Source organism: Pelomonas baiyunensis (assembly GCF_043555935.1).
Lineage (GTDB): Bacteria > Pseudomonadota > Gammaproteobacteria > Burkholderiales > Burkholderiaceae_C > Pelomonas > Pelomonas baiyunensis.
Map to the genome: position 1 here is coordinate 282,517 of NZ_JBIGIB010000002.1, position 55,947 is coordinate 338,463.

The following is a 55,947-nucleotide window of genomic DNA, read 5'->3' on the forward strand; positions in this document are numbered from 1 at the left end:
AAACCCAGGCCATCCTGCCGCTGCGTGGCAAGGTGCTGAACGCCTGGGAGGTCGAGCGTGACCTGCTCTTCAAGAACAACGAGATCCACGACATTTCGGTGGCCTTGGGCGTGGACCCGCATGGCCCGAATGACACGCCGGACTTGTCCGGCCTGCGTTACGGCAAGGTCTGCATCCTGAGCGACGCTGACGTTGACGGCTCGCACATCCAGGTGTTGCTGCTGACGCTCTTTTTCCGCCACTTCCCCAAGCTCGTTGAGGCCGGCCATGTGTACGTGGCCCGCCCGCCGCTGTACCGGGTGGACGCCCCGGCCCGGGGCAAGAAGCCCGCGACCAAGCTCTATGCCTTGGACGACGGCGAGCTGACCGCCACGCTGGACAAGCTGCGCAAGGAAGGCGCCCGCGAAGGCAGCTGGAGCATCAGCCGCTTCAAGGGCCTGGGCGAGATGAGCGCCGAGCAGCTGTGGGACACCACGCTGAACCCCGACACCCGCCGTTTGTCGCGCGTGGCGTACGGCCAGTTCGACTTTGCAGCCACGGTCGATGCCTTCAACCGGCTGATGGGCAAGGGCGAAGCCGCTTCGCGCCGTGAGCTGATGGAACTGCACGGCGACGCCGTGGAGATCGACGTCTGATCGGCACGCCGGCATGAGCTTGCGCCTGCGCCCCACCATGCTCTCCGACCTGGACTGGGTGGTCTCGGTCGAGCGGGACGGTGCAAACCTGCCGTTCATCACCCCTTGGGAGCGGCCGCAGCATGAAGGCGCCATCCGGTTCCCCGACTCCCGGCATTTCATCCTGGAGTCGGGCGACGCCTTGGAGCGTGCGGGGTTTGTGATCCTGCAAGGCTGCCGCAATCCGCATCGGTCGGTGGAGCTCAAACGCCTGGTGCTGCAACCCAAGGGCCGCGGCCTCGGGCGCTTGGCCGTGCGCCAGCTCAAGGCGATGGCGTTCACGCAGCTGCATGCGCACCGGTTCTGGCTGGATGTGAAGGCGCTGAACACCCGGGCGCTGCAGCTTTACCAGAGCGAGGGCTTTGTCGAAGAAGGGCGCCTGCGCGAAAGCGTGCGCGTGACCATCGACGGCGCTGACGGCTATGACTCCTTGATCGTCATGTCGCTGCTGGACCGCGAATACCAGGCCCGCGTGGCCCTGGGCCAGGAGTCCGCATGAGGCTGCGCCTGGGCCTGGCCCTGCTGTGGAGCTTGCTGGCGACCCACGCGCACGCCGAGCTGTGGGGCTTCGTGGACGGTGCGGGCGTGGCCCACTTCGCGCCGCGCCGGCTCGACGCCCGTTACGCGCCGGTGTTGGGCCAGGGGGGCCTGCAGCGGGTGCCGGGCAAGGCCGATGGCGGGCAGGCGCTGCTCAACTGGCTGGACATTGCGCCGGAGGTCAAGGCCGTGCAGCCCTGGGTGCGCGAAGCCGCTGGCCAACATGGTGTGGACGCCGAGTTGCTCAAGGCCATCATTGCGGTGGAGTCTGGGTACCAACGCGGCGCGGTGTCGCCCCGCGGCGCGGTGGGCTTGATGCAGATCACGCCCGAGACGGCCACCCGCTATGCCATTCCGGCCGACGCCGCCCGGCTCAGTGAACCCCGCATCAACATCCAGACCGGCGCGCGCATGCTGGCCGATCTCATCCGCCGTTTTGGCCGCATCGACGCGGCCCTGGCTGCCTGGAATGCCGGGGAGGGCGCCGTGCGGCGCGCCGGCAACCGGGTGCCGGACATCGACGAAACCCAGGCCCATGTGCATCTCGTGCTCGAGCTGTACTGGGCCCTGCTGCAGCAGAGCCAACCGGCCCGCGCGCAGCGCTTGACCTTGCATCCATGAGTTCCCAGACCACCATCGATTTCAACGCCCCCACCGAGGGCGACGACAGCGCCGCGCTGACCCTGGCGGCGTACGCGCAGCAGGCCTACCTTGAATACGCGCTGAGCGTGGTGAAGGGGCGGGCGCTGCCGTCTTACGCTGACGGGCAAAAGCCCGTGCAGCGACGCATCCTGTACTCGATGCAGCGCCTGGGCCTGGGCTGGAGCGGCAATTCGGGCGCCAAGCCAGTCAAGGGCGCCAAGGTGGTGGGCGATGTGCTGGGCAACTTCCACCCGCACGGCGACCAGTCGGTGTACGACGCCCTGGTGCGCATGGCACAGGACTTCTCCCTGCGCTACCCACTCATCGACGGCCACGGCAACTTCGGCAGCCGGGACGGCGACGGCGCCGCGGCCATGCGGTACACGGAAGCGCGACTGGCGCCGATCGCGCGGCTGCTGCTCGACGAAATCGACGAAGGCACGGTCGACTTCCGGCTGAACTACGACGGCACACAGCAAGAGCCGGTCGAATTGCCGGCGCGCCTGCCGTTTGCGCTGCTCAACGGCGCCAGTGGCATTGCGGTGGGCCTGGCCACCGAGATTCCGAGTCACAACCTGCGCGAAGTCGCCGCAGCGGCGGTGGCGTTGCTGAAAGACGACCAGCTCAGCGATGACGCGCTGTTCGACCTCGTGCCGGGGCCGGACTTCCCCGGCGGCGGGCAACTCATCAGCGCGCCCGAAGAAATCCGCGCCGCGTACACCAGCGGCCGTGGCAGCCTGAAGCTGCGCGCCCGCTGGAAGATCGAAGACTTGGCGCGGGGCCAGTGGCAGTTGGTGGTGACGGAACTGCCCCACGGCACCAGTGCCCAGAAGGTGCTGGAAGAAATCGAGGAACTGTCCAACCCCAAGGTCAAAGCTGGCAAAAAAGCCCTGACGCCGGAGCAGGTGCAGCTCAAGGCCAGCGTGCTGGCGGTGCTGGACGGCGTGCGCGACGAAAGCAGCAAGGACGCGGCGGTGCGCATCGTGTTCGAGCCCAAGAGCCGCACGGTTGAGCAGCAAGACCTGATCAACACGCTGCTGGCCCACACCAGCCTGGAAAGCAACGCGCCGGTCAACTTGACCATGATCGGTGCGGATGGTCGCCCCACGCAGAAGAGCCTGCGCCAGGTGCTGACCGAGTGGGTGGCCTTCCGCCAAACCACGGTGCGCCGCCGCACGGAACACCGCCTCGGCCATGTGAATGACCGCATCCACGTGCTGGAAGGTCGGCAACTGGTGCTGCTCAATATCGACGAGGTCATTCGCATCATCCGCGAGTCGGACGAGCCCAAGGCGGCGTTGATCGCACGCTTCCAGCTCAGCGACCGTCAGGCGGAAGACATCCTCGAAATCCGGCTGCGCCAGCTGGCGCGACTGGAAGCGATCAAGATCGAGCAAGAGCTGTCCAAGCTGCGCGACGAGCGTGCCAAGCTCGAAGACATCCTCGGCTCGCCTGCCGTGCTGCGTCGCACGGTCATCAAGGAAATCGAGGCCGACGCCAAGCTGTACGGCGACGACCGCCGCACGCTGATCCAGGCCGAGAAGCGCGTCGTGGCCGAGGTCAAGATCGTGGACGAGCCCGTGACGGTGGTCGTCAGCCAGAAGGGCTGGGTGCGGGCGCTGAAGGGCCACGAGGTTGACGTTGCGGCGCAAACCTTCAAGGCGGGCGATTCGCTCTGGGGCGCGTTCCGCTGCCGCAGCATCGATCCGCTCGTGGTCGTGGGCAACAACGGCCGGGTGTATTCGGTGCCGGTGTCGGCCTTGCCGGGTGGGCGTGGTGACGGTCAACCCATCACGACGCTGATCGAACTGGAATCCGGCACGCAGATTGCGCACTACCTGGCTGCTGCTTCCGGCCAGCGTCTGGTGATGGCGGGCTCGACCGGCTACGGCTTGGTTGCCCAGGTCGGCGACCTGGTGGGCCGCCAAAAGGCGGGCAAGACCTTCCTGGCCCTGGACGAGGGCGAAGCGCCGCTGCTGGCCGTGGTGCCCGGCGATGCCGTGGCGTTGCAACTGGGCGTGCTGAGTGCCGAAGGGCGTTTGCTCAGCTTCCCGCTGGACGAGCTCAAGCACCAGCCCAAGGGCGGCAAGGGCTTGATGCTGATGGACCTGGAAGGCAAGGACCAGATCGTGTCGCTGGCGTGCTTCACCACGCAGCTGCGCGTGCACGGCAGCGGCCGGGGCGGCAAGCCCCGCGACGAGCTGCTGCGCAACCAATCGCTGCAAGCCCATGCCGGCAAGCGGGCCCGCAAGGGCAAGGCCGTGGACGGCCTGATGAAGGTGTTGCGACTGGCCGTGGATTGATCGCGTTTTGGCGCCGCGTGGGCGCCGTGTCCCCGATAACAGGGGCGCAGCGCGGTCTTTGGGACGGATTGTTTACGCGTTGCAACAACATTGGGGCTAACCCTCCCTAAGGTGAGGGATGCCGTAACTCCCGTGAAATTTTCGCTGCACTGCACAATTCGTTCAGGCGGTTGTCTTGACCGTCACGTCAGGAGATTCGCAATGCAGTTGAAAACGATCTTTACCGCCGCAGCTCTCGCGGCGAGCGCTGCGGCCAGTCAGGCCGCAGCTGTGAACTGGGGCAATCACGACCAACTCGAGAGTGCTGTTAGCTTGTCCAGCGGTGGCGTCGTGTTCGACACCTATGCGTTCACACTGAATGCCTCGTCCAACGTGGCCAGCAGTGTGTCCTCGCTCGGCGTGGCAGCAGGCAATTACACCCTCTGGACGCGCGGTACGGATAACCTGGTCGGCACCGCCGATGACGTCTCGGTTGCGACCTGGAGCTTCACTGGTAACCCGGTGGTGCACAACGTGGCACTGGGTGCCGGCAGCTACTACTACGCGGTGTTTGGCTACGTGACTGGTGCCGGCGCATACTCGCTGAATTCCTCGGCTGTCGCCGCCCCGGTGCCGGAACCCGAAACCTACGCCCTGTTCGCCGCCGGCCTGGGCATGGTGGGCTTCATCGCTTCGCGTCGCCGTCGCGACTGATTGTTGCGAACCATCGCGCCGCCTGCCTCGGCAGGCGTGTGATCGCAACCCCTGCACCGTCAAGGCGCAGGGGTTTTTTGCTTTTCGGGGTGCGCGTTGTGCGCGCTCAGCGGCGGGCGAGAGCCCGGGCGCAATGGCTGACCAGGCCGGGCCCTTGGTAGATGAGACCGGTGTAGATCTGCACGAGGTCGGCGCCGGCGTCGATCTTGGTGCGGGCGTCTTGCGCGCTCATCACGCCGCCCACGCCGATGATGGGGTAGCCGGCCGGCAAGGCAGCGCGCAGCAGGCGGATGACGCGGTTGCTGGCCTCGAACACCGGAGCGCCGGAGAGGCCACCGGTTTCCTCGGCGTGCGGCAGGCCTTGCACCTTGTCGCGTGCGATGGTGGTGTTGGTGGCGATGACGCCGTCGATGCCGTTGGCCTTGAGCGTTTGCGCGATGACGGCCACCTGGGCCTCCTCCAGGTCCGGCGCGATCTTCACGAACATCGGCACCTTGCGCCCGCTCTGGCCTTCCAGTTTCAGCTTGCGCTCCTGCAGCGCGCCCAGCAACGCGTCCAGGGCTTCGTCGCTTTGCAGGGCGCGCAGGTTCTTGGTGTTGGGGCTGGAGATGTTGACGGTGATGTAGTCGGCATGCGGGAACACACCGTCGAGGCCGATCAGGTAGTCGTCCGCCGCGTTCTCAATCGGCGTGGCGGCGTTTTTGCCGATGTTCAGGCCCAGGATGCCGCCGGCCTTGCGGAAGCTGTGGGCCTGCTGCACGTTGGCGATGAAGCTGGCGAGCCCCTCGTTGTTGAAGCCCAGCCGGTTGATCAACGCTTGGGCCTGCGGCAGGCGGAACATGCGCGGTTTGTCATTGCCCGGCTGGCCCTTGGGGGTGACGGTGCCCACCTCGATGAAGCCGAAGCCCATGGCGCCCAGGCCGTCGATGCAGCGGCCGTTTTTGTCCAGCCCCGCCGCCAGGCCCACGCGGTTCGGGAAGCGCAGGCCGGCAATCGTCACCGGGTCGCTCACCCGCTCGCCGCACCACAGCAGTTGTGCCGGCGTGTTCTGCAGCCGGGCGATGCTGCCCAGGGTCAGTTCGTGGGCGTGTTCGGGGTCCAGGCCGAACAGGAAGGGGCGGGTGAGGGCGTAGGGAATCAGCGGCATAGCCCGCAATTGTCTCAGGCGAGCGAATTCAGACGCCCAGGTCGCGGTCCCACGGGGGCACCTCGCCCATCTGCTCCAGCATGAAATCGATCAAGGCACGCACCTTGGGCGGCGGGTGGCGGGGCGTGCGACCGGGCAGGTACACGGCGTACAGCGTGTCGGCGTCTGCAAGGCCGCCCACCGGCTGCCAGGCGGGCAACACCGCGCGCAGCGCGCCGCTGCGCAGGTCCTGCGCCACCGCGTAGGTGGGCAGCACGGCCAGGCCCATGCCGGCCAGGGTCGCCACGCGCAGGCTCTCGCTGCTGTTGGCCGTCAGGCCGCTCTCAAAGCGCAGGCTGCCCCGGGTCTGCACCTCGCACTCGCCTTCCACGGCATGCCGGAAGCGCCAGCGCTCGGGCGCCTGCGCCTGGCCGAAGCGCAGGCAGCGGTGCTGGGCGATGTCGCTGACGGCTGCAGGCGTGCCGTGCTCGTTCAGGTAGGCGGGAGACGCGCAAAGCATGAATCGGATGCTTGCCAGCCGCCGTGCCACCAATCCGTCGGACGGCGTGCGGGTCAGGCGCAGCACCACATCGAAGCCTTCTTCGGCCAGGTCCACGTAACGGTCGTTCAGGCCCAGCACCACTTCCAGGTGTGGATGGCGGGCGCAGAACGCCGCCAGCAGCGCGGTGAATTGCAGGTTGCCGAAGGCGGTGGACACCGACATGCGCAGCACGCCTCGGGGTTCATCGTGCCGGCCGGCCAGGTCAGCCTCCAGCGCGCTGGCGTCGTCCAGCAATCGCAGGGCGCGCTCATACACCGCCTGGCCCTCGGGCGTGGGGCTGACGCTGCGCGTGGTGCGGTGCAGCAGGCGGCTGCCGAGCTGCGACTCCAGCCGCGCCACCTGCTTGCTGATGGCCGATTTGGTGCTGCCCAGCAGCCGGGCCGCGCCCGAGAAGCCGCGGGCGTCCACCACGCGCGCAAAGGCCTGCAAGTCTTCCAATCGCCCCATGACTGTGCTCCGAATGGAAACGCTGAGTGTTGATTTGAGCGAATTGTGGCCTGGCGAGTGAATTTCTAGAGTGCCGTCTCCCCTTGCTTTGGTCTGGAGCGCCACATGTCCACGTTGTCTCACCCCTGCATGGCTCAGTCCTACCGCCCGGGCCTGCCCGCGCGCCTGATGTCGGCGCTGGCCGCGGCCAGCCTGCCGTTGCTGTTCATCGTGCTGTGGAGCAGTGGCTACGTGGCGGGCAAGTTGGCGCTGCCGCACACCGGGCCGCTCACGCTGCTCACCCTGCGGTTTGGCCTGGCGGCCGTGGTGTTGCTGGCCACCGCCGCCGGCATGGGCGCCCCGTGGCCGCATGGGGCGCGCGGCTGGGGGCATCTGGCGGTGGCGGGGCTGTTGATGCAGGTGCTGCATTTCTCCAGCATCTACTTCGCGCTGTGGGCGGGGCTCAGCGCAGGCGTGGCGGGCTTGCTCATCGGCCTGATGCCGCTGGCCACCGCGCTGGGCGCCCACCTGTGGCTGGCTGAGCGCCTGGGCGGCCGCCAAGCGGTGGCCTTGGCGGGTGGTGTGCTGGGCGTGGCTCTGGTGATGGCTGGGCAACCGCTGCGGGGCACCGTGCCCTTGGTGCTGCTCGGGTTGCTGGGCCTGTTCGGCCTGGTGGCGGGCACGCTGTACCAGAAGCGCTACTGTGCCCACATGGACCTGCGCAGCGGGGCCGGCGTGCAGATGGCGGTGTCGGCCGTCGCCGTGGCGGCGGTGGCCGCGCCGGTGGAAGGCTTTGCCGTGCACTGGACGCCCGAGCTGATTGGCGCCTGGCTGTGGCTGGGCCTGGTGAACTCGATCGGCGCGTTCAGCCTGATGTTCGTGATGATCCGGCGCGGCCAGGCGGGGCAGGTGGCGCGCTTGTTCTTCCTGATCCCTGGCGTGTCGGCGGTGATGGGATTTGTGCTGTTGGGCGAGCGCCTGGCGCCGCTGGCGCTGGCCGGATTCGGGCTGTGCGCGCTGGCTGTGTGCGTGGGTGCGGTCAAGCGGTGAGAATCATGGGTTCTTGCGCCCGCACCGGCGGGCGGCCCCGGGAGCCCCGTTCAGATGAAACCCCTCGACAACCCCCAGCACGACCGCGAAGTCGGCTCGCGCGATGCCACCCGCGACACCACCCGCACCGACGACACCCGCATCGGCGCCGTGCGTGCGCTGATCAGCCCGGCGCTGCTGCTGGAAGAACTGCCCATGCCCGACGCCACGCTGGAGTTGGTGGAGCGGGCCCGCCAGGAGATCAGCGATGTGCTGCACGGCCGGGACGACCGCCTGCTGGTGATCGTGGGCCCGTGCTCCATCCACGACCACGACCAGGCCATGGACTACGCGCGCTTGCTGAAGGTGGCGCGTGACGAACTGAGCCGCGACCTGCTGATCGTCATGCGGGTGTACTTCGAGAAGCCCCGCACCACCGTCGGCTGGAAGGGCTATATCAACGACCCGCGCCTGGACGGCAGCTTCCACATGAACGAAGGGCTGCGCCTGGCCCGCCAGCTGCTGCTGGATGTGGCCGCGCTGGGCCTGCCGGCCGGCACCGAGTTCCTGGACCTGCTGTCGCCGCAGTACATCTCCGACCTGATCGCCTGGGGCGCCATCGGGGCCCGCACCACCGAGAGCCAGAGCCACCGGCAGCTGGCCTCGGGCCTATCGTGCCCGGTGGGCTTCAAGAACGGCACGGACGGCGGCATCAAGGTGGCGAGTGACGCGGTGCTGGCGGCCCGCAGCGCGCACGCCTTCATGGGCATGACCAAGATGGGCACGGCCGCCATCTTCGAGACCCGCGGCAACGAGGACTGCCACGTGATCCTGCGCGGCGGCAAGGCCCCCAACTACGACGCGACTTCAGTGAACGCCGCGTGCGAGTCGCTGAAGGCGTCGGGCTTGCGCGAGCAGGTGATGATCGACTTCTCTCACGCCAATTCGAGCAAGAAGTACGAGCGGCAGGTGGACGTGGGCCGCGACGTGGCGGCGCAAATCGCCGGCGGTGATCAGCGCATCACCGGCGTGATGATCGAAAGCCACCTGCAGCCGGGTCGGCAAGACCTGGCCGAGGGCCAGACCCGGGCGGACCTCAAGCCCGGCGTGTCCATCACCGACGCCTGCCTGGGCTGGGCGCAAACCGAGCCGCTGCTGCGCGAACTGGCCGCGGCCGTGAAGGCCCGCCGCGGCTGAGCGCCTCCCGCCCACCGCCCCCGCCGGCGCCTTGCAGTGCCGGCCGCAAACAACCGCCCCAGGCCCACGCCGGGGCGGTTTTTTCATGTCCGCGCAGGCTATGAACTAGGGGTGGGACTAACCCGGTGACTCCGGGCCAGCCGCATTGACAGCCCTGAACCCGGCCCCTATGGTCGCGCCGCGTGAAAGCGCTTTCAGAAAGCGCTTTCAGTTTGGCGGTCGGCAAGAGCAGTACGTCGTCGCCCCTACGGGCCGCAGAGCCCATCACGACTCTGGAGACAACATGCTCACTTTGAAGACCGCGGTCGCCCTGGCCGCTGCATGCCTCGCCGGTGCGGCCGGCGCTGCCACCTCCAATGCCTTTGCCAATGGCGGCTTTGAGGCCAACGGCCCCGGCGGCTGGGTAGCGGCTGGGTGGTTGGATGCAGGCACCGGGGCGCCGGCCACCCGCTCCGCGGACGCTCACAGCGGCCAGTACTCGCTGTTGCTCAGCGTACCCAATGGCATCGGCGCTTCCATCGCGATCCAGGATGCCCTGGGTCACGGGGGCATGCCGGCACTGACGGCCGCCAACGTGGGCGACACCCCGTGGCTGAGCTTCTGGGCGAAAGGCGATGCCAGCACCACGGGCGACGCTTTCGTCACTGTGCGCTACATGGGCGCCAACGGAGTGATTGGCACGGCGCTGAGCCAGACGTTCCAGCAGCAGCTCAGCACGTCCAACTGGAAGCAAATCAGCTTTCAAGCGGCGGCCATCCCTGCAGGTGCGACCACGGTTTTCATGGAGATCGGAACGCGTGTCGGGCCCATCTTGGACAACCGCCCCAACGCCGTGCTGGTGGACGACCTGAACTTCTCCCTCACCACCGCCCCCGTTCCCGAACCCTCCACCTACGCGCTGATGCTGGGCGGCCTGGCCGCCGTGGGCGCCGTGGCCCGTCGCCGTCGTGCTTGACCACCAGGAGACCTTGGCATGAACTTCCCTCTGCTTTCCAAAACCACCGCCGCCTTGCTGCTGTGCGGCCTGGCCGCGCACGCCAGTGCGGCCGGCTCGGTCGTCATCGACACCTACGGCCCGGGCAATGACGCCAGTGGCTGGACCTCGCAGTTGAACGCCAGCCAGCGCATCGCCGTGGCGTTCGACCTCAGCGCGGCCACCTCCATCCAGTCCATCCTGTCGTCCATCGACGGCTGGGGCGGCGTCACGCTGGGCGTGCTGGCCCGCAGCGGCAGCGTGCCGGGCGCCACGCCTTGGTTGCAAAGCGTGCACCTCTCGGACCCGGCGTTCAACACGCTGCTGACGCCCACCGGTTGGAACCTGGCGGCCGGCAGCTACTGGCTGGTGGCCGCCCCCGACGCGGGGTTTGACGGCACCTGGCAAAGCGGCACCGACACGCCGAGCGCAGCCTGGGCCTTCAGCAGCAATGGCAGCTGGCAGGCCGTTACCAGCGGGTTCATCGGCGCTCCGGCCTTGCGCATCACCGTGGCGGCGGCCGTGCCGGAGCCGTCCACCTACGGCCTGATGCTGGCCGGCGGCCTGCTCGTGGCCGCTGCGGCACGCCGCAAGTCCGCGTCCTCGTCCAACGATCAAGGATGAATCCCATGAAGCTTCAACACCTCGTGGGCGGCCTGTTGCTGGCCGCCACGGCAGCGTCGGCCAGCGTCACCAGCCCGGTCATCGGCCGGCTCCTGTGGTCCGAAGAGTTCAACGGCCCCAGCCTGGACGGCAGCGTCTGGAACACCTACAACGGCAACGGCTGCCAGATCGGCCTGTGCGGCTACGGCAACCAGGAGCTGGAGTACTACCACCCCAACAACCTGAGCGTCGTCAACGTGCCGTTCGAGCCCGGCACGCGGGCGCTGGCCATCACGGCCAAGCGCGAGACCATCGGCAGCAACCTGTTCACGTCCGGCAAGGTCGACACCGCCGGCAAGGTGCAGGTGAAGTACGGCATGGTCGAGATCCGCATGGCCACGCCCAAGGTCGGCGTGGGCCTGTGGCCTGCGGCCTGGCTGCTGGGCACCAGCCTGCAGCCCTGGCCGCGCAAGGGCGAGATCGACATCATGGAAATGGGCGGCCGCCAGCCGGCCGGCCTGCCCAGCGTGTCGCCCGATCAGTTCGTGGGCTCCAACGTCATCACCTGGGCGCAAGCCGCTTGCGTGCCCGGCAATGAAAGCTGCGCGGCCTCCACCGCCTGGCAAACCAAGAACTGGGTCACGCCGTCGCGCTCGTTGGCCAACCGCTTCGTGCTGTACCGCCTGTACTGGACGGACACGCAGATCCGCTTCACCCTGGTGGACAACGGCCGCGAGCTGGACATGTACAAGGCCCCCATCTCCACGGTGGGTTCCCCAGCGCTGCAAGAGCCGTTCTACCTGCTGATGAACATGGCCGTGGGCGGCAACTTCACGCCCGCGGCCACGCCCGACCAGATCACCGCGCCGCTGCCAGCCACCATGTACGTGGACTACGTGCGCGTGTACGAGCTGGACGGCAAGGGCGAGGTGAAGCTGGGCGTGGGCATCACGCAGGAGGTGGGCAAGTTCGGGGTGTTCACCGACAACACGCCGGTCAACAACGGCCAAGCGCTGGGCAGTTCGGCGGACTTCTACATCTGGAACACCGGCTCCATGGGCGGCGGCAACATCCCAGCGTATGAAGGCTCCAACGTGCTGGCGCTGAACTACTTTGCCCCCGGGCAGTGGTTCGGCGGTGCCATTGCGTCGCGCCAGGCGCACGACATGAGCGGCTTCCGCAACGGCAGTATCAAGCTCAAGATCAAGGCGCCCGCCAACGTCGCGTTCAAGATCGGGATCCTGGACACCTACACCAACCACAGCTGGGTCACCTTCCCGGCCAACACCACCGCCTACGGCTTGGTGCGCAATGGCGACTGGGGCACGGCCACGATTCCCGTGTCTGAGATTGCCGGGCCGCTGGTGGCGTTGCAGTCCATGAGCTCGTTGTTCGAGTTCCTGAGCGTGGACGGCGCGGTGCCAGGCCAGCCCTTCCAGATGGCGTTTGACGACATCGTCTGGGACTCGGGCGTGCCGGGTGTGGCGCCGGTGGCGGTGGCAGCGCCCACGCTGGCCAAGGCGGCTGCGGTGACGGGCAGCTCGGCCCAAACCGGGGCCAGCACGCTGGAGTTCTCGGTGCCCGCGCGGGGCTGGGCGGATGTTCACTTCAGCGTGAACGGCGGCGACACGCAAACCGTGCGCATGCGGGCAGACGGCGCAGTCAGCCGCCACGCGGCTGGTGGCCTCAAGCGGGGTGACGTGGTGGAGTACCGCTTCACCGCGTGGGATGCCGCCCGCCAGATGGCGGTGGACTCCGCCCCCAAGACGGTGATCGTGAAGTAAGCCGGACGCCCCGGCCGGGGCTGCGCGGGGTCGCCACACGCTTGGGCGTTGGCGATCCCGCAAAATCCAGCCCCATGAACCAAGACCAACTCAAGCAACTCGTGGGCCGCGCCGCGGTCGATTACGTCACTTCCGGCGAAGTCGTGGGCGTGGGCACCGGCTCCACGGTGGACTGCTTCATCGACGCGCTGGCCGCGGCCATTGCCGAGGGTCGCCTCACGGTGGCGGGCGCCGTGTCCAGCTCCGAGCGCTCCACGCAGCGGCTGCAAAAGCACGGCATCCGTGTGCTGGACGCGGCCGAAGTGACGGGTCTGACCGTCTACATCGACGGCGCCGACGAAATCGACGGCCAAGGCCACATGGTCAAGGGCGGCGGCGCCGCGCTCACGCGCGAGAAGATCGTGGCCGACTTGGCCGACCGGTTCGTTTGCATTGCCGACGCCTCCAAGCTCGTGCAAACGCTGGGCAAGTTCCCGCTGCCGGTGGAAATCATCCCCATGGCCGCCGCGCAGCTGACGCGGCGCTTTGCCACGCTGGGCGGCACGGCCACGCTGCGTGCGGGCGTGGTGACCGACAACGGCGGCCACATCCTGGACGTGACCGGCCTGTCCATCACCGATCCGGCGGCGTTCGAGGCTGAAGTGAACCAGTGGCCCGGCGTGGTGACGGTCGGCGTGTTCGCCCGCAACAAGGCGCAGGTCTGCCTGCTGGGTGGCGCTGACGGGGTGCAGACCCTGACGTTCTGACGCCACCGCGCCGCATGCCGCGCCAGCCGTTCGGGTTCGACGCCGTCAGCCACGAGCGCCACCACTGGTGGCGCAGCGTGCTGTTCAAGCTGGTGCCTTCGCTTGCGTTGGGTGCCGTGCTGGTGTGGCTGCTGGGCTGGGCCACCGGCGGCCTGCTGGCCGTGCTGGTGACGGTGCGCTTCGTCGGCCAGGCCTTGGCGCCCGATGTGGTGGCCCTGATCGGCTGGGTGTGGCGGGCCTTGCGCGGCCTGGCCTACCGTCCGGTGCAAGGGCGCTTCTACCAGTTCAAAGGCCACCGCATTCGCGTGGAAGACGATGCGGTGCTGCGCCAGCGCTGGCTGGCCGTGGACGACCTAGCCACCGCGCTGGGCGCGCCCATCCCCCTGGTGCTGCTGCGCCGCCGCTGGCCGGAAGGGCTGCACGAACAACGCGACGGCGTGTACGTGCTGGACGACGTGGCCCTGGCCTGGCTGGGCGAGCAGCGCGACGCCCGCGCCGGCCGGCTGCGGCACTGGGTGGAGCGCGACGTGTGGTACCCGGCGCGCGGCCTGCGCGCCAGCTACACGCAAAAAGAGGCGCCCGCAGGCGCCCCTTCCGACAACGATCGCGGCTGAGGCCGGATCAGTTGCGGCCGACCGCGCTCCAGGCGGCGGCGACCTTGGCCGAGTAGTCGGCACCCAGCGTGGCCGCCAGTTCCTGCGCTGCGGCAATGGTCGCGGCGCGGGCCTGGGCGTAGGTGGTGCTGCTGGTGAACTTGGTGGTCAGCGCGCGGTACCAGATCTTGGCGGCGGCGGTGCGGCCAATGCCGGTCAGCGAGCCGCTGCCCGTGGCCACGCGGGTGTTGCCCGCCACGCAGGTCGGGCTGGTGCCGTAGGCGCTGTTGGTGCCTTCGGCCAGCAGGAAGAAGAAGTGGTTGGCCACGCCGGAGCTGTAGTGCACGTCGAGGTTGCCCACGCCGGAGTACCAGCAGTCGGCCGAGCCGCCGTCGCTGCTGGGCTTGACCATGCTGCGCAGCGAACCACCGCCCACCATGATCTTCTCGCCGATCAGGTAGTCGCCCGCGTCGCTGGCGTTGGCTGCGTAGAACTCCACCATGGTGCCGAAGATGTCGGAGGTGGCTTCGTTCAGGCCGCCGGACTCGCCGGAGTAAATCAGGCCGGCGGTGCGGCTGGTCACCCCGTGGGTCATCTCGTGGCCGGCCACGTCCAGCGCCACCAGGGGCTTGAGCGTCGTGCCGTCGCCGTCGCCGTAGGTCATGCAGAAGCAGCTGTCCGACCAGTAGGCGTTGTTGTAGTTGCGGCTGTAGTGCACGCGGTTGTAGGCGCCGCGGCCGTCGTTGGCGATGCCGTTGCGGCCGTGCACGTTCTTGTAGTAATCCCAGGTCTTGGCCGTGCCGTACTGGGCGTCGGCGGCGGCGCTTTGGCTGCTGGTGGTGCTGTTGTTGCCCCAGATGTTGTCGGTGTCGGTCACCACGCTGCCGCCGGACGTGCCGTTGGCCAGGTTGATGGTGTACGTGTTGCCGCGGCTCGGGTCGCGCAGCTCGTAGCCGCCGGTGACGCTGTTGGTGGTGAGGGCCACGTTGCCGCTGTACAGCGTCTTTCCGGTGCCGCTGGCGGCGGCGGTGTGGATGTCGTCCCAGGCGTCGAGTTGGGTGCCGGAGGTGGCGTCAACGATCACGTGCTTCTCGTACGGCGTGCCGTCCTTGGCGGTGCCGGACACACGCACTTCCCAGGCCAGGCGGGGCAGGTCGCCGCGCGCCCACACCACTTGCTCGGGCGTGCCTTGAATCTCGCCACCGGGGAAGGCGTCCACCACCACGCCCACGGCCCGGCTGGACGTGACGCCCACCTTGGCCAGGGCCGCGGCGCTCGCCACGGACGGCAGCATCTTGGCGCTGCGATGCATGGTGGCCAGGTTGCCGAAACGGTCGGTCTGCACGATCACGTCGGCGCCGATGGCGCGCAGGCCGCCGATGCGGCGGTCCATGTGCACGTGGCTGGCACCGTCTTCATCCGTCACCACGCGGCGCGTTTCGTAGGTGTGGTCCTTGGCGTCCAGGCTCAGGCCCGGGAATTGGCGCACCAGGCTTTCAGCTTTGGCGTGTGCGCGCGCCACGGCAGCGGCCGCTTCCGGCAGGTTCTGGGCTTGAACTTCGGCCTGGGCTTGGGCGGCCGTGGCGGCCAGCGAGGCGAGAGCGAGGACGGTCAGCTTGTGGCTGGTGTTGAACATGGTGAACTCCAAAAGAGGATGAGGCGGCCGGCCTACGGCCGCAGCGGCTCGCGCTGCAGGGTGCGCAGGCGATGCCGGCGAGAACTATGCGAGGCGCAGGTCTGCGCGTGTGAGAGGACTGCCCTGTCACCCAAGCAGGCGACGGGGCACCCCGTGGCGTTCGACGCCCAGCGGGCGAATGTGCCGCTGGGGCGCCGCTGGGGTCAGGTCTTGCTCAGTTGCGGCCCACCGCGCTCCAGGCGGCGGCCACCTGGGCCGAATAGTCGGCCGGCAATTGGCCCAGCGTGAACAGCTCCTTGGCGGCGGCCAGCGTGGCGGTGCGGGCGCCGGCGTAGTCGGTGCCGGAGGTCATCTTGGTCGTCAGTGCGCGGTACCAGATCTTGGCTGCGGCGTCCCGGCCGATGCCGGTCACGCTGCCGGTGCCCGTGGCCACGCGGGTGTTGCCTGCCACGCAGGTGGGGCTGGCGCCGTAGGCGCTGTTTGTGCCTTCAGCCAACAGGAAGAAGAAGTGGTTGGCCACGCCCGAGCTGTAGTGCACGTCCAGGCTGCCCACGCCGGAGTACCAGCAGTCGGCCGAGGCGCCGTCGCTGCTGGGCTTGACCATGCTGCGCAGCGAGCCGCCCTTGACCATGATCTTTTCCCCGATCAGGTAGTCACCCGCGTCGCTCGCGTTGTTGGCGTAGAACTCCACCATGGTGCCGAAGATGTCGGACGTGGCTTCGTTCAGGCCGCCGGATTCGCCGGAGTAGGTGAGGTTGGCGGTGCGGCTGGTCACGCCGTGGGTCATTTCGTGGCCGGCCACGTCCAGCGACACGAGGGCCTTGAGGCTGGTGCCGTCGCCGTCGCCATAGGTCATGCAGAAGCAGCTGTCCGACCAATAGGCGTTGGCGTAGCTGCGGCTGTAGTGCACGCGGTTGTAGGCGCCGCGGCCGTCGTTGGCGATGCCGCTGCGGCCGTGCACGTTCTTGTAGTAGTCCCAGGTCACGGCAGTGCCGTACTGGGCGTCGGCCGCGGCGCTGGCTGCGTCGCTGGTGGTGTTGTTGCCCCACAGGTTGTCGGCGTCGGTCATCACGCTGCCGCCCGTCTTGCGGCCGCCCATGTTGATCGTGTAGGTGCCGCCCCGGCTCGGGTCGCGCAGCTCGTAGCCGCCAGTGACGCTGTTGGTGGTGAGGGCCACGTTGCCGCTGTACAGCGTCTTGCCCGTGCCGGCGGCGGCTGCGGTGTGGATGTCATCCCAGCTGTCCAGCGTGAGGCCGGTGGTGGCGTCCACGATCACATGCTTCTCGAACGGCGTGCCGTCGGCGGCTTCGCCGGACACGGGCACGTCCCAGGCCAGCGCCGGGGTTTGCTGGCGCGCGTAGATCATCAGCTCGGGCTTGCCGGCGTCGCCCGCCACGGTGCGCAGTGCGGCCATGGCTGCACGGGCCAGGTTCAGCGCGGGCTTGGTGTCCAGGTCCAGGCGCCAGCGCAGCGTGTGGTGCATGGCACGCAGGTTGCCGGTGCGGTCGGTTTGCACCACGAGGTCGCCCCCGATCACGCGCAGGCCCGCCACCGTGCGGTCCAGGCGCACATGGCTGCCGCCGTCCGCGTCCACCACGGCGTCTCGCACGGCGTAGTTGTGGCTGGGGCTGTCCATGCTCAGGCCCGGGAATTGCCGCACATGGGCTTCGGCGCGGCTTTTCAGCTGCGCCACGGCGGCGGCGCGGTCAGACTGGGCGTGGGCGGCGCTCACGGCGAGGCAAGCGCTCAGCACCGTGAGGCGAAAGGGGGACGCGTTCATCAGGGTTCCTCGGACTTTGTTATGCGCGGCGGGTCTGCCACGGTGCGCCGGGGATGCGGCGCTGGCGTGACTTTGCGCACACCCCGTCCAGAGGGGGCCTAGGAGCATCCCGCGTTGCCGTCCGCCTGCAACGGCTCAGGGTCGGTGCGGATGTTGCTGTTTGATGAACTTGCGTTACCCGTGCTTGAAGCGCAACGCCATCCCCAGAAACAAAACAGCCGGGCAGGGCCCGGCCGGTGTCACGGCGCCCGGCGTGTGGGGCGCGGTGCGCGCGGTCAAAACGTTTCTCAGAAGGTTTCCCAGTCGCCTTCTTCCGTGGCGGGGGTTGCCGCGCGCGGTGCGGGTGCCGGGGCGCTGGTGGCTTCAGTCCGTGCTGCGGGGCGGGCGGCTGCGGGGGCAGCCTTCGGCGCGGCGGCCTTGGGTGCGCTGGCCTTGGGGGCCGCGGCCGGCTTGGGCGCTGCGGCGCGCGGTGCGGCCGGGGCCTTGGCGGTGTAGCTGCGCGGGCCGGCGCCTGCGGCCAGCTTGAACACGCCGATCACCTCCGTCATGCGGCCCGACTGCTCGCGCAGGCTCTCGGCCGCTGCAGCCGATTCCTCCACCAGCGCGGCGTTTTGTTGGGTCATTTGGTCCAGCTGAACGACCGAGCCGTTCACCGAGGCAATGCCTTCGCTCTGCTCGCGGGCGGCGGCGCTGATCTCGCCAATGATGTCGGTCACGCGCTGCACGCTGGCCACGATTTCCGTCATGGTGCTGCCGGCGGCTTGCACCTGCTGGGTGCCGGAGTCCACGCGTTCCACGCTGGCGGTGATGAGCGTCTTGATCTCCTTGGCGGCACCGGCCGAGCGCTGGGCCAGCGAGCGCACTTCAGCGGCCACCACCGCGAAGCCGCGGCCTTGTTCGCCAGCGCGGGCGGCTTCCACGGCGGCGTTCAGCGCCAGGATGTTGGTCTGGAAAGCGATGCCGTCAATCACGCCAATGATGTCGTTGATCTTGCGCGAGCTCTGGCTGATCTCGTCCATCGTGGCCACCACGGCCGACACGGCTTCGCCGCCGCGCTGGGCCACGCTGGCGGCCGAGCTGGCCAGCTGGTTGGCCGTCATGGCGGCATCGGCGGTTTGCTTGACCGTGCCGGTCAGCTCGCTCATGGACGAGGCCGCGTTTTGCAGGTTGCTGGCGGTTTGCTCGGTGCGCTGGCTCAGGTCCAGGTTGCCGGTGGCAATCTCGGCGCTGGCGGTGCCGATGCTGTCGGCCGCGCTGCGCACCTCGCCGATGATTTTTTGCAGCGAGCGCTGGGTGGCGTCCAGCGCCGTCAGCAGGCGGCCGACGTCGTCGGAACCCCCGCTGGGAATCGGGTGCGTCAGGTCAAAGCGCGCCAGGGCTTCGGCCGCTTCGGTGGCAGCGTGCAGGCTGCCGCCGCTGGAGCCCATGCTGCCCAGCAGGCCGAACAGGCCGGCCACCCAGGTCAGGGCCAAGCTGGCCAGCAGCCAGCCTTTGGTCGACGCGCCGGGTTCGCCCAAGCCTGCCAAGGCCATGCCAACGCCCACCGTCACGATGCCGAGCACCGCGCCGAGCGCCTGTTTCGTGCGTTGCGAACCGCTGCCAGAACCGAACATGCTGTCGTCCTCTCGGAGAAAAGAAAGCGCCGGCTCGTGCCGGCAAACAGCGCGCAGTGTGCGGGTCGCAGCCCCCGGCGCCGGACATCAAAGCCCCGGCAAACCGGCAATAGTTGCGTGAAGCGGGCTCAGCGTCCGGGCCGGCGGGTGCGGCGCAGTTCCAAGCGGGCCGGGTCCACCGCGTCGAGCAGGTCGGCCTCCACCGGCCGCGGGCCACCCACGGCCAGGGCCGCCACCAGCTGGCCGGCCAGCGCTGCCCACGTGATGCCCCGCGAGCCCATGGCGGTGCACAGCACCAGCCCGGGCAGGCGGGGCTGCAGGCGCAGTTGCTCGGCGCGGGGGCCTTCGGCGGGCAGGCCGCCGATCAGCGGCAGGCGGTCAGGGGTCAGCAGCCGCCAGCCCACGCGGCCGACCAAAGGGCCTTCGGGCGGCTGCGCCAGGCCCGCCAGCCGGGCGTAGCGGGTCAGGTTGGTGTGCTGGCACTCGGCGCGCAGGTGGGGGTCCGCGTCGCCGTCTTCGGTGGTGGCGCCGCACCACACGCCGCCGTGGCCATCGGCGATTACATAGCCATCGCCCGCCAGTGGCGTGGCCGGGCACCAGGGGGCTGCCGCCAGGTGGGTGAGCTGGCCGCGTTGCACGGTCAGGTGTTCCGTCCAGCCCGCCGTGGGCGCCAAGTCAGCCAGCAAGCTGAGTTGGCCGTGCCCGCCGGCCAGCACCAGCAACGGGGCCTGCGCCACCACGTCCCCGCCGGGCCCGCGCAGCTGCCACACGTCGCCCTCGCGCTGCACCTGCGCCACGGCGGCGTTCAGGCGCAGCGTGGCGCCGCTGGCGTTCAACAGCGCCTGCACATAGGCCGCCGGGGCCAGCGCGCCCCCGCCGGGGTAGAACCAAGCCGGCCCGCTCAGCGTGCGACCCGCGCGGGCCGAGGCGGCCTCGGCGTCCAGCGCGTGCACATAGCCGGGCACCGTGGGCATGGCGCTGGCGTCCAGCCGGTGTTCCAGGCGCAGCAGCCCGGGTTGGTGGGCCAGGCCCAGACCAGCCAACGTGCGCTGCGTGGCCAGGGCCGCCGCGCGGTTGAAGCGGGCATGCAGGCCGTCGTCCGGGTTCACCGTGCCGTGAAACAGCCCGGCCGGGTTGCCCGAACTGGCCTGCGCGGGGGCGGCGTGGGTGTCCACCACCGTGCAGCGCAGGCCTTCACGCGCCAGGGCCAGCGCACAGGCCGCGCCGGCCAGCCCCGCGCCCAGGATCACCGCTTCGCGGGCCTGGGGCGCCAGCGGCTCACGGCCAGCGGGCCGCTGCGGCGTGTGGCGGGGGGCGTGGCGGGCCGCGGTCATGTCGGGCGTCTCTGCCGAACCCGGGGCCGGCGCCACCTCGAAGCCCACCGCCGCCAGGGCCCGGCGCAGGGGCTGCGAAGTGTTCCAGGTGGCCGCTGTGGCGCCAGGGGCGGCCTGGCGGGCGAGGTGCTTGATCAACCACTCGTTCCACAGCGCGGGGTTGCGGCTGGGCGCAAAGCCGTCCAGGTAGAACGCATCGGCCTCCAGCACCCATTGCGCCGCCATGGCCTGCGCGTCGCCCAGGGCCAGCAGAAGTTCCACCTGCCCGTTGTCGAACTGCAGGCGGTGCAGGCCGGCCGTGAGGGGCGGCCACTGCGCGATCAGCTGCGCAGCAAGGTCCGCCAGTGGGTGGTCTTCCAGCGCACGGGCCAGGTCTTGCGGTTGCAGCGGGTGTTTCTCCACGCTGACGAAGCACAGCCGCGGGCAGCGCTGCGGGTCACGCCGCCAGACGTCCCAGGTGGCCAGGAAGTTGTGGCCCAGGCCGAAGCCGGTTTCCACGATGACGAAGCGCTCGCGCCCCTGCCAGCGCCCGGGCAGGCCGTTGCCGGCCAGAAAGATGCGGCGGGCGCGTTCCAGCGCGCCGGCGCGGGCGGGGTAGGCGTCGCCGTACAGCGGCGAGGTGGGGGCGCCGGGGTCGGAGAAATCGACCTCGGCCGGTGCAACGGCGAAGCTCATGCCGAGAAACTGTGGAAACCGTGGAGCAGCACAACCAGCCCGCCGCCCAGCACCAAAGGCAGGGCCAGCGCCGCCATCACCGGCCGCGCAAACCGCCAGCCGCCGGCTGCCACGGCCGTGACGGCGCGGGTGCTGCTGTTGCAGGCAAAGGCCAGCATGATGCCCGCCAGCACCTGGGCCGGCGTGATGCTGCCGGCGGCCTCCAGGCCAGCGAGCGAAATGATGGGCGCGTGCACATCCGCAAACGCGGCCAGCGCCACCGCGCCGTACAGGCCGAGGCTGCCGAACTGGTCGCGCGCCCAGCTGACCGCCACAGCCACGGCGCTCAGGATGAGCGACAGCACCAGGGCCTCGCGCAGCCGCAGCGGGCCGCGGCGGCTGGGGGTGTTGGGGGTGTTCTGGGCGGCGGCGTGGCCTGAGGTCAGGCGGGCGCTGCGCGCCATCAGCACGCCCAGGCCGCCGCACACCGCCATGCCCAGCAGGCACACCGGCAGTGCGGCCAGCGCGGCTTGAGGGGCCATCGCAAACAGCATGGCCTGCGCCTGCAGCCAGGTGGCGCAGGTGGACAGCACGGCCCCGGCTGCACAGGCTGGGGCCAGGTGGGGCTCGTGCCGCGCACGGGCTCCCATGGCGGCAATCGTGGCGGTGCTGGACACCAGGCCCGACAGCAGGCCCGACACTGCCAGCCCGGTCTGCGGCCCGGCCAGGCGCAGCGCCACGTGGCCGGCGCCTTGCAGCGTCAGCAGCAACAGCATCAGCCCAAGCAGCGAGTGCATCTTCATGCCCGCCAGCCAGGGCAGCGGTTGCTGCGGCATCAGCGGCATCACCACCAGCGCCAGCGCGCCCAGCAGCAGGCCGTCGTGCAGTTCTTCCTCGCGCAGCACTTGCGTGGCGAAGCGGTGCAGCTTGGTGCGCGCGGCCAGCAGGCCGGTCAGCACCACCGCGGCCGGCGAGCCCAGCAGCGGCGCGGTCACGCACAGCGCCCCGATCAGGTAGGTCACCAGCAGCGCGATTTCGGTCGTGAGGCCGGGGTCACGCCCCCGGTTGCGCAGCAGGGCCGTGCCGGCCAGTGCCGTGATGGCCAGCGCCCCCACGGCCACCAGGCCCGGCACCTGCAGCGCCTGGGCCAGCGCGCCGGCCATGGCCGCCAGCGTGAAGGTGCGCAGCCCGGCGGGTTCGCGGTGGGGGCCGCGGTGCTTGTGGCGCTCGCGCTCCAGCCCGATCAGCAGGCCGCTGCCCAGCGCGGCCGCCAGGCCCACGATGAGCGCGTCGGAAACCCCGAAGGCCTGACCCAGCCCCGCCATCACCAGGCCACGGTCTCGCCGTGCTGAGGCACACGCACCGCCCAGCCGAGTTCGTCTTGGATGCGGCTGCGCAGGGCGTCGGCCGCGGCCGGTTCGCCGTGCACCACGTACACCTGCTCGGGCGGGCGGGGCAGGGCCCGCAGCCATTGCATCAGGCCGTCTGCATCGGCATGGCCCGACAGGCCCTCCAACTGGCTGACCTCGGCATTCACCGGCACCCACTGGCCGCGAATTTTGATTTGCCGCTCCCCCGCCACCATGCGCGCGCCGCGCGTGCCGCCGGCCTGGAAGCCGGGGAAGGCGATGTGGTGCCGGGCCTGCGGGGCCAGCGCCTCGATGTAGTTCAGCACCCGGCCGCCCGTGGCCATGCCGCTGGCGGAGATCACGATGCTGGGCTTGGCGCGCGGCTGGGTGAGGCTGGCCGCGAGCTTCAGGCTTTGCGCCTGCTTGGTGACGTAGTGCACCCGGTCGGTGAGGCTGCGGGCTTCGCTGGCAGAGATGCGCAGCAGCCGGGCGTGCTTCACGGTGAGCTCGGTGGCTTGCTCGGCCATGGGGCTGTCCAGCCAGATGGGCACGTCCAGCGGCAGCTCGCCCGCATTGCGAAGCCGCTGCAACAGCAGCAGCAGCGCCTGCGCGCGGCCCACGGCGAAGCTGGGCAGCAGGACTGAGCCGCCGCGCTTGAAGGTGTTGCGCAGGATCTGCCCCAGGTGGGCCTGGGCGTCTTGCGCCGGGTGCAGGCGGTCGCCGTAGGTGGACTCGATCATCACCACGTCCGCCGCGGCCGGCACCTGGGGCACGGGCATCAACAGGTCGCCCACGCGGCCCACGTCGCCCGAGAACAGCAATGAGCGAGCGCCATGCCGCACATGGATGCTGCTGGCCCCCAGCAGGTGGCCGGCGGGCGTGAAGCGCACCTCGGTATCGCCGAGCTTGAGCTTGCCGTCGCGCGGCAGCGGCGCGAACTGCTTGAGCGTGGCCTCGGCCTCGCGCACGCTGTACAGCGGCAGGGCCTTGTCGTGCCGGCTGCTGCCCTCCTTGTTGGCGCGCTTGGCGTCTTCTTCCTGCAGGTGGGCGCTGTCGCGCAGCAGCACATCGCACAGGTCGCGTGTGGCGGTGGTGGCGTAGATGGGGCCTTTGAAACCCTGGCGGCGCAGGGCCGGCAGGTAGCCGCAGTGGTCCAGGTGCGCGTGGGACAGCAGCACGGCATCCAGTTGCGTGGCCGCCGTGCCCAGCGGCATCCAGTTGCGCTCGCGCAGCATCTTGAAGCCCTGGAACAGGCCGGCGTCCAGCAGCAGGCGCTGGTCACCCAGCGTGAGAAGGTGGCGTGAGCCGGTGACGGTGTCGGCCGCGCCGAGGAAGGTCAGTTTCATGGGGCGCCTCGGGTCTGCATGGCCCCCGATTCCAGCACCTCCACCGCCGGCCCCGGCTGATCCAGCGCAAGCCGCATCGCTCGGGCCACGCGTTCTGCCGCAATCGGCCGCCAGGCTTGTGGGATGAGCGGCGCCAGCGGCCGGGCCAGGCGCAGGCTCCAGGCCTCGCCCGGCCGGGCCGGCTGGCCCAGGGCCTCGCGATGGCCGTCCAGCAGCGAGGGCCGCGCGATCACCAAGCGCTCGAAGCCCAGGTCACTCAGCGCCCGCTCCATCTCGCCCTTGACCCGGTTGTAGAACACCCGCGACTGCGCATCGGCGCCCAGCGCCGACACCACCGCACAGCGCGTGGCGCCGGCGCGCCGGGCCGCTTGGGCCACGGCCAGCACGGCGTCAAAGTCCACCGCACGGAAGGCGGCCTGCGAGCCCGCTTGGGCGATGGTGGTGCCCAGGGCGATGAACACGCGGTCGGGCGGGGGCAGGTTGGCCGAGCCGTCGGCGGGCAGCGCGGTCAGGTTCACCACCCGCTGCACCTGGCCCGCGAGCACGGGCAGGTCCGGCACCGCGCGGCGCAGCAGCACCAGCGTGGGGTGTGGGGCCAACTGGCGCAGCAGCTCGCGGCCCACCAGGCCGCTGCCGCCGGCCACCCAGGTCAGGTGCGGGGAGCTCATGCCCCGCATCTTCCCTCAGCGTCACTCAGGGCGGCGTCACTCCAGCACGATGGCACTGGCCAGCAGCTGCGCCGCACCGGCGGCGACTTGGCCTTTCACCGTCAGTTTGCGGCCCGCGCGCAGGTCGGCCGCCGTGCCGTTGGTGAAGCGGGTGCTGGCGGTCCAGGTCACCGTCCAGCCGCGCAGCGTGAAGCTGCGTTGGACGACGTCCAGCGCGGCCATGCGGCCGCTGATCTCCACCGGCTCTGGCGCTTCGGCCGAGACCTCGGTCGCCACCAGCACGCCGTTGCGCATGCGCCCGTGCACCTCGGCTTCGCCACCGGGTTGCAGCCACGCCAGACCCTGCACGCGGGCGCCGCTGGCGTCCACCGGCACGCCGTCCAGCGTGAACCGGGTGGGCGAGGTGAACTCGGTGATGCGGCCCTCCAGTTCGGCCTCCAGGCCATCGGGCGGGCGCAGGGCGTCGTCGCGGGCCTGCAGCAGGGCGGGCGTGCCGTCGGCGCCGGCGGGGCCCAGCACCAGGCGCACCACGGCGCCGGGTGTCAGGTTGGCCGGGATGACCGTGGCGTCCGCCGCGCGGGCGGTGAGGGCGCCCACCTGCAGCCAATCGGTGCCACGGGCCGTGAGCACGCCGCGCAGCATGGGCGTGTCGTTCGGCGTGGCGCGCTCCAGCCGTGTGGCCACGATGCTGCCGCGGCCCAGGTCCAGGTGGCCCCACACCTGCACTGTGGCCGGTGTGCCGCTGGCGCCCGGCCCCCGCAGTGCGGAGGTGGGCACGTTCACGCGCTGGCCCAGCACGGTCAGCGTGCGGCTGTCCAGCCACGTGGCCGGGCCCACGGCCTGGGTGTCCACCACGAGGCTGTAGGCCTGCGCGGTGCTGGCCACGATGGTGCCGGCCAGCACCCGCGCGGTCATGCCTTCGCTGAGGTCTTGCACGCGCAGCGCGTGGCCGTCGCCATCGCACAGCGTGGCCTGGCTGGTGCCCAGGCTGACGCCGCCCACGGTGACGGGCGCGGTGGCGGTGATGGCGGCGCTCAGAAAGCTCTGCACCCGCCCGGTGCCGCCCGTGGCCACGCCCAGCGGGTGGGTGAGTGGCGTGTCGGCGGCGGCCGGCGCAGCTGCGGGGGCGGGGTCGGTGCTGCCTCCGCCGCACCCGGCCAGGCCCGCGGCGCCGGCCAGCGCCAGCAAATCTCGGCGGCTCAGGCGGCGGTTGAGGCGGCGGCTCAGGCTGCGGTTGAGGCCCGAGGGATGCGCGGTGTCATCCGGCAGAGGGCGGCGGGGGGATGGGAACTGCGGCGGGCGGGTCATCGGCGGACTCCGGTTCTTGGTACGTGAAAAGACCCAGGCGAGCGCGGTGCGTGCCCGGGCGGCCGGCAGCCTGATCGGCGGCGATCAGCTGCTCCAGTTGCGGAATCAGTTCGGCGCGCAGGCGGCTCCAATGCGCGCGGGCCAAGTCGGCAAGGGCCGCGGCGGAGCTTTCGCTCAGTTCGTCGGCATAAATGGCTTGCTCGAAATGGCGGCGGTCGCGGTGCACCACGTTGGCGGTGGCGGCGGCGAGGTGGTCGCCCACGTTCGCGCCAAGGAAGCCCAGCATCTGCGCGTCGTCTTGCGTGGGGGTGATGCGCTCGGGCTGCAATTGCACCGTGAGGCCGTCGTCGGACAGCTGCACCAGTTCCAGCCGCAGCATCTCGTCGAGCAGGCTGCGGGGGTGCACGTGGCGTGTGATGGCCTGCGCCAGGGTCTCAAAGCTCGGTGCCGGCCCGGTGCGAGGCAGGGGCCGGGGCGTGCCGTCGGGCTGAAGGAAGTCGGCGTGGGTCAGCCAGTGCGCGCAGGCCCGGCCGGCGGGGCTGGGCCGCTGGGCGGGCAGGGGCTCGAGTTCGCCCGTGAGGCGGGCCACCTCGCGGCGGCTCAAGCCGGTGGCGGTGGCGACCTGGCTCACATCCCGCCCCGCTGCGCTGCCACTGGCCGCCCGCGCATCCCGTGCGGCGCGCACGAAGGCACGCTTGAGCAACTCCTCCACCGGCGCATGCGGCAGCCCGTGCGCCACGCACAGGCGGGCCAGCGGCGCCAGGAGGGCCTCGACGGCAGGCAGTAACAACTCATCACGTTTGTCCATTTGACGGGTGAATTCTGAGCGCGCACCATGAAATGCGCAATTTGTGCATTTGTTCGAAATCGTAAGCGAGAAGGAGACGCGCGATGCCCAGTTACACCCTCCATGTGAATGGCCGCGACCAGCAGGTCACGGTCAGCTCCTCCGGCATGCCCCTGCTTTGGGTGCTGCGCGACGTGCTGGGCCTCACCGGCACCAAGTACGGCTGCGGCATCGAAATCTGCGGCGCCTGCACCGTGTGGGTCAACGGCGAGCCGCAAAAAAGCTGCGACATCGACGTGTCGTCGGCCGTGGGCAAGAAGATCACCACCATCGAAGGCCTGTCGCCCGACCGCAGCCACCCCGCGCAGAAGGCCTGGGTGTTGCACCAGGTGCCGCAGTGCGGCTACTGCCAGAGCGGCATGCTGATGAGCGTGGCGGGCGCCATGGCCAAGGGGCACCACGGCGCGCAGATCGCAAGCGAGGTGAACAACCTTTGCGTGTGCGGCACCTACCAGCGCATCAAGACGGCCGTGGCCGGTCTGTGAAGGAGCACGCACCATGAACGCACGCATTCCTTCGGGCGCCGAGACCACGGGCCTGGACCGCCGCCAATTCCTGGGCACCGGCGTGGGCCTCACGCTCGGCCTGGTGCTGGGGGGCAAGGCCGAAGCCGCCACGGCGACCGCCGTCAACGCCTGGCTCACGATCGCCAGCGACGGCAGCATCACGCTGGCCAGCGGCGCATCGGACATGGGCCAGGGCTCGTTCTCTGGCCTGGCGCAAATCCTGTGTGAAGACCTGATGGTGGACCCGACGCAGATCCGCGTCGTGCCGGCAGCGCCCTCGCTGGCCGTGCCGGCGCCGGTCGGCGTGGCCATCAACACCGTGGGCTCCAGCGTCACGCGCAACAACTTCTGGCGCCTGCGCGACGCCGGTGCCATTGCGCGGGAAATGCTCGTCAGCGCGGCCATGGTGGAGTTGGGCGATGCCACGCGCACCAACTACGCCGTGGCCAACGCCGTCGTCACGCACCTGCCCACCGGGCGCGCCCTGGCCTATGGGCAGCTGGCCGCGCGTGCCGCCACGCTGCCGGTGCCGGCCTCGGCCCCGCTGGTGCCGGACGCGCAGCTGCGCTGCATCGGCAAATCGCTGCCGCGCAGCGACATCCCGGCGAAGGTGGATGGCAGCACGGTGTATGGCATTGACGTGCGCCGGCCCGGCATGGTGTATGCCGCCATCCGGCACTGCCCCAGCTTTGGCGGGGTGCTGGCCGCCACGCCGACGCTGCCCAGCGGCGCGCAGGCCGTGGTGCCGGTGAAGGTGGCGCCCGGCACGGCGCGCGGCCTGGAGGCCGTGGGCAACGTGAACGCCGTGGCTGTAGTGGGCGCCACCACCTGGGATGCCTGGCAGGCCGCCAAGCGACTGAGCCTGAAATGGACCCTGCCGGCCAACGCGGCGGCGCTGAACAGCGCGCAGTTCATGGCCGATGCCCAGGCGCTGATGGACACCGCGCCGCCCTACGTGGTGGGCGGCAACAACCCGCCCGGCACCGCCTACACGGTGGAGCGCAGCGGCACGCCCGAGGCCGCCATCGCGGCGGCGGACGTGAAGCTGGAAGCAACGTACAGCCTGCCCTACGTGTCGCACGCCTGCATGGAGGTGCTGAACTGCACCGTGGACTTTCAAGCGGGCGTGAGCTGCGAGGTGTGGGCGCCCACGCAGTCGGCCAAATCGGCGCTGACGCTGGTGATGGCGCTGACCGGCATGACGGCCGCCCAGGTCACCATCCACGTCACCGCGCTGGGCGGCGGCCTGGGCCGCAAGGCCGAGCTGGACTTCATTTCTCAGGCCGTGCAGGTGGCCATGGTCGTGAAGAAGCCGGTGAAGCTGATGTGGCCGCGCGAAGAAGACTTCACCCACGACCAGTACCGCCCCATGGCCCTGGTGCGGGCGCGTGCCGGGCTGAATAAGGCCGGGCAGGTGGTGGGCTGGACCTACCGCAACGTGTCGCCGTCCATCCTCGGGCAGCGGGGCGTGCCGCTGCCCGCCACCGGCGACAGCCAAGGCTACGAAGCGTCTCAGGGTCTGCCGTACGACTTCGGTTCGCGGCTCACCGAATGGGTCAGCCACACCTCGGGCATTCCGGTGGGGTTCTGGCGCTCGGTGGGGGCGTCCATCAACACCTTTGCGGTGGAATCGATGGTGGACGAGATGGCGCTGGCTGTGGGGCTCGACCCCTACCAGTACCGCCGCTCGCGCCTTACCAATGCGCGCTGGCTGGCCGTGCTGGACGCCGCCGCGCAAGCCGCCGGGTGGGGCACGGCGCCGCCCGCTGGGCGAGCCCGCGGCATCGCCATCGGCTCGGCCTTCAACAGCATCGTGGCGCAGGTGGTGGAGGTGAGCGCCACCACGGGCGGCCCCAAGGTCACCCGTGTGTGGCTGGCCATCGACTGCGGCTGGGTGGTGAATCCCAACTCGGTCGAAGCGCAGATGATTGGCGGCGTGGTGCACGGCCTGAATTCCGCGCTCTACGGCAAGCAGACCTTCGTCAACGGCGCCGCGCAGGGGCGCAACTTCAACACCAACCGCATGATGCGGCTCAACGAAATGCCGCAGGTGGTGGTGAAGCTCATGCCCCAACCCGCCGTGCTGGACCGCACCGCCGTGATGGGCGGCGTCGGCGAACTGGGCGTGCCCACGCTGGCCCCCGCGCTGGCCAATGCCTGGGCCAGGCTCAGCGGCAAGCGCGTGCGGGCGCTGCCGTTCTACCCGAACGCGACGATGAGCGACTGAGCACCGCAGCCTGGGCGGCGCCGCGTCAGGCGTCGTCCAGCAAGGCCGCCAGCGCCGCTGCATCCAGCGGTGTGGCCTGGCCGTCGCCTTCCAGCATGCCCTCGGCCAGGCCGCGCTTGTCGCGGTGCAGGTCGAGGATGCGTTCCTCCACCGAGCCCGCCGTCACCAGCCGGTAGACGGTGACCGGCCGCTGCTGGCCCATGCGGTGGGCGCGGCCGCTGGCTTGGTCTTCGGCGGCGGGGTTCCACCAAGGGTCGACGATGAGCACGTAGTCGGCCGCGGTCAGGTTCAGGCCGAAGCCGCCGGCCTTCAGGCTGATGAGGAACACGTCGCCGTCGCCCTGCTGGAAGGCGGCGGCGCGGCGGGTGCGTTCGGCCTGGGGCGTGCTGCCGTCCAGGCGCTGGAAGGGCAGGCCCATCTGCGTGAGGCGCTCGGCCAGCAGGTCCAGGTAGTCGGTGAACTGGCTGAACACCAGGGCCTTGTGGCCGCCGTCCACCAGTTCGCGCACCAGGCGCTCGAACTCGGCCAGCTTGGCGCCCGCCAAGCCCAGTTCGGGCGACACCAGGCGCGGGTCGCAGGCCGCGCGGCGCAGGCGCATCAACTCCGCCAGCACCTGCATGGGCGCGCCGCGCTCGGGGTCGGCGGCGGCTTGGGCCACGGCAGCGCGGGCGTCGCGGCGCAGGGCTTCCAGGAAGTTGCGCTCGGCTTCGCTGGGCTCCACGCGGTGGACGATCTCGGTCCGCGGGGGCAGGTCTTGCAGCACCTGCGCCTTGGTGCGGCGCAGCAGGAAGGGCGCCACCAGCCGGCGCAGCCGGGCGCGGGTGGGGGCGTCCTGCTGGCGCTCGATCGGGCCGGCGAAGCGCTCGTTGAACTGCGCAGCCGTGCCCAGCAGGCCGGGGTTGATGAGGTTCATCACCGACCAGAGATCGGCCAGCCGGTTCTCCACCGGCGTGCCGGAGAGGGCGAGGCGGAAGTCCGCATCGAACTCCGCCACGGACTTGGCGCGCTTGGTGGCAGCGTTCTTCAGCGCCTGCGCTTCGTCCAGCACCAGCGTGGCCCAGCGGCGGGTGGCGAAGCGCTCGGCATCGATCTGTGCCAGCGCGTAGCTGGCCACGATGACGTCGCCCGGGCCAGCGGCGGCCAGCAGCGCGGCGCGGTCGGCCGCATCGGCGTAGACCTGGGCGTTCAAGCCCGGTGCAAACGTGGCGCATTCGGCCGCCCAGTTGCCGCAGACCGAGGTGGGTGCCAGCACCAGCGCCGGCCCCAGCGCGCTGCGCTCGATCAGCAGCGCCAGCGTCTGCACCGTCTTGCCCAGGCCCATGTCGTCAGCCAGGCAGGCGCCGAAGCCGGCAGCGGCCAGGCGGCTCATCCACGCAAAGCCTTCGGCCTGGTAGCCGCGCAGCTCGGCACGCAAGCCACGGGGCACTTCAGGCTGCAGCGCGGCGGCGGCGGCCAACTGCGCGACGCGGGCACGCCAGGCGGTGTCGCCCGCCAGGTGCACGCCGGCCAGGCCCTGGTCCAGCCAGGCGGCGCTGGCGGCGGGCAGTTGCAGCGCGCCACCCTTCTTGGCCTGGGCGAGAGAGTCCAGGTCGCGCAGTTGCTGACGCAGTTGGTCTGACAGGGCCAGGTAATGCCCCTCGGCCAGGCGCACGAAGCGGCTCTGGCTGCTGCGGCTGAGTGCCAGCAGCTCCTGCAGGCCCAGCACGCGGCCTTCGTCCACGCGGGCTTCGCCGGTCAGCGCCAGCCAGTCGCGCCCGCTGCTCACCTCAATCTGCACCGCGTCTGCCGCCACGGGCAGCACGCGCACCGGCTTGCCCTTGGGCCAGGCCAGCGCGGCGATGGCGGGCAGCTGGGGCAGGCGCTCGACGGCGGCCAGGGCTTGCTCGGCATCGGCCAGCATCCAGGGTTGGTCGGGCGGTTGCTCGGGGTCCAGAAAGGGCAGGACGGCGATGACGTCGGCGCGGTGCTGGGCCTCGGCGGGCAGGTCGCGCTCGGTGGTCAGGCTGAGGCCTTCATGCAGGCACATCAGCCGGTCACGGCCCTGGCCCGGTGTGACGGCGGGGCCGAAGTCGCCAAAGGGCTGGGCCACCAGCAGCAGCTGCAAGCCATCGCCCTGGGGCGTGAGGCGGGCGTGCAGGCGGCTGTCGCCCGCCACGCGCTGGCCGGCGTCGGCGTCGGAGTGCAGCTGGAAGTGACCGGTGAGCACTTGCAGCGCCGCGCCCAGCTCGGCCGTGGCGTGGGCCGGCACCTCCCAGCCCTGGGCCACCAGCTCGGCCACGCGGCGCTGCGTGGACGTGATGCGGATCAGCCGCGCGCGGCCCGGGCCCTCGCGCAGCACGCGCTGGGTGTTGCGTCGTTCGCGCTCGGCATCGGCCTGGGCGCCGAACAGCGCGCCGGCATGGGGTGGCTCGGCGGCGATGAGGGGCGGGTGCAGGTGGAACTGGAAGGCGGCGCGCTCACCCTCGCCGATGCGGCGCACCTCCAGCTCGGGCAGGCCTTCGCTCAGCTCCACCCACTGGCCGGGGGCGTCGGCCAGCATCAGGTGCGGGTGGCCGATGAGGGCCACGAGGGCGGGCGTCACGTCCAGCCGCAGGTCGTGCACGCCGGCCCAGGCGTCGCGTTCGATGTGGCGCAGCACGAGGTTGTCGCGGCTGCGCTGGGCGCCTTGCTTCTTGAGCTTGGCCAGCGTGACCGGTTTGAACTTGAGGCCGCCCCGCGCGCCGTGGTGCATTTCCAGCGGCTCCAGTGTGTGCACGCGGCCGGCGGCGTCGAGGGTGAGGCGCCAGGCCAGCTCGGGCTGGGTGCTGCTGCCGGCAGGTTTGCCGTCGTCGCTGAGCGCGGTGATGGCGGCCAACGCGTCTTGCCAGGCTTGGCGAGGCTGGCTGAGCAGGCTGACCGCGCGGGTCGGCTCGGCGCCGCCCAACTGCAGACGGCGCAGCGCGGCCCCCAGGTACTCGGCCAGCAAGGCTTGGTCGTCGCCCAGTTGGGCCCACAGGGCTTGCGCCAGCTCGGGCGTCCACCCCGGGGCAGGCTTGCCCAGCCAGGCGCACAGCAGCAGCCGGTCGGCCGGGGTGCCGTCGCCCGGTGCGCGGGGGGTGAAGGCGGCGTCCAGAAAGCTGTCGTCGCCCAGCTTGGCGCCAATACCGTGCGCCCACAGGCCCCAGGCCTCGTAGGCCGTGGGGCTGCGGCTGCCGGACTCGGCAATGGCGTACTTGCGCGCTCGGGCCCAGGCCTTGGGGTCGTCCTGCGCCATCAGGCTGAGCAGGTAGAAGCGGCCCAGCGCCAAGCCCAGCGCCCCGCGGCGGCGGCCAAGGGCGGTGTGGGCCTCCTTGATGGCAGCCTCGAACGCCGCACTGGCCTCGGCCCAACGCCCGGCCACCAGGGCGCGCACGGCCGCCAGCAGGGTGACGCTGGGCCCGGTGAGGCCGTCGAGCAGCCGGGCGGCGTCTTCCAGCCGCAAGGCCAGCAGGTCGGCATCGGCCAGCCGGCCGCGCAGCGGCAGGCTCAGGGGTGGTGGGGCTGTGCGCAGCCAGGCCAGCAGTGCCGCTCGGGCGGGGTGGCGCGTGTCCAGGGTGTCCAGCGCGGTGCAGAGCATCGGGTCGCGCAGGGCGGGGTCGATCTGGTCCAGCAGCGCGGGGCACCACGGCTCGGTGAGTGCGTGGGTCTGCAGCAGCGGGTCGTTCAGTTCGGTCAGCTGCGTGGCCAGCAGTTCGCGGAACTCCGCGGCCGGCATGCCGGAATACAGCATCAGGCGCAGCACGGTGCACATGTCGTCGACATGGCGGAAGTTCACCCAGCCGATCGGGTCGCGCCAGTCGCCGCGCCCTGGGCCCATCAGCCACAGGCGCTGGCGCCAGTAGTGCTCGGCCTCGGGGGCGAGCAGCAAGGCTTGCAGGCGGTCCGCGTGGTCGGTCAGCGCAACGCGCGTGCCCTTGCCTTGCAAGTACTCGGCCCGCTGCTGGGCGGCGAGGGCCTGCAGGCCGTCACGCACCGAATAGTGGTCGAAGGCGCTGCCGTCGGCGCGCTGGCGGCCGGTCAGGGCCAGCCACTGCAGCACCGCGTTGATGCTGGCGGTGCCGCCCAGCAGCAGCACGGCGTCCAGCAGGGTTTGCAGATCGGCCTCGGGCACGTCGACGGCAGGCAACTGCGGCGTGTGGCGCGCGGCATGGGCGGCCCGGGCGCGGCGCAGCATCTCTTCAGCGCTGACCACGCTGCCGTCGGGCAGGTTGAACAGGAACGACGGATCGACAGGCGGGCGGGGCATGGGGCGAATTAAATCAGCCAAGAAAAACGGCCTGCCCTGTGAAGGGCAGGCCGTTTCGGAACGGTGCGGCAGATCAGCGCTTGGGCTGCGTCAGGCGCGGGCCGTTGTTGTGGCGCGGGGCACCACCGCCATTGCTGCGGGCCGGCTGGGCACCGGCGGCGCGAGGGGCGTGCTCGGCATGGGGCTTGGGTGCCGTGCGGGCGCCGCCCACACCGCTGTGGCCTTGCGGCTTGCCGCCGCCGTGTCCCGGGCGGCCGTGGCCGTCACGCGAGCCGCCGCGGTTGTCACCGCCGCGGCCTCCGCCACCGCCGCCGCCATTGCCACCGCGGCCGCCACGGCCCGCGTGCTGCGGCGGGTTGGGGTTGCGGCCCCGGCTGCCGTTGGGGTTCAGCACGGTGCGGCCCAGCACGATGGGCTCGGCCTTTTCGTTCGGGTCCGGTGCGAAGCCGGGCACGATTTCCTTCGGAATCTCACGCTTGATGAGCTTCTCGATGTCGCGCAGGAAACCGTTTTCGTCCACGCAGACCAGGCTCACGGCCTCGCCCTGGGCGCCAGCGCGGCCGGTGCGGCCGATGCGGTGCACGTAGTCTTCCGGCACGTTCGGCAACTCGAAGTTGACGACGTGGGGCAGTTGGTCGATGTCGATTCCGCGGGCGGCGATGTCCGTCGCCACCAGGCAGGTCAGGTCCCCCGACTTGAAGTCGGCCAGCGCCTTGGTGCGCGCGCCCTGGCTCTTGTTGCCGTGGATGGCCATCGCGCTGATGCCGTTGTCGTTCAGGTAGTCGGTCAGGCGGTTGGCGCCGTGCTTCATGCGCGTGAACACCAGCACCTGGTGCCAGTCGCCACTCTTGATGAGGTGCACCAGCAGTTCCTTCTTGCGCTCGCGGCCCACGGGGTGGACCTTCTGCGCGATCTGGTCGTTGGTCTGGTTGCGGCGGGCCACTTCGATCAGCGCCGGCTGGTTCAGCAGGCGGTCGGCCAGGGCCTTGATGTCGTCGCTGAAGGTGGCGCTGAACAACAGGCTTTGCTTCTGCGCGGGCAGCAGCGCCAGCACCTTCTTGATGTCGTGGATGAAGCCCATGTCCAGCATGCGGTCGGCTTCGTCCAGCACCAGGATCTCGACTTTGGAGAGGTCCAGGTTGCCCAGGCCCGCGTGGTCCAGCAGGCGGCCCGGGGTGGCGACGAGGATGTCCACGCCGTCACGCAGCTTGTTGATCTGCGGCTGCATGCCCACGCCGCCGAACATCACCATGCTCTTGAGCTGGGGCAGGTACTTGCCGTAGGTCTGCACGCTTTCCTCGACCTGGGCGGCCAGTTCGCGGGTGGGCGTCAGCACCAGAGCGCGCACGGCCGGGCGGCCGCGCTTGTCCAGCGTGCGCTGGCCGGCTTGCAGGCGGTGCAGCATGGGCAGCGTGAAGCCGGCGGTTTTGCCGGTGCCGGTCTGGGCGCCGGCCAGCAGGTCGCCGCCCTTCAGCACGGCGGGGATGGCTTGGGCCTGGATGGGGGTGGGGGTGGTGTAGCCGGCGTCAGCGATGGCCTTGAGCAGGGGCGCTGCAAGGCCGAGGGTGTCGAAACTCATCGAATCCTAGGAAGGGGAGGGCACGCCAACAAACACCGGGGCTTGCCGTGCCGCCGGGCGGCGACACCAGTCTTCGGGCAAGCCAGGCCGCGTGCGGGGGCTCAGAAAAATGAAACGCCGCGCAAGACTGTGAGCGCGGCGTTGGTTTGCATTCTAACGGCTCGCGCCGTGGGGACTATTTCGAGACGGTGACAAGGTCGACGTGCAGCCAGTTGTTCGGCGAGTGCTGCACGCGCACGTTGGCGCGCATGGCCCACGGGATCATCTGGCGGTGCAGCGGGATGATGTTGATTTGCTGCCGGTACTCGGCCAACGCCGCCTTCACGAGCTGCTCGCGCTTTTTCGGGTCGGTCTCGACGGTGGAGGCGCCGGCCAAGGCGTCGGCCTTGTCGTTCACCCAGCCGCCGTTGTTGGACACGCCCACGCCCTGTTCGCCCCGGTTGCGCAGGATGGGGGTGAGCATGATTTCCGCATCGGTGCTGCCGCCGCCCCAGCCGTGCAGGTACAGGCTGGTGTCGTACTTGTCGATCTTGGGGAAGTACTGCACGCGCGGCATGGCGTTGACCTTCACCTTGACCTTGAGCTGCGCCCAGAAGCTGGCCAGGGCCAGGCAGATCTTTTCGTCGTTGACGTAGCGGTTGTTGGGGCAGTCCAGCGTCACCTCGAAGCCGTCGGGGTAGCCGGCCTCGGCCATCAGCTTGCGGGCGGCGGCCACGTCGTAAGGCAGGCGGGTTTCCAGGCTCGCGTCGTTGTACGCGCCCCGCGACGAAGGCGTGAGCCCACCCGTGGGCACCGAGAACCCGGCCATGATCTTGGACTTGATGGCCTCGATGTCGATGGCCTGGTACAGCGCCCGGCGCACGCGCAGGTCTTTGAACGGGTTCTTGTCGCCGGGCGCCTGGCCGTACAGCAGCTTGTCGCGGGCTTGGTCCATGCCGATGAACAGGATGCGGTTGTCCACGCCGTCCACCACCTTCAGTTCCGGCAGCGTGCGCAGGCGCTCGACGTCGCGCGAGGGCGGGTCCAGCACGAAGTCCACCTCGCCCGAGATCAGCGCCGCGGTGCGCGTGGCGTCCACGGTGATGGGCATGAACACCAGCTCCTGCACATTGCCCTGCCCGGGCTGGTTGCGGCCCCAGTAGTTGGGGTTGCGGCGGAACACGGTTTTCACGCCGGGCTGGCGGCTGACGAGGATGAACGGCCCCGTGCCGTTGGCGTTCTGGCTGGCGTAGGACTCCTCCTTTGCCTTCATGTCCAGCGGACGCGCCACCCGGTTGGCCTCGGCCCAGCGCTTGCTCATGATGGTCAAGCTGACGAGGTGTTCCGGAAAAACCGGGTTGGGCTTGTCCAGCGCGAACACCAGCGTGAGCGGGTCGATGGCTTTGGGAATGCCCACCGCGTTGGCGTAGACGCGGTAGGGCGACACCGGGTCGCGCATGCGCTGCATCGAGAACACCACGTCGTCCGCGGTGAACGGCGTGCCGTCGTGGAACTTGACGCCCGGCCGCAGCTTGACGCGCCACAGCAGCGGCGTGGCCTGCGTCCATTCCAGGGCCAGGGCCGGCGTCAGGCTCTGGTCGGGCAGGCGCCGGATGAGCGTGTCGTACACCTGGCCGTTCAGCGAGTTGGTCTGGATCTCGTTGGCGGAGTGCGGGTCGGTGGTTTGCATGTCGCCCTGCGCGGCCCAGCGCAGGGTCTGCGCGGAGGCCGTGCCGCAGGCGAGCAGGGTCAAGGTCAGCGCCCATCGGCGCAAAGCGGGCAGGCAAAGCATGGTTTCTCCCTGAGGTGGTCTGCAAGCCGGAGTCTCGGTCGGCGGCGCGCGGCCTGGGTTCGGGCGAACCCCAGGCCTTCGGGGCGGGCATCAGCGACAATGTGGGTCATTGCAGGCCCCCACCGGGCCTGCCGCCATTTCAGCCACACAGGATTTGCCCATGGCCCAGTACGTCTTTTCGATGAACCGCGTCAACAAGACGGTTCCCCCCAAGCGCCACATCCTCAAGGACATCTCGCTGTCGTTCTTCCCCGGCGCCAAGATCGGCGTGCTGGGCCTGAACGGTTCGGGCAAGTCCACGCTGCTGAAGATCATGGCCGGCGTCGACAAGGAGATCGAGGGCGAAGCCATCCCAATGCCGGGCATCAAGATCGGCTACCTGGAGCAGGAGCCCAAGCTCAACCCCGAGCAGACGGTGCGTGAGGCGGTGGAAGAGGGCATCGGCGGCGTGCTGGCCGCCAAGAAGCGCCTGGACGAGGTGTACGCCGCCTACGCCGAGCCGGACGCCGACTTCGACAAGCTGGCCGCCGAGCAGGGCGAGCTGGAAGCCATCATTGCGGCCGCCGGCTCCGAGAACACCGACCTGCAACTGGAACTGGCCGCCGACGCGCTGAACCTGCCGCCGTGGGACGCCGTCATCGGCGTGCTGTCGGGGGGTGAAAAGCGCCGCGTGGCGCTGTGCCGCCTGCTGCTGAGCAAGCCCGACATGCTGCTGCTGGACGAACCCACCAACCACTTGGACGCCGAAAGCGTGGAGTGGCTGGAGCAGTTCCTGCAGCGCTTCCCCGGCACCGTGGTGGCCATCACCCACGATCGCTACTTCCTGGACAACGCCGCCGAGTGGATTCTGGAACTGGACCGCGGCCACGGCATTCCCTGGAAGGGCAACTACTCCGACTGGCTGGACCAGAAGGAACGCCGCCTGGAGCAGGAGCAGAAGTCTGAGGACGCCCGCGCCAAGGCCATGAAGGAAGAACTGAAGTGGGTGCGCTCCAATGCCAAGGGCCGCCAGGCCAAGAGCAAGGCGCGTCTGGCCCGCTTCGAGGAACTGAGCGACGTCGAATACCAGAAGCGCAACGAAACCAATGAAATCTTCATTCCCGTGGCGGATCGCCTGGGCAATGAAGTCATCGAGTTCGAAGGCGTCTCCAAGAGCTTTGGCGACCGCGTGCTGATCGACAACCTGTCGTTCAAGGTGCCGGCCGGCGCCATCGTCGGCATCATCGGCCCCAACGGCGCCGGTAAGTCGACGCTGTTCCGCATGATTCAAGGCGTGGAGCAGCCGGATTCGGGCACGGTCAAGATCGGCAAGACGGCCAAGCTGGCCTTCGTGGATCAGAGCCGTGCGAGCCTGGACGGCAGCAAGACGGTGTGGGAAGACGTGTCGGGCGGCCTGGACAACATCGTGGTCGGCAAGTTCGTGATGCCCAGCCGCGCCTACCTCGGCCGCTTCAACTTCAAGGGCAACGACCAGCAGAAGCTGGTGGGTTCGCTGTCCGGCGGTGAGCGCGGCCGCCTGCACCTGGCCAAGACGCTGGCCCAGGGCGGCAACGTGCTGATGCTGGACGAACCGTCCAACGACCTCGACGTCGAAACGTTGCGCGCGCTGGAAGAAGCCTTGCTGGAGTTTGCCGGCTCGGCCATGGTGATCAGCCACGACCGCTGGTTCCTGGACCGCATCTGCACGCACATCCTGGCCTGCGAAGGCGACTCGCAGTGGTTCTTCTTCGACGGCAACTTCCACGAGTACGAAGCCGACAAGAAGAAGCGCCTGGGCGAAGAAGGCGCGCGCCCCAAGCGCATGCGCTTCAAGCCCATCAAGTAAGCGCGGCGGGACGGGGGCGCCGGGCGGGCCATGTGTCCGGCCCGGCGAAAGCGGACACAGTTCTTTACCGCGCCCCCAAAGATCCCACACAGGGCGCTCCGAAGATGACTGCACCCCAGTACTTTTGGAGCCCCGAGATGACAACGACCCGCACCTCGAATTTCTTCCACGCTGCTGCTGCCGCAGCGGTGTCGGTGGCCCTGGCCTTGGGCGCCACGGTGACCCAGGCCCAACCGGGCCCCGGCGGCCATCGCGGTGGCCCCGGCATGATGGCCCCCGGCGGCCTGTTCGGCGGCCACATGGACCACCTGCTGGACGCGGTGAACGCCACCGACTCCCAGCGCAGCCAAATCGAAGCCATCTTCAAGGCGGCCCGCCAGGACCTCGCCAGCCAGCGCGATGCCGGCATGAAGCTGCACCAGCAAATGGCCGCGCTCTACACCGCTGCCAACATCGACGCTGCGGCGATCGAAGCGCTGCGCGTGCAGATGTCGGCCCAGCATGAAGTCGCTTCCAAGCGCATGAGCCAAGCCAGCATCGACGCCGCCCGCGTGTTGACGCCCGAGCAGCGCGCCAAAGTCAGCGAGATCATGAAAAAGCGCCAGGCCCGCATGGCGGCCCGTCAGCCGGGTTGATCAACGCCGGCGAGGAGTTCTGCGATGCTTGAGCCTCGTTCCACCGGCGCCATGGCGCGCCGGCCTCTCCCTCTTTCCTTGGCTCCGGTGATGAGTGCCCGACTGCTGCTGATCGATGACGATGCCCGCCTGACCGGCATGGTGGGCGACTACCTGCGGGGGGCTGGCTTCGATGTCAGCACCGCAGGCACGCTGGCCCAGGCGCGCGAGGCGCTGGCCCAGAGCCGGTTCGAATTGCTGGTGCTGGACCTGATGCTGCCGGACGGCGATGGGCTGGACTTCTGCCGCTGGCTGCGGGGCGACCCGCGCTGGCGCCACCAGCCGGTGCTGATGCTGTCGGCCCGCGGCGAGCCCATGGATCGCATCCTGGGGTTGGAACTGGGCGCCGACGACTACCTCGCCAAGCCTTTCGAGCCGCGCGAACTGCAAGCCCGCGTCAAGGCGCTGCTGCGCCGGCTGGAGCCCAAGCTTGACGGCGACGAGGTGCTTCGCTTCGGCCGCCTGGAGATCGACTTGGCCGCGCGCGTGGCCCGCCTGGACGGCAAGATTTGCGACCTCACCAGCCACCAGTTCGACTTGCTGGTGGTGCTGGCGCAAAGCCCGGGCCGCGTGCTCAGCCGTGACCAGATCATGGACGCGCTCAAGGGCCACCCGCTGGAGGCGTTCGACCGTTCCATCGATGTGCACATCTCGCGCATCCGGGCAGTCATCGAAGACGACCCCAAGAGCCCGCGCCGCGTGCTGACCGTGCGTGGCGCCGGCTACGTGTTCGCGCGTAAGCAAGACGCTGACGCGGACGCCGCGTGAAGTCGCTCTACCTTCGCATCTACCTGACGCTGGTGGCGTTGCTGCTGGCGTTTGCCTTTGGCTCGGCTTGGCTATTTCAGCGCCACATCGAGCAGGAGCGGGTGAATGTGGAGGCGGCGGCCGGTGATCGCTTGAACGCGATGGCGGCCTTGCTCAAGCTCGCGTTGCCGCCGGCCAGTGCGCCGCGCAGTGAGCAGGCGGCTGCGTTCATGGACTGGGGCGTGCGCTTGCGCATGCCGCTGGCCCTGGAAGACGCGGACGGCCGCCGCATCACGGCCACACCGCTGTTCGAGCGCCGTGTGGACGACCCGGGCGCCATCGTGGTCAGCGCCAACCTGGGGGACGGCCGCAGCCTGGAGATGGTGCGCGGCGTGCGCCCGCCCAACAACCCGGGTGCGGCCTCCGGGCCGGGTGCGCTGCCGGGCGCCACGCCGGGTGCGGGCCCAGGCCGCGGTGGCAAACCCGATGATGGTCCGTGGGCCGGCCCCTGGTTGCACCGGCCGGTGACGCCGGGCGCACCGGGGGTGTCGACCCTGGCCGTGGTGTTGGTGCTGTTGTTCGTGGGCGTGGCTGCGGGCGCCTACCCGGTGGTGCGGCGCCTGACCCGGCGGCTGGAAGCGCTCAAGCGGGGCGTGGAACAGTTCGGCGCGGGTGAGTTGGGACACCGTGTGCAAGACAGCGGGCGCGACGAAGTGGCGGCCCTGGCGGCCAGCTTCAATCAGGCGGCCGACCGCATCCAGACGCTGCTCAAGTCGCACCAAACCTTGCTGGCCAACGCCAGCCACGAGCTGCGTTCGCCGCTGGCGCGCCTGAAGATGGCGTTCGCCATGCTGGACGACGCGGCGCCGGCGCAGCGGGCCAAGCTGGCGCGTGAGATCGACGTGAACATCGGCGAGCTGGACGCGCTGGTGGAAGAGGTGCTGTTGGCCAGCCGCCTGGAGGCGGGTACGGCGGTGGGGGACACCCATGCCGTGGAGTTGCTGGCGCTGGGGGCGGAAGAAGCCGCCCGCGCCGAGGCCGGTTTTGAGCCGGAAACCGAGACGGCGCCGGTGCAAGGACAAGAGCGGCTGTTGCGCCGCGCCCTGCGCAACCTGTTGGACAACGCGCGCCGCTACGGTGGGCCGGAGGTGGAACTGGCGCTCAAGCCGGTGGCGGGCGGCTATGAATACGTGGTGGCCGACCGCGGCCCCGGCGTGCCGGCGGAGCTGCGCGAGCGCATCTTCGAACCGTTCTACCGCCTGCCCGGCCACGCCGAAATGGCGGGCGGCGTGGGCTTGGGGCTCAGCCTGGTCAAGCAGATTGCCGAGCGCCACGGCGGCAGCGTGCGCTGTCTGCCGCGTGAGGGCGGTGGCAGCCGGTTCGTGCTGTTCCTGCCGGCGGCGCCCGCCGGGACGCCCGGCGTCAGCGGTTCTCGTTGAACACGCGGCGCAGCAGCAGGCTGAGCAGCAGCGCGGCCGTCACCAGGCCCGCCGTGGCCGCTTGCCAGAACCCCACCGCGCCGGCCGCTTGCGGGCCGAAGGCGAGCAGGTAGCCCCCGCCAATGCCCAGGCCCCACAGCGCCACGACGTAGATCACCATGGGCAGCGTGGCCACCTGGTAGGCGCGCAGCACGTAGGCCGCCACGGTCTGCAGGGCGTCGCCCAGGTGGAAAAACCACACCCACACCAGCAGTGGCAGGGCCGCCGCCGCGGTGGTGGCATCCCGCGTGTACAGCCCCACGATGGGCTCGCGGCCCCAGGCGACCAGCGCGCCCACCGTGGCCGCCGTGAGCGCTGCCAGGGCCATGGCATGCCGCCCCACGGTTCGGGCGGCCGGCTTGTCGCCTGCCCCCAGATGCTGGGCCACCAGCGTGCCGGCGGCGGTGGCCAGGGCCAGCGCGATCATGAACATCATGGCCACCAGGTTCACGGCGATCTGATGCCCGGCCACCGGCGTGGCCCCCAGCCGTGCGACGAAGAAGGCCATGAAGGTGAAGCCCGTCACTTCCACCAGGATGGAGCCGCCCATCGGCAGGCCCAGCCGCACCAGCGCAAGCAGGTCGGGCCACTGGGGGCGCGTGTGCCACAGGTGGGGAATCTGGAACGGGCGGTAGAACGGATCGCGGCGAAGCAAGACCGCCGCGGCCGCGGCCTGGCTGATCATGGCCAGCGCCGTGGCCCAGCCGCACCCCGCCACGCCCAGCGCCGGCACCGGTCCCCAGCCAAACACCAGCACCGCATTCAGCGGCACCTTGGCCGTGAGCCCGGCCAACTGCATGGCCATCACGGCTTTGGGGCGGCTCACAGCCGTGGAGAAGCCCCGGAACGCCGTGAAGAGCAGGGCGGCCGGCAGGGCGAACGCTTCGGGCCGGGTGTAGGCCCGGACCTTGTCGGCCTGCGCGGCATCCAGCTGCGCCAGCGCCGTGAACGGGTCCGGGAACCACAGCGCCAGGCAGCCAGGCACGCACAACAGCAGCGCCAGCCACTGCGCCTGCACAAAGCTGCGGCCGGCGCCCGGCAGGTCTTGCGCGCCGAACTGCCGCCCGGCAATCGGGCCCACGGCCAGCACCACGCCCATCAGTCCCACAAAGATCGTGACGTAGGCCGCCGAGCCCACAGCCAGCCCGGCCAGGTCTGCCGGCCCGACGCGGCCCATCATCAGGGTGTCGATGGTGCTGAACATCATGACCGCGATCTGCCCCACCAGCACCGGCCAGGCCAGCGGCACCAGGCGGCGCACGCTGTCTGCGAAGCGAATTCGGGTCATGGGGCGGGGGCGTCCGGGGCGCTGGACGCAGCGCGGGTGCCTTCACCGCGTTCGGCGTAGCGGTTGAAGCGCCACGCTGTGCCTTCTTGGGTGATGCGGTGCCAGACGGCACGCTTCTCGAAAGGGTCCAGCGCCAGCCAGTGCTGCACTTCGTCGAAGCTGCGCCCGCAGCCTTTGCACTGCGGGTCACCTTGTGCGGTGGAGCAGATGGCGATGCAGGGCGAATCAGGGGTGGTGGCGTACCACTCCAGCCAAGCCTGCAGCGCGGCGGGGGCCAACGCGCTGGCCTCCCATTCCGTGGCGCCGTGCCAGGACATCAGGGCATACACCTCCGCCAGGGCGCCGACCTCGGGAGCGGCGTGCACGCCGTCCGGCGAGGGCGCACGCTCGCGCCACCAGTTGATGGCGGCCTCCAGGTCGGTGACGTGCAGAGAAACGCTCAAGCCACCAACCCCATCGCGGCGCGCACTTCGCGCAGCGTCTTGCGGGCCACTGCGCGGGCACGCTCGGTGCCCACTTCCAGCGTCCATTTCACCTGCTGCAGGTCCAGCGCGGCAGCGCGCTCGCGCCACGGGGCCTGTTCCCGCTGAATGGCCTCGATGAGCGGCTGCTTGCAGTCCAGGCAGCCGATGCTGGCCGTGCGGCAGCCGGTTTCGCACGCGGCGCGGGTGGCCGGGTCGGTGTAGATCTGGTGCAACGGCCAGACGGGGCAGCGGGCCGGGTCGCCGGCGTCGGTGCGGCGCACGCGCTGCGGGTCGGTGGGCATGGTGCGGATCTTGGTGGCCGTGACCTCTGGTTCATCGCGCATGGCGATGGCGTTGTCCAGGCTCTTGCTCATCTTCTGCCCGTCCAGCCCCGGCACGCGAGCGGTTTCGGTGAGCAGGGCTTGCGGCTCGACAAACACCGGCGCGGCCTCGGCGTACAGGCGGTTGAACCGCCGGCCCACTTCGCGCGTCACTTCCACGTGGGCGGCCTGGTCTTCGCCCACGGGCACGCCGGCCGGCTTGTAGAGCAGGATGTCCGCGGCCTGCAGCAGGGGGTAGCCCAGGAAGCCGTAGGTGGCCAGCTCGGGGTCAGCCGCCACTTGATCCTTGTAGCTGGGCATGCGGGCCAGCCAGCTCGAGGGCGTGCACATCGCCAGCAGCGTGAACAGTTCGGCGTGCTCGGGCATGCGGCTTTGCAGGAAGAGCGTGCATCGCTCGGGGTCGATGCCCGCGGCCAGCCAGTCGGTGACCATCTCGTACACGTGATGCGACAGCGTCTCGCCGCTGGGGCGCTGGGTGGTCAAGGCATGCCAGTCGGCCACGAAGAAGAAGCCTTCGTGCGTGTCTTGCAGGCGCACCCAGTTCTTCAGGGCGCCGTGGAAGTGGCCGAGGTGCAGGGCGCCGGTGGGGCGCATGCCCGAGAGAACGCGCGGGCGGGCGGTGGCGGGTGTCGTCGACATGGGGCGCGGATTGTCGGTCAAGCCCCCAGCCCTGCCGAAGGGCAGGGGTTCGCCGCAGGCCGGCGCCTACACTGACGGCCATGAAGCGACTGGTGATTCTGATCTCGGGACGCGGCTCCAACATGGAGGCGATCGTCAAGGCCTGTGCGGCGCAAGGATGGTCGGCGGAAGTGGCCGCCGTGATCAGCAACCGGCCCGACGCGGGTGGTTTGCAGTTCGCCGCGCAGCACGGCATCGCCACGGCCGTGGTGGATCACAAGGCCTACTCCAGCCGCGAGGCGTTCGACGCTGAACTGGCCCGCGTCATCGACGGCTACGCGCCGGATCTGGTGGTGCTGGCCGGCTTCATGCGCATCCTGACGCCGGGCTTCACCGCCCACTACGCGCGGCGCATGCTGAACATTCACCCGTCGCTGCTGCCGGCATTCACCGGCTTGCACACGCACGAGCGCGCGCTGGAGATGGGCTGCAAGATTGCCGGGGTGACGGTGCACTTCGTGACGGCCGAACTGGACCACGGCGCCATCGTGATGCAGGCGGCGGTGCCGGTGCGCGCGGGCGACGACGCCAAGAGCCTGTCGGCCCGGGTGCTGGCGGCTGAGCACCAGATTTACCCGCAGTCGGTGCGTTGGTTCCTGGAGGATGCCTTGGTGTGGGACGGTGACCGCGTGCATCACCGCGACGGCATGGCGCAGAGCCTCTTCCTGGCCTGACCCTCAGCTGATCAAGCCGGCGAGGATGTTGATCGACAGGGCGAGCACGCCCGTGTTGAACACGAACGCCAGCAGGGCCTGCAACAGCACCAAGCGGCGCATCGGCTTGGAGCTGACGGCGACGTCGGAGGTCTGGGACGTGGCGGCCACCGTGATCGAGAAGTACAGAAAGTCGGCGTAGCCCGGCTCGCCATCGTCTCCGGGGAACTCCAGCCCGTGGTCGCCCCCGCCCTCGCGGTGGTAAACGCTGGCGTAGGCGATGCCGAACTCCACCGGCAGCAGCAGCCAGGAGCCCGCCACCGTGGTCAGCGCCAGCAGCACGGCGGCCGTGGCGTCGTGGTTCTGGCGAGCCTGTTGCAGTTCCAGCGTGATGGCCGCGAGGCTGGCCAGCGCGCCCAGCACCGCCAGAAGCAGCACGACGGGAATGCCGTCGGCCAGCGCACGGGCGCGTTTTTGCACGTCGGTGGCGCCACTGCGGCCCAGCATCATCCACACCACCAGCGGCAGGTAGATCCACAGGAAGCCGTTCCAACCCACCAGCAACCGCGTCTGCCAGGCCAGGGGGCCGGGCCAGAAGGCCGCCAGTGCGGCCCCCGCCAGCAAGGCCCCGGTGAGCCGGCGGCGCATGTGCAGTTGGGTCCACAAATTCATGCGCAGCGGGCCTTGGGATAATGGGCCATGCATCCTAATGCCCTGTTGGAGCTGTGCGCCGAGCTGATCGGCGCCGTGAACAAGCTCGACGCGCCGGCCGACGCGACTGTTTCGGCCTTCTTCCGTCAACGCAAAAACCTGGGCCAGCGCGAACGCGGCTGCCTGGCGGAGACGGTGTACGCCTTGCTGCGCGAGCGCACCAAATTCCAGCACCTGGCCCAAAGCGGCACGGGGCCGGTGCCGCGTCGGCTGGCCATCCTGGCCTGGCGGGGCAACGACAGCTTCCTGCGCGCCGCGCTCACGGCCGGGGAAAAGATCTGGCTGGAGCAGGTGCAGGCGATTGCCGCCGACAGCCTGCCGCCACGGCTGCGCCACAACTTGCCGGACTGGCTGGCCGAGCCGCTGCGCGAGCGCGTGGGCGAGGAGGAGTTTTGGCCTCTGGCGGCCGCGCTGAATGAGGCCGCGCCGTTGGATCTGCGCGTGAACACGCTCAAGCTCAAGCGTGAAGAAGCGCTGGCGGAGTTGAAGGCCGCGGGCATCGACGCTGAGCCGACACCGTACTCGCCGCTGGGCCTGCGCGTGCAGGGCAAGCCGGCGCTGCACAAGCTGCCGCTGTTCACCGGCGGCGGGGTGGAGGTGCAGGACGAAGGCAGCCAGTTGCTGGCTTTGCTGCTCGCGCCCAAGCGGGGCGAGATGGTGGTGGACTTTTGCGCTGGGGCCGGCGGCAAGACGCTGGCGCTGGGTGCGGCGATGCGCAACACCGGGCGGTTGTATGCATTCGATGTGTCCGGCCATCGGCTGGACGCGCTCAAGCCCCGGCTGGCGCGCAGCGGCTTGTCCAACGTCTACCCGGCGCAGATCGCCCACGAGCGCGACGACCGCGTGAAGCGCCTGGCGGGCAAGATCGACCGCGTGCTGGTGGATGCGCCGTGCTCGGGTTTGGGCACTTTGCGCCGCAATCCTGACCTGAAGTGGCGCCAGACGCCGCAGGCGGTGGAGGAGTTGCAAGCCAAGCAGCGCGCCATCCTGGCCAGCGCGGCGCGCATGGTGAAGGCGGGCGGGCGACTGGTGTACGCCACTTGCAGCCTGTTGGATGCTGAAAACGAGCAGATCGCGACTGAATTCGAGTCGGCGCACCCGGAGTTCAAGCGTCTCCCGGCCGACGAAGCCCTGGGCAAGGTTCAGGTGGAGCGGGCCGGCGAGCTGACGGAATCGGGGGCGCTGCGCATCTGGCCGCACCGGCACGGCATGGACGGGTTCTTCGCGGTGGCCTGGGAGCGGGCGGCTTGACCTGAGTCAAGAAACGCGCCGGTTCGCACGCCGGCGCCCGAATGCGGTGCAGGCGACCCCTTGAAAATAGGGAGGCCGCCTTACAATCAAGAACTCTTTGCATGACCGCGGTGGCCGAGGCCAGGATCCCATGAACGAAATCTTCAACGCTTTGCTGAACTGGCTGGAACACGGCCTGGCTGATTTCAGCATTTGGCAGCTGGTGGTCTACACGCTGGTTGTGACCCACATCACGATCGCTTCTGTCACGATCTTCCTGCATCGCGCTCAGGCACACCGCGCGCTGGATCTCGGGCCGATCCCGTCGCACTTTTTCCGTTTCTGGTTGTGGCTGACTACGGGCATGGTCACCAAAGAGTGGGTGGCCATCCACCGCAAGCACCACGCCAAGTGCGAGACCGAGGAAGATCCCCACAGCCCGCAAACTCGCGGCCTGAAGAAGGTGCTGGCCGAAGGTGCTGAGTTGTATCGCGCCGAAGCCAAGAACATGGAAACCATGGAGAAGTACAGCCGTGGCGTGCCCGATGACTGGATCGAGCGCAACCTGTACACCAAGCGCAGCTGGCAAGGCATCGTGCTGATGCTGATTATCAACATGACCCTGTTCGGTGCGCTGGGTGCCACGATTTGGGCGATTCAGATGGCGTGGATTCCCGTCTGGGCGGCCGGCGTGGTGAACGGCATCGGCCACTACTGGGGCTACCGCAATTTCGAGGCGCCCGATGCTTCGACCAACCTGACGCCGTGGACGCTGATCATCGGCGGCGAAGAACTGCACAACAACCACCACACCTACCCGACCTCGGCCAAGTTCTCGGTGAAGCCGTACGAGTTCGACATCGGCTGGATGTACATCCGCATCCTGGAGACGCTGGGCTGGGCCAAGGTGCGCAAGACCGCTCCGAAGCTGAGCTTGGGCGAAGTGAAGCCGGCTGACGCCCGCACGCTGGAGGCGCTGATTGCCAACCGCTACGAAGTGATGGCCAGCTACGCCCGCGACCTCAAGGCCGCTTGCGCCGCAGAGCTGGCCAAGATCAAGGCCGAAGGTGGCAAGCACAGCGAGCGGTTCGCCCAATTCAAGCAAGCCAAGCGTTGGCTGCACCGGGACGTGGATCGCATCCCGGCGGATGTGCGTGGCGACTTGGCCGGTGCCCGTGCGGCGAGCCCGGTCATCGACAAGCTGGTGGTGATGCGCGAAGAGCTGCGTCAGCTGTGGACGCGTACCAATGTCTCGGCTGAGCAGCTGGTGGCTGATCTGCAGGCCTGGTGCCGTCGCGCTGAAGAAAGCGGCATCGCCGAGCTGCAGGCCTTCTCCATGCGTCTGCGCGCCGCGCACGCCTGAGGCCTGCGTTTTCCGGATGTAAAGGGCGCCCAAGCGGGCGCCCTTTTTTCTTGCGCCGCGCCTAGACTTGGCTCTGTTCGTTCACTGGCTTGTGAGGTTTGACATGCGGTATTTCACCTTGTCGGCTGTGGTGGCTGCGTCGCTGCTCTCGGTGTCGGGGGATGCGATGGCGGGCGTGAAGGTGAGCTTTGTGCAGCCTGAGCGGTTTGTGGACATCAAGGACAACCAGGGGTTCCGCGACTTGGCGGTGTTGCCGTCGCTGGAGCGGTTTCTGGTTGCGGGGTTTGAAAAATATCTTCCCGGCAGGGATGTGGCAGTCGAGGTCATCGATGTCGACCTGGCGGGTGATGTGGAGCCGATTGGGCATCGCGGGCAGTGGTTGCGGGTGATGCGCCCCATCACCTCGCCGGCCGTGACCTTCAAGTACACGGTGCGTCTGGGCGGGGAGGTGGTGCAGCAGGCCGAGGTTCGGCTGCGCGACATGAACTACCAAGACGGATTCAATCCGTTTGTCGGGAGTGAGCCGCTGGCGTACGAGAATCGGATGCTGGATCGCTGGTTCCAGCGCGAGTTGGCGCCTGCGGTGGCGACGTTGGGGCGCTGATCGGGCCGTTCAGTGGCGCCGCCCCGGGAGCGGCTGGAGAAGAAAAAACCCGCCAGCGTTGCCGCTTGGCGGGTTTTTGATGTGAGCGACCGGCGCGTGCCAGGTCGATCGAACATCACTTCAGCTTGATTTCCTTGTACAGCACGTGCTTGCGTGCCTTCGGATCAAACTTCATGAATTCCAGCTTTTCGGGCGTGGTCTTCTTGTTCTTGTTGGTCGTGTAGAAGTGGCCAGTGCCCGCGGTGGACTCCAGCTTGATCTTTTCGCGGCCGCCTTTGGATGCCATGGTCGTATTCCTTCAGTAGGTCAGTGAGCGGCGATCAGAGCTCGCCCTTGGCGCGCAGATCGGCGACGACTTGGTCGATGCCGACCTTGTCGATCAAACGCAGAGCGGCGTTCGAGATGCGCAGGCGAACCCAGCGGTTTTCCGATTCCACAAAGAAACGGCGGTATTGCAGGTTCGGCAGGAACCGACGCTTGGTTTTGTTGTTGGCGTGGGAAACATTGTTCCCGACCATGGGCTTCTTGCCCGTGACTTGACAGACGCGTGCCATGACGCTTCTCCGGTTTGACTTCTTTGACCAGTCACTCCGCACGATGCGAAGCGACCCTTTGACCGCAAATGCCTGCTAAATCCGAAACCTAGGTTCCGAACGCGATCCATCCGGCAGGCAAGCCCGCGAGTATAGCGGAAAACCCCGGCATTGGCCAGTCGCGGCTGGCTCGAGCCGTCAGCCCTGCTCTTGCTCCAGGAATCGCTGGGCATCCAGTGCCGCCATGCAGCCGGTGCCGGCGCTGGTGATGGCTTGGCGGTAGACATGGTCCTGCACGTCGCCGGCAGCGAAGATGCCCGGCACGCTGGTCATGGTGGCGAAGCCGTTCAGGCCGCTGCGGGTGACGATGTAGCCGTCCTTCATCTCCAACTGGCCCTTGAAGATGTCGGTGTTGGGCTGGTGGCCGATGGCGATGAAGCAGCCGTGCACGGCGATGTCGGCCTTGCTGCCGTCCTGAACGTTGACCGTGCGCACGCCTGTCACGCCGGAGGCGTCGCCCAGCACCTCGTCGAGTTGCTGGAACAGGTGCAGCTTCATCTTGCCGGCGGCGACTTTCTCCATCAGCTTGTCGACCAGGATGGGCTCGGCGCGGAACTTGTCGCGGCGATGGATCAGGTGCACGGTGCTGGCGATGTTGGACAGGTACAGCGCCTCTTCCACGGCCGTGTTGCCGCCGCCCACCACGCACACCTCTTGGCCGCGGTAGAAGAAGCCGTCGCAGGTGGCGCAGCCGCTCACGCCGCGGCCCATCAAGGCCTGCTCGGACTCCAGCCCCAGGTATTTGGCCGAGGCGCCGGTCGCGATGATCAGCGCGTCGCAGGTGTAGGTGGCGCTGTCGCCGGTGAGCGTGAAGGGGCGCTTGGAGAAATCGACGCTGTTGATGTGGTCGTACACCAATTGCGTCTGGAAGCGCTCGGCGTGTTGCTGGAAGCGCTGCATCAACTCGGGGCCTTGCACGCCCATGACGTCGGCCGGCCAGTTGTCGACTTCGGTGGTGGTCATGAGCTGGCCGCCCTGGGCCATGCCCGTGATCAGCGTGGGCTTGAGGTTGGCGCGCGCGGCGTAAATGGCGGCGGTGTAACCAGCCGGGCCGGAGCCGAGGATGAGCAGGCCGTGGTGTTGGGTCGTTGCAGTCATGGCGGGCAGGTGGTGGCGACTGGGGCGCTTGCAAGCGCTGCCGAGGTGAAAACCCCAAGCTCAAGCATGGAAGCAAGCGCTGTCAGATGTGCAAAATGCACGCCATTCTAGGCAGGCGGCTTTGCGGTCGTCGGGCCGTCTTGCAAACCTGGAGATTGCATATGGCGATGATTTCCAACCTGGACCTGATCCGCCGGGTTCCGCTGTTTTCCATGCTGACCACCGATCAGGCCCAGTCCATCGCTGACAGCGTCGTCAAGCGCCGCTTCAAGCGCGGCGAACTGATCGTGGAGCAGGGCACCAAGTCCAACGCGCTGTTCATCCTGCTTAACGGCCGTGCGCGCGTGCTGACGGCCGACCAACGGGGCCGCGAGGTCATCCTGGCCGTGCTGCAGTCGGGCGATTACGTGGGCGAAATGAGCCTGATCGACAACGAGCCGCACTCCGCCAGCGTGCGGGCTGAAGTGCAGACCGACATGCTGGTGCTGGGCCGCATGGAATTTGCGCGCTGCCTGCCTGAAAGCAGCAGCCTGGCCTACGGCATCTTGCGCGGCTTGGTGGCGCGGCTGCGCAACGCCGACCGCCAGATCGAATCGCTGGCACTGCTCGACGTGTACGGCCGCGTGGCCCGCACCCTGCTGGACATGGCTGAAGACGAAAAGGGCATCAAGATCATTCGCGGCAAGGTGTCCCGTCAGGACATGGCCAAGGTGGTGGGTGCGTCGCGCGAAATGGTCAGCCGCGTGATGAAGGATCTGGAAGAGCGCGGCGTCATCGAGACGCTGGAGAACGGTTCGGTCGTCATCAAGGAACGCCTGACGCATGACTGAAGCCGGGCCGCGGCCGTGAGGTCGCGGCGCCGTGTCCCACGCCAGCGCCTGGCCGTGCGGGCCACAATGGCGGTATGAGTTTTCCCTTGGGTTCCCTTTTGGGCGGCGAGGGCGGCCCCGGCGATGCCGGTGCGCCTGCCAAAACGCCGCGTCGCCCCACAGCCCGGCGTGAAGCCGCGCCGGTGCCGTCGCCTGCGGCGCGGCTGCTGCGCACCCCCCTTTGGTTGGCCTTGACGGCCTTGGTGCTCGCGCTGTTCGTGCTGGCGATGGCCACGCACGACCTGCGAGACGCCGCGTTCAGCAACAGCGGTCAGCGCGAGTTGGTGGGCAACCGTGTGGGCAGCCTGGGGGCCTGGTTGTCCGACGGGCTGCTGTTCCTGTTCGGTTTCTCCGCCTGGTGGTGGCCGCTGCTGGCCCTGCGCGCCTGGCTGCGCGGGCTGGCGGGCTTGTTGCGGCATGACGTAGCAGACCCCGTGCAGTGGACCCAGCGCCTGCGCTGGTGGGCGGGTGTCGCCCTACTGATTGGCGCCAGCTGCGCGCTGGAATGGAGTCGCCTCTACGCCTTGGAAGCGCGTCTGCCCGGGCATGCTGGTGGCTTGCTGGGGTATTCGCTGGGGCCGTGGGGCATGAAGCTGCTGGGGTTCGCGGGCTCCGGCGTGGTCTGGATCGTTCTGCTGCTGACGGGCCTGTCGTGGGCTTTCCGCTTCTCGTGGGGCGCCGTGGCCGAGCGCATTGGCGAGCGCCTGGAGCAGCTACGCGAGCAGCGCCTGGAGCGCCGCGAACTGCGGGCCGACCAAAAGGCGGGCGAGCAGGCAGTGAAGGAGCGCGAGCAAGAGGTAGAGGTCGAGCGCCAAATCGAGCGCCAAGTCGAAGCCGAGCACGCACCCCTGGTGATCGAAACGCCCGTGGTCGAGGTGCCGCAGTCCACCCGCGTGGCCAAGGAACGTCAGCAGACGCTCTTCGTCGATGCCGGTGACGCCAAGCTGCCCCAGGTGGACCTGCTCGACGCGGCGCCGGGCCGGCAGGAGACCGTGACGCCCGAGTCGCTGGAAATGACCAGCCGTCTGATCGAGAAGAAGTTGCGCGACTTCGGCGTCGAAGTGCATGTGGTGGCCGCCCAGCCGGGGCCGGTCATCACCCGTTACGAAATCGAACCCGCCACGGGCGTGAAAGGCTCGCAAGTGGTCAACCTCGCCAAGGACCTCGCGCGTTCCTTGAGCCTGGTGTCGATTCGCGTGGTGGAAACCATTCCTGGCAAGAACTACATGGCGCTGGAGCTGCCGAATGCGCGGCGCCAGACCATCCGGCTGTCCGAAATCCTCGGCTCGCAGGTCTATGCGGACGCGGCGTCGCAGCTCACCATGGGCTTGGGCAAAGACATCGTCGGTGCGCCGGTGGTGGCCGACCTGGCCAAGATGCCGCACTGCCTGGTGGCCGGCACCACCGGTTCGGGCAAGTCGGTCGGCATCAACGCCATGATCCTGAGCCTGCTCTACAAGGCCGAGGCGCGCGATGTGCGGCTGATCCTCATCGACCCGAAGATGCTGGAAATGAGCGTCTACGAGGGCATCCCGCACCTGCTGGCGCCAGTCGTGACCGACATGAAGCAGGCTGGCAACGCGCTGAACTGGTGCGTGGGCGAGATGGAGCGGCGCTACAAGCTCATGTCCAAGATGGGCGTGCGCAACCTGGCGGGCTACAACAAGAAGATCGACGAAGCCAAGGCCAACGGCCAGAGCATCCCCAACCCGTTCAGCCTCACGCCCGAAGAGCCCGAGCCGCTGGAACGCCTGCCGTTCATCGTCGTCGTCATCGACGAGTTGGCCGACCTTATGATGGTCGTGGGCAAGAAGATCGAAGAACTGATCGCACGTCTTGCCCAGAAGGCCCGGGCTGCTGGCATCCACCTCGTGCTGGCCACGCAGCGCCCGTCGGTGGACGTGATCACCGGCCTGATCAAGGCCAACATCCCCACGCGCTTGTCCTTCCAGGTCAGCTCCAAGATCGACAGCCGCACCATCCTCGACCAGATGGGCGCCGAAGCGTTGCTGGGCATGGGCGACATGCTCTACATGCCCTCCGGCACCGGTTTGCCGATCCGCGTGCACGGCGCCTTCGTCAGCGATGACGAAGTGCACCGTGTGGTGGAGTACATCAAGTCCCAGGGCGAGCCCAATTACATCGAGGGCATTCTGGAGGGCGGCGTGCTCGACGACATGGGCGGCGAGGCCCCGGCACCGGGCGAGTCCGCCGGTGAGGCCGACCCGATGTACGACCAGGCCGTGGCCATCGTGCTGCAGCACCGCAAGGCGTCGATTTCGCTGGTGCAGCGGCACCTGCGCATCGGCTACAACCGCGCGGCGCGGTTGCTCGAGCAGATGGAAAAGTCAGGCCTCGTGGGCGCTCTGGCCGCCAATGGCAGCCGTGAACTGATCGTGCCCAAGCGGGACGAGTGAAGCAAAACCCATGAATGGCATGAAAGCTCTGTTGTTGACCGGCCTGCTGGCCACGGCCGGCCTGGCCCATGCGGACGCGGTGGATGCCCTGCGAGAGTTCTCGCGCGACGTGAAGAGCGGCAAGGCCAGCTTCACGCAGACCGTGACGTCGCCGGACGGCAAGCGCAAGAAACTGTCCTCGGGCAGTTTCGAGTTCCAGCGCCCCAACCAGTTCCGCTTCGCGTACACCAAGCCCTTCGAGCAGGTGATCGTGGCGGACGGCCACAAGGTCTGGATCTTTGACGCGGATCTGAACCAAGCCAGCTCGCGCAAGCTGGGCGATGCACTCGGTGCCACGCCGGCGGCTTTGCTCGCGGGCAGCCAGATCGAGCGGGACTTCACGCTGAAGGCGCAGCCTGCCGAGGCTGGGCTGGAGTGGGTGCAGGCCACGCCCAAGCAGGCGGAATCCACGGTGCAGAGCCTGCGCCTGGCCTTCAAGGGCAAGGAATTGGCGGTGATGGAAATCGTCGATGGCTTCGGCCAGCGATCGCGCCTGGACTTCAGCGGCGTGCAAACCAACGTGCCTGTGTCGGCCGAGCGCTTCCAGTTCAAGCTGCCGGCGGGTGCCGACCTGATCGAGCAGTGAGCGGCACGCTGTTCGACGACGAGCCCGTCCCCGACGCTGCCCAGGCGCCGGCTGCGCCGCTGGCGGGCATTCCGCTGGCCGAGCGCCTGCGGCCCAAGACGCTGGATGACGTCATCGGCCAGCGCCACCTGCTCGGCCCCGGCATGCCGCTGCGCGTGGCGTTCGACGCCGGCCGGCTGCACAGCATGATCCTGTGGGGTCCCCCCGGCGTGGGCAAGACGACACTGGCGCGGCTGATGGCGGGGGCGTTTGAGGCGCAGTTCATCGCCATCTCGGCGGTGCTGGGCGGCGTGAAGGAGATCCGCGAGGCCGTGGAGCGGGCCCAGGTGGCTGCAGCGCAAGGGCGCCGCACGGTCGTGTTCGTGGATGAAGTGCACCGCTTCAACAAGTCGCAGCAAGACGCCTTCCTGCCGCACGTGGAGGCGGGGCTGTTCACTTTCATCGGGGCCACCACCGAGAACCCGAGCTTCGAGGTGAACTCGGCGCTGTTGTCGCGCGCCACCGTGCAGGTGCTCAAGAGCCTGGACGCCGAAGAATTGGGGCAGCTCATCGCCCGCGGCGCCGCCGAGCTTGGCGTGCCCGCCCCCACGCCCGATGCGGCCCAGCGCCTCATTGGCTACGCCGACGGCGACGCCCGCCGGCTGCTGAATGCGTTCGACACCGCCGCCTCGCTAGCCCAAGGCGTGCAAATCGACGAGGCCTTGCTGGAGCGCGCGCTGGGCGAGCAACTGCGCCGTTACGACAAGGGCGGCGACCAGTTCTATGACGTGATCTCTGCCCTGCACAAGTCGGTGCGGGGCAGCCATCCAGACGGCGCTTTGTATTGGTTCGCCCGCATGCTCGACGGCGGTGTGGACGCGCGCTACATCGCCCGCCGTCTCATCCGCATGGCCAGTGAAGACATCGGCCTGGCCGACCCCCGCGCCCTGCGCATCACGCTGGACGCGGCCGAGGCCTACGAGCGCCTGGGCTCGCCCGAGGGGGAGCTCGCGCTGGCCGAGGCTGTGGTCTACCTGGCCATCGCGCCCAAGTCCAACGCCGTCTACAAGGCCTTCAACGAGGTCCGGGCCTTCATCAAGCAGGATGTGTCGCGCCCGGTGCCGGTGCACCTGCGCAACGCGCCCACCAAGCTGATGAAAGAGCTGGGCTACGGCCACGCCTACCGCTACGCGCATGACGAGCCGCATGCCTACGCGGCCGGCGAGCAGTACCTGCCCGATGGGCTGGAAGGGCAGGGCTGGTATGCCCCCGTGCCCCGTGGCATGGAAACCAAGATTGCCGAGAAACTGGCCTTTCTGCGCCAGCTGGACGATGACGCCTCGACTCGCAGTTAGGCTGGCCGCGTGGGTGTGCGCGCTGGGCTTGTCGGCGGCGCATGCGGCCGATGGCCCGACGCTCACCCGGGTGCGCGACACCGGCGTGATCGTCATCGGTTACCGGCCGGCGTCGCTGCCGTTTTCTTACCTGGATGCCCAGTTGCGCCCCACCGGCTACACGGTGGAGTTGTGCGACCGCATCG

General features: G+C 69.2%; 48 protein-coding genes (2 of these 48 cut by a window edge). 27 read left to right on the plus strand and 21 right to left on the minus strand.

The genetic code is table 11. The annotated features are described in order from the left end of the window. From ACG01O_RS07655 to ACG01O_RS07675, 5 genes are all read left to right on the plus strand, one after another. Positions 1-635: the final stretch of a DNA topoisomerase IV subunit B gene (locus ACG01O_RS07655; protein WP_394383186.1), read on the plus strand. The gene continues 1,348 nt to the left of window position 1, outside the view; the window shows 635 of its 1,983 coding nt (coding positions 1,349-1,983); the start codon falls outside the window, past its left edge; it ends in the stop codon at positions 633-635. A gap of 13 nt (positions 636-648) precedes the next feature. Next, positions 649-1,173 (plus strand): GNAT family N-acetyltransferase, encoded by a 525-nt coding sequence (locus tag ACG01O_RS07660; protein WP_394383188.1) that lies wholly within the window; start codon positions 649-651, stop codon positions 1,171-1,173. Beyond that, positions 1,170-1,832 (plus strand): lytic transglycosylase domain-containing protein, encoded by a 663-nt coding sequence (locus tag ACG01O_RS07665; protein WP_394383190.1) that lies wholly within the window; start codon positions 1,170-1,172, stop codon positions 1,830-1,832. Before ACG01O_RS07660 ends, ACG01O_RS07665 begins: the two co-directional genes overlap by 4 nt. Continuing rightward, on the plus strand, positions 1,829-4,156 hold the full coding sequence (parC, locus tag ACG01O_RS07670; protein ID WP_394383192.1) for a DNA topoisomerase IV subunit A: 2,328 nt from the start codon (positions 1,829-1,831) through the stop codon (positions 4,154-4,156). The genes ACG01O_RS07665 and parC overlap by 4 nt, the downstream gene beginning before the upstream one ends. Positions 4,157-4,357: 201 nt before the next feature. After that, a complete protein-coding gene (locus ACG01O_RS07675; RefSeq protein ID WP_394383193.1) occupies positions 4,358-4,849 on the plus strand; it encodes an FxDxF family PEP-CTERM protein in 492 nt (163 codons plus the stop codon). Between the two features lie 106 nt (positions 4,850-4,955). On the opposite strand, the gene ACG01O_RS07680 is transcribed toward ACG01O_RS07675, so the two are convergent. Both ACG01O_RS07680 and ACG01O_RS07685 read right to left on the minus strand, forming a co-directional pair. Beyond that, positions 4,956-5,996 carry a quinone-dependent dihydroorotate dehydrogenase gene (locus ACG01O_RS07680; RefSeq protein ID WP_394383195.1) on the minus strand — a complete coding sequence of 347 codons (1,041 nt, stop codon included), beginning with the start codon at positions 5,994-5,996 and terminating at the stop codon, positions 4,956-4,958. 28 nt (positions 5,997-6,024) lie between these two features. Then, a complete protein-coding gene (locus ACG01O_RS07685) occupies positions 6,025-6,984 on the minus strand; it encodes a LysR family transcriptional regulator (protein WP_394383198.1) in 960 nt (319 codons plus the stop codon). Positions 6,985-7,089: 105 nt separating this feature from the next. On the opposite strand from ACG01O_RS07685, the gene ACG01O_RS07690 reads away from it, so the two are divergent. The 7 genes from ACG01O_RS07690 to ACG01O_RS07720 all read left to right on the plus strand — a co-directional run bounded on the left by ACG01O_RS07690 (position 7,090) and on the right by ACG01O_RS07720 (position 13,909). Beyond that, a complete protein-coding gene (locus ACG01O_RS07690; RefSeq protein ID WP_394383200.1) occupies positions 7,090-8,013 on the plus strand; it encodes a DMT family transporter in 924 nt (307 codons plus the stop codon). Between the two features lie 54 nt (positions 8,014-8,067). Then, positions 8,068-9,189, plus strand: coding sequence for a 3-deoxy-7-phosphoheptulonate synthase (locus tag ACG01O_RS07695; protein ID WP_394383203.1), 1,122 nt, complete (start codon positions 8,068-8,070; stop codon positions 9,187-9,189). 283 nt (positions 9,190-9,472) lie between these two features. After that, positions 9,473-10,144 carry a PEP-CTERM sorting domain-containing protein gene (locus tag ACG01O_RS07700; protein WP_394383206.1) on the plus strand — a complete coding sequence of 224 codons (672 nt, stop codon included), beginning with the start codon at positions 9,473-9,475 and terminating at the stop codon, positions 10,142-10,144. Between the two features lie 18 nt (positions 10,145-10,162). Continuing rightward, positions 10,163-10,786, plus strand: a complete 624-nt coding sequence (locus ACG01O_RS07705) for a PEP-CTERM sorting domain-containing protein (protein WP_394383209.1) — start codon at positions 10,163-10,165, stop codon at positions 10,784-10,786. A gap of 5 nt (positions 10,787-10,791) precedes the next feature. After that, positions 10,792-12,549: a glycoside hydrolase family 16 protein gene (locus tag ACG01O_RS07710; protein WP_394383213.1), complete on the plus strand. Its 1,758-nt coding sequence runs from the start codon at positions 10,792-10,794 to the stop codon at positions 12,547-12,549. 74 nt (positions 12,550-12,623) lie between these two features. Further along, positions 12,624-13,295, plus strand: coding sequence for a ribose-5-phosphate isomerase RpiA (gene rpiA, locus ACG01O_RS07715; RefSeq protein ID WP_394383216.1), 672 nt, complete (start codon positions 12,624-12,626; stop codon positions 13,293-13,295). Positions 13,296-13,309: 14 nt separating this feature from the next. Next, positions 13,310-13,909 (plus strand): hypothetical protein, encoded by a 600-nt coding sequence (locus tag ACG01O_RS07720; RefSeq protein WP_394383218.1) that lies wholly within the window; start codon positions 13,310-13,312, stop codon positions 13,907-13,909. Between the two features lie 7 nt (positions 13,910-13,916). Here the strand turns inward: ACG01O_RS07720 and ACG01O_RS07725 are convergent, their stop codons facing one another. From ACG01O_RS07725 to ACG01O_RS07765, 9 genes are all read right to left on the minus strand, one after another. After that, positions 13,917-15,524: a M4 family metallopeptidase gene (locus ACG01O_RS07725; RefSeq protein WP_394383220.1), complete on the minus strand. Its 1,608-nt coding sequence runs from the start codon at positions 15,522-15,524 to the stop codon at positions 13,917-13,919. 214 nt (positions 15,525-15,738) lie between these two features. Continuing rightward, positions 15,739-17,304 carry a M4 family metallopeptidase gene (locus ACG01O_RS07730; RefSeq protein WP_394383221.1) on the minus strand — a complete coding sequence of 522 codons (1,566 nt, stop codon included), beginning with the start codon at positions 17,302-17,304 and terminating at the stop codon, positions 15,739-15,741. 287 nt (positions 17,305-17,591) lie between these two features. Then, a complete protein-coding gene (locus tag ACG01O_RS07735; RefSeq protein ID WP_394383223.1) occupies positions 17,592-18,917 on the minus strand; it encodes a methyl-accepting chemotaxis protein in 1,326 nt (441 codons plus the stop codon). 128 nt (positions 18,918-19,045) lie between these two features. Beyond that, on the minus strand, positions 19,046-20,926 hold the full coding sequence (gene mnmC, locus ACG01O_RS07740) for a bifunctional tRNA (5-methylaminomethyl-2-thiouridine)(34)-methyltransferase MnmC2/FAD-dependent 5-carboxymethylaminomethyl-2-thiouridine(34) oxidoreductase MnmC1 (protein WP_394383225.1): 1,881 nt from the start codon (positions 20,924-20,926) through the stop codon (positions 19,046-19,048). Further along, positions 20,923-22,230 carry an MgtC/SapB family protein gene (locus tag ACG01O_RS07745; RefSeq protein ID WP_394383227.1) on the minus strand — a complete coding sequence of 436 codons (1,308 nt, stop codon included), beginning with the start codon at positions 22,228-22,230 and terminating at the stop codon, positions 20,923-20,925. The genes mnmC and ACG01O_RS07745 overlap by 4 nt, the downstream gene beginning before the upstream one ends. Further along, positions 22,230-23,600, minus strand: coding sequence for an MBL fold metallo-hydrolase RNA specificity domain-containing protein (locus ACG01O_RS07750; protein ID WP_394383229.1), 1,371 nt, complete (start codon positions 23,598-23,600; stop codon positions 22,230-22,232). The genes ACG01O_RS07745 and ACG01O_RS07750 overlap by 1 nt, the downstream gene beginning before the upstream one ends. Further along, complete coding sequence (locus ACG01O_RS07755) at positions 23,597-24,268, minus strand: NAD(P)H-binding protein (RefSeq protein WP_394383231.1); 672 nt, start codon at positions 24,266-24,268, stop codon at positions 23,597-23,599. Before ACG01O_RS07755 ends, ACG01O_RS07750 begins: the two co-directional genes overlap by 4 nt. A gap of 36 nt (positions 24,269-24,304) precedes the next feature. Beyond that, entirely contained in the window at positions 24,305-25,576 is a 1,272-nt protein-coding gene (locus ACG01O_RS07760) for a DUF5666 domain-containing protein (RefSeq protein ID WP_394383233.1), read from the minus strand. Further along, on the minus strand, positions 25,527-26,384 hold the full coding sequence (locus tag ACG01O_RS07765) for a DUF6502 family protein (protein WP_394383235.1): 858 nt from the start codon (positions 26,382-26,384) through the stop codon (positions 25,527-25,529). The genes ACG01O_RS07760 and ACG01O_RS07765 overlap by 50 nt, the downstream gene beginning before the upstream one ends. An 83-nt stretch (positions 26,385-26,467) precedes the next feature. On the opposite strand from ACG01O_RS07765, the gene ACG01O_RS07770 reads away from it, so the two are divergent. Together ACG01O_RS07770 and ACG01O_RS07775 are read left to right on the plus strand one after the other, a co-directional pair. After that, complete coding sequence (locus tag ACG01O_RS07770; RefSeq protein WP_394383237.1) at positions 26,468-26,908, plus strand: (2Fe-2S)-binding protein; 441 nt, start codon at positions 26,468-26,470, stop codon at positions 26,906-26,908. Between the two features lie 13 nt (positions 26,909-26,921). Beyond that, complete coding sequence (locus tag ACG01O_RS07775; protein ID WP_394383239.1) at positions 26,922-29,156, plus strand: xanthine dehydrogenase family protein molybdopterin-binding subunit; 2,235 nt, start codon at positions 26,922-26,924, stop codon at positions 29,154-29,156. A 25-nt stretch (positions 29,157-29,181) separates the two neighbouring features. On the opposite strand, the gene ACG01O_RS07780 is transcribed toward ACG01O_RS07775, so the two are convergent. The 3 genes from ACG01O_RS07780 to ACG01O_RS07790 form a co-directional block, all read right to left on the minus strand. Continuing rightward, entirely contained in the window at positions 29,182-33,420 is a 4,239-nt protein-coding gene (locus ACG01O_RS07780; RefSeq protein ID WP_394383241.1) for an SNF2-related protein, read from the minus strand. Between the two features lie 73 nt (positions 33,421-33,493). Next, positions 33,494-34,999 (minus strand): DEAD/DEAH box helicase, encoded by a 1,506-nt coding sequence (locus tag ACG01O_RS07785; RefSeq protein WP_394383243.1) that lies wholly within the window; start codon positions 34,997-34,999, stop codon positions 33,494-33,496. Positions 35,000-35,174: 175 nt separating this feature from the next. Continuing rightward, positions 35,175-36,770, minus strand: a complete 1,596-nt coding sequence (locus tag ACG01O_RS07790; protein ID WP_394383244.1) for an ABC transporter substrate-binding protein — start codon at positions 36,768-36,770, stop codon at positions 35,175-35,177. 160 nt (positions 36,771-36,930) lie between these two features. Between ACG01O_RS07790 and ettA the strand changes: the two genes are divergently transcribed. The 4 genes from ettA (at position 36,931) to ACG01O_RS07810 (ending at position 41,455) form a co-directional block, all read left to right on the plus strand. Continuing rightward, positions 36,931-38,595, plus strand: coding sequence for an energy-dependent translational throttle protein EttA (ettA, locus tag ACG01O_RS07795; protein ID WP_394383246.1), 1,665 nt, complete (start codon positions 36,931-36,933; stop codon positions 38,593-38,595). Between the two features lie 137 nt (positions 38,596-38,732). Then, on the plus strand, positions 38,733-39,230 hold the full coding sequence (locus ACG01O_RS07800; RefSeq protein ID WP_394383248.1) for a Spy/CpxP family protein refolding chaperone: 498 nt from the start codon (positions 38,733-38,735) through the stop codon (positions 39,228-39,230). A 90-nt stretch (positions 39,231-39,320) separates the two neighbouring features. Then, positions 39,321-40,037 (plus strand): response regulator, encoded by a 717-nt coding sequence (locus ACG01O_RS07805; RefSeq protein WP_394383250.1) that lies wholly within the window; start codon positions 39,321-39,323, stop codon positions 40,035-40,037. Then, a complete protein-coding gene (locus ACG01O_RS07810) occupies positions 40,034-41,455 on the plus strand; it encodes a HAMP domain-containing sensor histidine kinase (protein ID WP_394383252.1) in 1,422 nt (473 codons plus the stop codon). The genes ACG01O_RS07805 and ACG01O_RS07810 overlap by 4 nt, the downstream gene beginning before the upstream one ends. On the opposite strand, the gene ACG01O_RS07815 is transcribed toward ACG01O_RS07810, so the two are convergent. The 3 genes from ACG01O_RS07815 to trpS are packed head-to-tail and all read right to left on the minus strand — an operon-like array spanning position 41,439 to position 44,226. Continuing rightward, a complete protein-coding gene (locus ACG01O_RS07815; protein ID WP_394383254.1) occupies positions 41,439-42,782 on the minus strand; it encodes an MATE family efflux transporter in 1,344 nt (447 codons plus the stop codon). The genes ACG01O_RS07810 and ACG01O_RS07815 overlap by 17 nt on opposite strands. Continuing rightward, a complete protein-coding gene (locus tag ACG01O_RS07820) occupies positions 42,779-43,225 on the minus strand; it encodes a DUF3717 domain-containing protein (RefSeq protein WP_394383256.1) in 447 nt (148 codons plus the stop codon). Before ACG01O_RS07820 ends, ACG01O_RS07815 begins: the two co-directional genes overlap by 4 nt. After that, the gene (trpS, locus tag ACG01O_RS07825; RefSeq protein ID WP_394383258.1) at positions 43,222-44,226 is read right to left on the minus strand and encodes a tryptophan--tRNA ligase; all 1,005 of its coding nucleotides are present in this window, start codon (positions 44,224-44,226) and stop codon (positions 43,222-43,224) included. The genes ACG01O_RS07820 and trpS overlap by 4 nt, the downstream gene beginning before the upstream one ends. Positions 44,227-44,306: 80 nt before the next feature. Here trpS and purN point away from each other — a divergent pair, with 80 nt between their 5' ends. Next, positions 44,307-44,939, plus strand: coding sequence for a phosphoribosylglycinamide formyltransferase (gene purN / locus ACG01O_RS07830; RefSeq protein WP_394383260.1), 633 nt, complete (start codon positions 44,307-44,309; stop codon positions 44,937-44,939). Between the two features lie 3 nt (positions 44,940-44,942). Here the strand turns inward: purN and ACG01O_RS07835 are convergent, their stop codons facing one another. Beyond that, positions 44,943-45,590: a DUF1345 domain-containing protein gene (locus tag ACG01O_RS07835; RefSeq protein WP_394383262.1), complete on the minus strand. Its 648-nt coding sequence runs from the start codon at positions 45,588-45,590 to the stop codon at positions 44,943-44,945. A gap of 27 nt (positions 45,591-45,617) precedes the next feature. On the opposite strand from ACG01O_RS07835, the gene ACG01O_RS07840 reads away from it, so the two are divergent. From ACG01O_RS07840 to ACG01O_RS07850, 3 genes are all read left to right on the plus strand, one after another. Then, positions 45,618-46,880 (plus strand): RsmB/NOP family class I SAM-dependent RNA methyltransferase, encoded by a 1,263-nt coding sequence (locus tag ACG01O_RS07840; protein ID WP_394383264.1) that lies wholly within the window; start codon positions 45,618-45,620, stop codon positions 46,878-46,880. A 130-nt stretch (positions 46,881-47,010) separates the two neighbouring features. Further along, the gene (locus ACG01O_RS07845) at positions 47,011-48,222 is read left to right on the plus strand and encodes a DesA family fatty acid desaturase (protein WP_394383266.1); all 1,212 of its coding nucleotides are present in this window, start codon (positions 47,011-47,013) and stop codon (positions 48,220-48,222) included. Between the two features lie 103 nt (positions 48,223-48,325). Continuing rightward, positions 48,326-48,826 (plus strand): DUF3016 domain-containing protein, encoded by a 501-nt coding sequence (locus tag ACG01O_RS07850; RefSeq protein WP_394383267.1) that lies wholly within the window; start codon positions 48,326-48,328, stop codon positions 48,824-48,826. Between the two features lie 115 nt (positions 48,827-48,941). Here ACG01O_RS07850 and rpmG read toward each other — a convergent pair whose 3' ends face one another. The 3 genes from rpmG to trxB form a co-directional block, all read right to left on the minus strand. Further along, the gene (gene rpmG, locus ACG01O_RS07855) at positions 48,942-49,112 is read right to left on the minus strand and encodes a 50S ribosomal protein L33 (protein WP_025564431.1); all 171 of its coding nucleotides are present in this window, start codon (positions 49,110-49,112) and stop codon (positions 48,942-48,944) included. A 34-nt stretch (positions 49,113-49,146) separates the two neighbouring features. Further along, positions 49,147-49,380, minus strand: a complete 234-nt coding sequence (rpmB, locus tag ACG01O_RS07860) for a 50S ribosomal protein L28 (RefSeq protein WP_268153841.1) — start codon at positions 49,378-49,380, stop codon at positions 49,147-49,149. A 177-nt stretch (positions 49,381-49,557) separates the two neighbouring features. Further along, a complete protein-coding gene (gene trxB / locus ACG01O_RS07865; protein ID WP_394383270.1) occupies positions 49,558-50,517 on the minus strand; it encodes a thioredoxin-disulfide reductase in 960 nt (319 codons plus the stop codon). A gap of 161 nt (positions 50,518-50,678) precedes the next feature. On the opposite strand from trxB, the gene ACG01O_RS07870 reads away from it, so the two are divergent. The 5 genes from ACG01O_RS07870 to ACG01O_RS07890 form a co-directional block, all read left to right on the plus strand. Then, on the plus strand, positions 50,679-51,347 hold the full coding sequence (locus ACG01O_RS07870) for a Crp/Fnr family transcriptional regulator (RefSeq protein ID WP_394383272.1): 669 nt from the start codon (positions 50,679-50,681) through the stop codon (positions 51,345-51,347). Between the two features lie 74 nt (positions 51,348-51,421). Beyond that, complete coding sequence (locus tag ACG01O_RS07875; RefSeq protein ID WP_394383273.1) at positions 51,422-53,803, plus strand: DNA translocase FtsK; 2,382 nt, start codon at positions 51,422-51,424, stop codon at positions 53,801-53,803. Positions 53,804-53,822: 19 nt separating this feature from the next. Beyond that, on the plus strand, positions 53,823-54,428 hold the full coding sequence (gene lolA / locus ACG01O_RS07880) for an outer membrane lipoprotein periplasmic chaperone LolA (RefSeq protein WP_394383275.1): 606 nt from the start codon (positions 53,823-53,825) through the stop codon (positions 54,426-54,428). After that, positions 54,425-55,762, plus strand: coding sequence for a replication-associated recombination protein A (locus tag ACG01O_RS07885; RefSeq protein WP_394383277.1), 1,338 nt, complete (start codon positions 54,425-54,427; stop codon positions 55,760-55,762). The genes lolA and ACG01O_RS07885 overlap by 4 nt, the downstream gene beginning before the upstream one ends. Continuing rightward, a protein-coding gene (locus ACG01O_RS07890) for an amino acid ABC transporter substrate-binding protein (RefSeq protein WP_394383279.1) crosses the window boundary here: on the plus strand, positions 55,740-55,947 show its 5' portion. It continues 704 nt past the right edge of the window; only the first 208 of its 912 coding nucleotides appear in the window; the start codon lies at positions 55,740-55,742; the stop codon falls past the right edge of the window. The genes ACG01O_RS07885 and ACG01O_RS07890 overlap by 23 nt, the downstream gene beginning before the upstream one ends.

Excerpts from the sequence above, each read along its gene's own strand:
- ACG01O_RS07660 (WP_394383188.1), top strand. The coding sequence starts at position 649 with ATGAGCTTGCGCCTGCGCCCCACCATGCTCTCCGACCTGGACTGGGTG.
- ACG01O_RS07730 (WP_394383221.1), bottom strand. The coding sequence starts at position 17,304 with ATGAACGCGTCCCCCTTTCGCCTCACGGTGCTGAGCGCTTGCCTCGCC.
- rpiA (WP_394383216.1), top strand. The coding sequence starts at position 12,624 with ATGAACCAAGACCAACTCAAGCAACTCGTGGGCCGCGCCGCGGTCGAT.
- ACG01O_RS07690 (WP_394383200.1), top strand. The coding sequence starts at position 7,090 with ATGTCCACGTTGTCTCACCCCTGCATGGCTCAGTCCTACCGCCCGGGC.
- lolA (WP_394383275.1), top strand. The coding sequence starts at position 53,823 with ATGAAAGCTCTGTTGTTGACCGGCCTGCTGGCCACGGCCGGCCTGGCC.
- ACG01O_RS07680 (WP_394383195.1), bottom strand. The coding sequence starts at position 5,996 with ATGCCGCTGATTCCCTACGCCCTCACCCGCCCCTTCCTGTTCGGCCTG.
- ACG01O_RS07775 (WP_394383239.1), top strand. The coding sequence starts at position 26,922 with ATGAACGCACGCATTCCTTCGGGCGCCGAGACCACGGGCCTGGACCGC.
- ACG01O_RS07735 (WP_394383223.1), bottom strand. The coding sequence starts at position 18,917 with ATGTTCGGTTCTGGCAGCGGTTCGCAACGCACGAAACAGGCGCTCGGC.
- ACG01O_RS07770 (WP_394383237.1), top strand. The coding sequence starts at position 26,468 with ATGCCCAGTTACACCCTCCATGTGAATGGCCGCGACCAGCAGGTCACG.
- ACG01O_RS07875 (WP_394383273.1), top strand. The coding sequence starts at position 51,422 with ATGAGTTTTCCCTTGGGTTCCCTTTTGGGCGGCGAGGGCGGCCCCGGC.
- ACG01O_RS07700 (WP_394383206.1), top strand. The coding sequence starts at position 9,473 with ATGCTCACTTTGAAGACCGCGGTCGCCCTGGCCGCTGCATGCCTCGCC.
- ACG01O_RS07765 (WP_394383235.1), bottom strand. The coding sequence starts at position 26,384 with ATGGACAAACGTGATGAGTTGTTACTGCCTGCCGTCGAGGCCCTCCTG.
- ACG01O_RS07800 (WP_394383248.1), top strand. The coding sequence starts at position 38,733 with ATGACAACGACCCGCACCTCGAATTTCTTCCACGCTGCTGCTGCCGCA.
- ACG01O_RS07835 (WP_394383262.1), bottom strand. The coding sequence starts at position 45,590 with ATGAATTTGTGGACCCAACTGCACATGCGCCGCCGGCTCACCGGGGCC.
- ACG01O_RS07750 (WP_394383229.1), bottom strand. The coding sequence starts at position 23,600 with ATGAAACTGACCTTCCTCGGCGCGGCCGACACCGTCACCGGCTCACGC.
- ACG01O_RS07665 (WP_394383190.1), top strand. The coding sequence starts at position 1,170 with ATGAGGCTGCGCCTGGGCCTGGCCCTGCTGTGGAGCTTGCTGGCGACC.
- ACG01O_RS07850 (WP_394383267.1), top strand. The coding sequence starts at position 48,326 with ATGCGGTATTTCACCTTGTCGGCTGTGGTGGCTGCGTCGCTGCTCTCG.
- ACG01O_RS07695 (WP_394383203.1), top strand. The coding sequence starts at position 8,068 with ATGAAACCCCTCGACAACCCCCAGCACGACCGCGAAGTCGGCTCGCGC.
- ACG01O_RS07780 (WP_394383241.1), bottom strand. The coding sequence starts at position 33,420 with ATGCCCCGCCCGCCTGTCGATCCGTCGTTCCTGTTCAACCTGCCCGAC.
- ACG01O_RS07720 (WP_394383218.1), top strand. The coding sequence starts at position 13,310 with ATGCCGCGCCAGCCGTTCGGGTTCGACGCCGTCAGCCACGAGCGCCAC.
- ettA (WP_394383246.1), top strand. The coding sequence starts at position 36,931 with ATGGCCCAGTACGTCTTTTCGATGAACCGCGTCAACAAGACGGTTCCC.
- ACG01O_RS07745 (WP_394383227.1), bottom strand. The coding sequence starts at position 22,230 with ATGGCGGGGCTGGGTCAGGCCTTCGGGGTTTCCGACGCGCTCATCGTG.
- ACG01O_RS07845 (WP_394383266.1), top strand. The coding sequence starts at position 47,011 with ATGAACGAAATCTTCAACGCTTTGCTGAACTGGCTGGAACACGGCCTG.
- ACG01O_RS07805 (WP_394383250.1), top strand. The coding sequence starts at position 39,321 with ATGAGTGCCCGACTGCTGCTGATCGATGACGATGCCCGCCTGACCGGC.
- ACG01O_RS07710 (WP_394383213.1), top strand. The coding sequence starts at position 10,792 with ATGAAGCTTCAACACCTCGTGGGCGGCCTGTTGCTGGCCGCCACGGCA.
- ACG01O_RS07705 (WP_394383209.1), top strand. The coding sequence starts at position 10,163 with ATGAACTTCCCTCTGCTTTCCAAAACCACCGCCGCCTTGCTGCTGTGC.
- ACG01O_RS07675 (WP_394383193.1), top strand. The coding sequence starts at position 4,358 with ATGCAGTTGAAAACGATCTTTACCGCCGCAGCTCTCGCGGCGAGCGCT.
- trpS (WP_394383258.1), bottom strand. The coding sequence starts at position 44,226 with ATGTCGACGACACCCGCCACCGCCCGCCCGCGCGTTCTCTCGGGCATG.
- ACG01O_RS07840 (WP_394383264.1), top strand. The coding sequence starts at position 45,618 with ATGCATCCTAATGCCCTGTTGGAGCTGTGCGCCGAGCTGATCGGCGCC.
- parC (WP_394383192.1), top strand. The coding sequence starts at position 1,829 with ATGAGTTCCCAGACCACCATCGATTTCAACGCCCCCACCGAGGGCGAC.
- mnmC (WP_394383225.1), bottom strand. The coding sequence starts at position 20,926 with ATGAGCTTCGCCGTTGCACCGGCCGAGGTCGATTTCTCCGACCCCGGC.
- ACG01O_RS07815 (WP_394383254.1), bottom strand. The coding sequence starts at position 42,782 with ATGACCCGAATTCGCTTCGCAGACAGCGTGCGCCGCCTGGTGCCGCTG.
- ACG01O_RS07685 (WP_394383198.1), bottom strand. The coding sequence starts at position 6,984 with ATGGGGCGATTGGAAGACTTGCAGGCCTTTGCGCGCGTGGTGGACGCC.
- ACG01O_RS07785 (WP_394383243.1), bottom strand. The coding sequence starts at position 34,999 with ATGAGTTTCGACACCCTCGGCCTTGCAGCGCCCCTGCTCAAGGCCATC.
- ACG01O_RS07790 (WP_394383244.1), bottom strand. The coding sequence starts at position 36,770 with ATGCTTTGCCTGCCCGCTTTGCGCCGATGGGCGCTGACCTTGACCCTG.
- ACG01O_RS07755 (WP_394383231.1), bottom strand. The coding sequence starts at position 24,268 with ATGAGCTCCCCGCACCTGACCTGGGTGGCCGGCGGCAGCGGCCTGGTG.
- trxB (WP_394383270.1), bottom strand. The coding sequence starts at position 50,517 with ATGACTGCAACGACCCAACACCACGGCCTGCTCATCCTCGGCTCCGGC.
- rpmG (WP_025564431.1), bottom strand. The coding sequence starts at position 49,112 with ATGGCATCCAAAGGCGGCCGCGAAAAGATCAAGCTGGAGTCCACCGCG.
- ACG01O_RS07870 (WP_394383272.1), top strand. The coding sequence starts at position 50,679 with ATGGCGATGATTTCCAACCTGGACCTGATCCGCCGGGTTCCGCTGTTT.
- ACG01O_RS07760 (WP_394383233.1), bottom strand. The coding sequence starts at position 25,576 with ATGACCCGCCCGCCGCAGTTCCCATCCCCCCGCCGCCCTCTGCCGGAT.
- ACG01O_RS07725 (WP_394383220.1), bottom strand. The coding sequence starts at position 15,524 with ATGTTCAACACCAGCCACAAGCTGACCGTCCTCGCTCTCGCCTCGCTG.
- rpmB (WP_268153841.1), bottom strand. The coding sequence starts at position 49,380 with ATGGCACGCGTCTGTCAAGTCACGGGCAAGAAGCCCATGGTCGGGAAC.
- purN (WP_394383260.1), top strand. The coding sequence starts at position 44,307 with ATGAAGCGACTGGTGATTCTGATCTCGGGACGCGGCTCCAACATGGAG.